Source organism: Pedococcus sp. P2_D7 (assembly GCF_056404295.1).
On the sequence record NZ_JBFUEH010000003.1, the window covers coordinates 335,527 to 390,108 of the forward strand.

The following is a 54,582-nucleotide window of genomic DNA, read 5'->3' on the forward strand; positions in this document are numbered from 1 at the left end:
ACTGACCGCGCCCGACCCACTACCCACGGAAGAGGACCCGAATGTCGAGCACCCAGTTCACCGTCCACACGAGCTTGTCGCCGAGGGAGGTCCTGGCCGTCATCACGGACTTCGGCCCCGACCGGGCACGCTGGTGGCCCAACGTCGACGACGCCCACTTCACCGTCCACGACCAGGGCCCCGACTGGGCCGAGGTGACCGAGGGCACCAGCATGGGCTGGGAACGCGAGCGCTACTCCTGGGACGCCGCTGCCGGCACCGTCACGATCGACACCCTCGAGTCGAACCTCTGGGGACCAGGGAGCAGCTGGCACTACGAGCTCGTCCCTGCAGCCGACGGCACCGACCTGCGAGTGACCCTCCAGCGGAAGCCGATCTCCTTCAGGGGCAAGCTCGTCGCCGGGTTGATCCCCCTCGTGGGCGCGCGGACCCTGGGCAAGCAGTTCGAGACCGTGCTGCGCAGGGCCGAGGCCCGCTGAGGCCCTTGCCGCGAATGACGGTTGTCTCGGTGACGTGGCGGACAGTTCTGCGGCTAAGCGGTGGGCAAAGCGTGGGTGCGACGCGCGCCGGAGCCGGCCACGCGGGTCTGCGCATTGACCGTACGACGCGAAGCCTCCATACAGCCGCGGTGCTTCGCGACAGGTTTCGCACTACGGGAGTTGCAGGGCCTGCCCAGACCAAGGCTGGGGGCATCCGGGCCGTTTCACTGGTGCTGGGCGGTTTGCTCGGCCAGTCGTTGGTCTTCGGTCAGGCCGCCCCAAACTCCGTAAGGCTCGCCGGCTTCGAGTGCATGATCGCGGCAACACTGCATGACGGGGCATTCGTGACAGACCGCGAGGGCCTGTGACCCACGGGAACGACGCTCAGCACCCCGCTCGCCCTCGGGATGAAAGAAGAGCTCCGGGTTCACCTCTCGACAAGCGGCCTCCAACTGCCAGGCCCACACGTCGGCGAGCGGGTTCGGGAGACGCGCTGCTCGAACCATGGCGACCTACTCTCCGCTGCATGGGGCCGCCCTGTGGGGCCGCCCCGTCGTGCCGCGAATGACCAACTCGGTAGGCGCTGTCACCATCACTGCCGGGATGGTTGGGTTCCGTACCCGCTGGAGGAGCATCTCGGCGGCCAACTCACCCTGCCCCTCGAGGTCTTGTCGCATGGTCGTCAGTTCCATGACCTCCGACAACACGTGGTCATCGATGCCGATCACCGACAAGTCCTGTGGAGTGTGCAATCCTTGTCGCCGCGCAGCCTGAAGGACCCCCAAGGCCCCCTCATCGGACGCGGCCAGGATCGCGGTGGGACGGTCCGGCGCCTGAAGGAGGTCAGTCACGGCGCGTGAAGCTGACAGCGCCGTCCGCCCCCCGTCGACGAGGAAGTTCGGTGGCGTGGCGAGGCCATGGCGTGCCATGGCCTCTTCGAAGCCGTGCAGGCGGTGCCGGGCCGCCGGCGTCTGAGCCAAGTCGTGCGGTGGGGTCCCCACAAAGGCAACCCTGGTGTGGCCCAGCTCGATGAGGTGCTCGGTTGCGATGCGAGTCGTGAGCACGTCGTCGATTCGAACGAGCGAGCGGCCGGGCACTGGGGCGCCGACCGCCACTAGCGGAAGGTTGAGTCGGTCGAGCATTGCGAGCTCCGCCTCGTCCACGGACACGTGAAGTGCTATGGCGCCGTCAACGCGCTTCAGCAACATCGATTGGGAGAGCTTTCGGCGGGGGTCGTTCCCCTCATCTTCCAGATCCACGACGAAAACCACGTGGTCATGCTGGCGCAGCCGGCGATCAATGCCCCTGACCAAGGTCGCGAAGTGCCAACGAAGACGCGTTGGTGCGATAACGGCGATAACCCTGGTCCGACCCGATGCGAGCGATGCCGCTGTCGGTGACACCACAAAGTCCAGATCAGCGGCATGCCACTGGATTCTCTCGCGCGTCTGTGGGCGCACGTTATCCATGCCTCGGAGCGCGCGCGAGACCGTGGCAACGGAAACGCCCGCTGCCTGGGCTACGTCCTTGATGGTGCTCACGCAATTGCCTGCCCAACACTCCTGTGTGGGGCCTCGATATCTCGGCGCATTAGGTCCAGCATCAGCGCCGCGTACCTTCGTCGATGTCCAGGCGCTGCCTGGCGCCATCCGCCGTGCCGCGCCGTCCGCCCTGCTGGTCCTCGTGTGCCGGATGGTCGAGCGCGCAGTGACATTTGTCCACGGACACCTGTCCCTCGATCGGACGTTTCGGCGCCGAATGCGCATGTGCTGTTGTCATTGCATTTACCTCGCTCAGCAGCCCGCAAGTTGTACGTGGGTTTTCGCGTCGCCCCGAGGTTGATGACCTCCTGACGACTCGGCGAACAGGACCAGCCCCTAGAGCGCGCCCCGCGTCACGGTGATGTCGTCCGGGTGGATGTGGAAGTTGGCGCTGAGGAGGTCCGTCTGCCGAGAGCTCGGGCCCACGAGGAGGACAAATTCCCCGGTCTCGACGACTCGCCGAGAGTCGGCGGTGACCAAGGTGCAGTCAGTAGCGGGCACTTCGAGTTCAACGGTCACCGTCTCACCCGGACCGACCGCGATCTGTCGGTAGGCCTTGAGCTCCATCTCCGCCCAGGTCACCGTCGTGACCAGGTCCTTGATGTAGACCTGAACGGTTTCCAGTACCGGGCGGAGGCCAGTGTTGGTCAAGGTCACTTCGGCGCGGACGGACGAGTCCGCGCGCAGATCTGGTGTGTGCAGGACGAGATCGCTGTACACGATGGTGGAGAAGCTGAGGCCCTCCCCAAAAGCAAACTGCGGATCCTGTGTGAGGTCGGCGTAGCGGTTCCCGCGTTGACCGCGCAGGACGTTGTAGTAGACGGGCTGCTGGCCGACGTGACGAGCGAACGACACCGGAAGCCGCCCGGTTGGTTCGATCTGGCCCAAGATCAGCTCGGCGATGGCCCGACCACCCCGCATGCCAGGGTTGAACGCCTGGATGAGCGCAGCAGCGTTGAGCGCCGATGGTGGGAGGACAGCTGGCTTGGAGTTGACGAGGACGACGATCATCGGGGTGCCGGTAGCGGCCAGAGCGTCGAGGAGGGCGACCTGGCTGCCGACAAGCTCCAGGGTCGCGGTGGAGCGCTCCTCCCCGATGAGTGCGACGTTGTCGCCTACGACCGCGATCACGTAGTCGGCCATCTGCGCCGCCGTCACCGCTTCCGCGATCATGTCTGGGTCAGGTTCGGCGGGCTCGAGTACTGGTGGCCGTGGTTGACCGTCGTGGGACAAGGCGCCTGCAGGGTCGGGCTTCATGTCTCCGATGTCGGCCCCGCGCGCGTGGATGATCGTCCAGTCGGCCGGCACAGTCGCCCGGAAGCCGTCAAGTACGGTCTCGACTGTCTCGCGAGGGTGCCCGTCGCTGATCCAGTCGGCTTGCCCAGACGCGCCGGCCCAGTCACCCAGTTGTGCGTGCGGATCGTCAGCGTTCGGCCCGACCACGGCCAGTATGCGTGGCCGCTGGGTCGGCTCGGCAAGACCATCGGGCCGCGTCTCCAGGGCCGTAGAGCCCCCACCTCCCTCGGCAGCAGCGGGGAACCCGCCGTCCAAAGGCAGCGTTCCGTCGTTGCACAGGAGCACCAAGGATCTGCGTGCCATCTCCAGGTTCAGCGCTGAGTGATCACTGCAGCCGATCACCTCGGCTTGCCGACTGGGGTCCGGTGGACGCGGGTCCTCGAAGAGGCCCAGCTCAAACTTGATGCGAAGGATGCGGCTCACCGCGGTGTCAATGTCGGCTTCCGCCATCAGGCCGTTCGCAACGGCTTTCTGGGCCCCCTCGAAGAATCCGGGGGTAGCCATGATCATGTCATTGCCCGCGCCGACGGCGACCGCGGCGGCCTCCGTCAGGTCACCGCACACTCGCTGCTCCCAGACCAACCGACCGACGCAGTCCCAGTCGGTGACGAGTGTTCCGGTGAATCCCCACTCCTGTCTCAGGACATCGTTGAGCAGCCAACGGTTGGCCGTGATGGGTACCCCATCCATGGCCTGGTAGCCGAGCATGAAGGTCCGGCATCCCTCTTCCACGGCCCGCTCGAACGGTGGCAGGAACCACGACCGGAGTTTGCGTTGGCTCATGTCGGCCTCGCTTGCGTCCCGACCACCCTGCGTCTCCGAATAGCCGGCGAAGTGCTTGGCGCACGCCAGCACCGCCGTTGGGTCGTCGAGACCGGAGCCTTGGTAGCCACGGATCATGGCGGCGCCGAACTCCGAGATCAGGAACGGGTCTTCGCCGAAGGTCTCGTCGACGCGACCCCAGCGCAAGTCTCGGGTGATGCACAGAACTGGCGAGAAGACCCAGTGAATCCCTGTTGCTGCGGCCTCGACAGCGGTCACCCGGGCCGCTTGTTCGATCAGTCCGGCGTCCCACGTTGCCGCCATTCCGAGCTGTGTCGGGAAGATGGTCGCACCTGGCCAGAACGAGTGGCCGTGGATGCAGTCTTCGCCGGTCAGCAGAGGGATGCCCAGTCGGGTCTGGGTGGCCAGGGCCATCGCCTCGACGACCCGCTGCGGGGAGGCGTGCAGGATGGACCCCGCGTGCCGCGTGACGACGATGTCCTCGAGGTCCTCCTGCGCATTGAGCTGCAGCAGCTGGCCCACCTTCTCCGGCAAGGTCATGCGGGTGAGCAGGTCCTCGATCCTTTCATCGATGTGGAGGGAGGAATCCCGGTACGGGACTGTGGCGGCGGATTGCGCCATGTGTCACCTCATGCTTGGTCGGATGGATCGGACGTTCATATGGCGCGGCACGGTTCACCGGTCAGGACGACCCCATCGGGCAGCTGACTCGCAGCCACGTCCGTGGTCGGATGACCCGTCGAGGGACGTCATTTGATCCCGGCCGACGCCACGCTTTGGATGAAGAACCGCTGAAGGGAAACAAACAGCAGCACGATCGGCGCGATGACCAGGACGGACCCGGCGAGCAGCAGTCCGTAGTCGGTGGCGTTCTGTCCGGTGGAAAACAGGGACAGAGCCACGGGAAGGGTGTACTTGTCCTGGCTCTGCGCAGCGACCAACGGCCACAGGAAGTTGTTCCAGGACCCGAGGAACGTCAGGATGCCCAAGGTCGCCAGTGGGGGCCCGCACAACGGTAGGACGACTTGCGCAAACGTTCGAACCTCGCCGGCCCCGTCTATCCGAGCTGCTTCGATCAGACTGTCTGGGATGCCTTGCATGAACTGGCGCATCAAGAACACACCGAGTGGAGTGGTCAGGAACGGCAGAAACAACGCCGGGTAGGTATTGACCAAACCGAGCTTGCTGACGAGCACGAACAGGGGCACAAAGGTCACCACCCCCGGCGTCATCAGGGTGATCATGACCAGGACGAACAGGACTCGCTTCCCTGGAAACTCCATCTTCGCGAGTGCGTACCCCACCATTGAGCAGAACACGAGGTTTCCGAGGACCGTGACAACGGCGACCAGCAGGCTGGTGAAGAAGAACTTCTCGATGTGCAACTCGTTGAACCACTTGGCGTAGTTGCTCCAGGTCGGATCCGAGGGCCAGAATCCGGTCGGGTTGCGCAGGATCTCGCCCTGCTCCTTGAACGAGCTCAACACCATCCACACGAATGGAAGCATCGTGACAGCGACGGCGACGGTCAGCCCTGCGTAGGTGATCCATTGCCGCGAGATCCCGCTTGTCCCGCGACGCAGCGCCTTTCTGGTGCCGCGCCGAGTGGGCGGGGTAGCCCGGCCTCGTAGCCTGAGACCCGAGGGCGTGTTCTTCAATAGCGTCATGTCTGCGCCCTCAATCCTTGGACCGCAAGGCCCGGAACTGGACCAAGCTCAGCAGGGCAATCGCCACGAACAGGATGTAGCTCGCCGCCGAGGCGGTCCCGTACTTGCCGAAGCCGAACTGGTTGTAGGTGAAGTAGCTGATCGACAGGGTGGAGTCCAGCGGACCGCCCTTCGTCATCACAAAGGGCTCCTCGAAGAACTGCAGGTAGCCGACGGACATCAGCACTGCGCCCAGGAGCAGCGTGGGCCGCAGGAGCGGCAGGGTTATTCGCCGGAAGCTGGTCCACGCCGTCGCGCCGTCGATCGAGGCGGCCTCCTTGACCTCGTCCGGAATGGCCTGAAGGCCCGCCAGGAAGATGATCATCAGCGTCCCCATGTTCCGCCAGACGGCCATCAAGATCAGAGATGGCAGGGCCCAGGTCGTGCTGTTGAGCCAGTTGGGTCCGTTGATGCCGACCAGGCCGAGCACCCCGTTGAGAAGCCCGTCGTCCTGCAGGATGAATCTCCACACCACCGAGACCGCGACGATGCTGGTGACGACCGGCGTGTAGAAGCCGACCCGGAAGGCCGTCCGGAAACGGCTGATCCCGCTGTTGAGAGCGACGGCCAGGCACATCGCGACGATCATCGTCAGGGGAATCCCGACGATGACGAAGAGCGCAGTGACCCACATCGACTTGAGGAACTGCGGGTTGGTGAACAGGTCGGTGTACTGATCCAAGCCGACGAATCCAACGGACAGCGGGCTCTGGACATCGCGGCTGGTGAAGTCGGTGAACGACATCACGAAGGAGGACACCAAGGGGAGCAGCATGAAGATGCCGAAGCTGAGCACGAAGGGCAGTGAGAAGGCCCAGGCCACGAATCCTTGCTTGCGTCGTCGCGCCTTGCCGGTGTCCATCCCGGCCGGTCGGCCGGCGCTCTTGTCAGCGCCGGCCGATCGGGTTGTCGTGGCGGACACGGTCAGCTCCCGGTGCCGATGGAGTCGGCCGTGCTCTGGAGGTTCTTCACCGCGTCGGCGGGGTTCGCACCAGCCTTGACGATCTGCTCCAGCACCGTGTCCGCTGCCGCACTGACCTGGGTCCAGGTCGGCACCTGCGGCGGTGAGTTGCCGCTGTTCAGCTGGTCACCGATGACGGTCATCTTTGGGTCTCCGGCGAGCGAGGGGTCCTTCCAGGCACTGGCCACCAAGGGCAGGTCGCCGGACGCGGTCCGCCACTTGATCTGGACCTCTGGCTGGGAAAGCCACTGGATGAACTTCCAAGCCGAGTCCTGGTTCTTGCTGTTCTTGAACACCACCAGGTTTGACCCACCGACGAACGACGTCGCCGTCTTGTTCTTCGGGACCAGCGCAACACCGAACTTGTCCTCGAACTCGGCACCGCCGGCCTTGATGAGCGACTGGATCTCCCCGGGCGAGCCGACGAAGATGGGGATCGAACCGTCGACGAAGGCAGCGTCTTGGGCACCCGCCCCGGTGTTGGGGTTGGGACTGGCAATGCCTTCAGTGAAGAAGCTCTGGTAGAACTTCAACGCGTCTACCCAGGCGGGAGTGTTGAGGGTCCACTTCGTCTGATCACTGTTCATCAGTTCCGCGCCACCCGACCAGGGGATGAAGAGCATCGACTGGAAGGAGTCGGTCCCGCCGGCCGGTAGGTTGACGCCCCACTTTGCTCCGGCCTTGGTCTGCATGGCCTTGGCCGCCGCCTTGAAGTCCTCCCACGTGGTGGGGAAGGTGGTGTAGCCGGCCTTCTCGAGAAGATCCTTGCGGTAGTAGACGACTCGCGTGTCGCCGGACCACGGGACGCCGTATGCCGCGCCGCCCACAACAGTGGACTTCACAGACCCGGGGAAGAAGACGCTGGTGTCGATGGAGGTGGGCGTCGGAACAAACGCGTTCGCGAAGTCACCCATCCAGGTCGTACCCATCTGCGCGATGTCGGGGGTCGTGCCGCCAGCAATCGCGGTCTGGTACTTGTTGTGCGCTGCGTCCCACGGGATGGCTGTGACATTGATCTTCACGCCAGGATTTGCTGCCTCGAACTCCTTCGCAAACGCCGGTAGCGCGTCACCCTCGCCGCCCTGCGCCCACATGTTGATCGTGCCTGTGGCTGGGCCATCCTTGATGGTGGCGGCGGCCGTCGGGGTAGACGACGTGTCGCTGCTTCTGCCGCAGGAAGTCAGCACCATCACGGCCGCAACACCCACTGCGAGGGCGGCAGCCGCGGGCTTGGCTTTCATTTGGAACATCGATGTTCTCCAATTCGTCGTCGCACCGCGCTGGTCATGCCCGCGTGCTGGTCTTGGCCTTCACTCACTTGGCCGCAATTCACGCTAGGCCTGGCGACTTGGGGGAGTCATCCGGCGGACGCCGGAACTTGTTGGCCCCTGTCCGCCATCTGCCGGTGCCGATGGATCCGACCAGGTGAGGCGCCAGAGGTAGATGGCCAGCTGGGCCCTGAACCAGTTCTGGTGCTCGCCCAGTCCGTAGCCAAGTGCTTGCTCGAAATGGCTCACGCGATGGGCCACGGTGCTGTGGTGGAGATTCATGCGTGCTGCGGCGTCACGTTGCGATCCGGTGTGCATCAGGGTTTCAGCGGTCAGGATCGCGGTCAGGCCGGTCTCGGTTCGTGACAGCTGGTCCAGAGCAATCCAGTCCGGGAAGTCGATCAGGTCCGTGTCCACCACTCCGGCCAGCGCGGCTACGGAGCCGAGCTGGTCGAACTGTGTGATCGTTGGGGCACCTGGCCCCTGGGCGAATCGAAGGGCCGCTCGCGCACCGTGGTACGAGCGCGGTGCGTCGACTGCGGACCGCAGTGGGCCGATTCCAATGCGCCCTTCCATCCCTGCTAGGAGGAGCCCGTCAGGGTCAACCCGACCGGACGCCACGAGGATCGCGGAGGCGCCGAAGTCGGCGACCCGGACCGGCCCCCCTCCTGAGGCACGAATCCGACGAGCAACCCGATCCAACACACCTGCCGCTCCGCCGGTCATCTGAGCGACCCAGACCCTGATCGACTGGTTGGGGTCGTACCCCAGCTCCCGGCCGGCCCGGGAGCGTTCGTCCAACGACACGTTGGCATCGATGAGAAGTTCGACCAGGCCGGGAACGGGTGAGCAGGCGGCAGCGGCGCGTGCCATCCGTTCAAGGGTGAGCTGCGCGGCACGGGCACCACGCCCGAGGACCAACTCGTCCAGCGCGCGGGCCGGCCCATCGCGTTCGATCCACAACCGACCGCTCAGAAAGCCGTGGGAATGTGCCTCACGGTAGGTGCCGCCCTCCGGTTCGCAGCCAGGGAGTTTCATCCCGTGACGGTCGCATCGAGCGAGCACCCGACCATCGTGGCCACTCAAACCCGCGGCGCAGTCGGTCCAGAGAGCGACCGAGCGCACCAGATCCGCGGCGCTCGCGCGTTGCTCCACCAACTCATCGAAGACCGACACGACGCGCAGGACGGTGGCAGCGTCGGCCTCCCTTCCGGACATCCTGGTAAGCCGATGACGCGTCACCACATCTGCGCCCTTGACGTGCACATACCCATCCGCCCCGTCAGCCAGGCGCTCGCCGGGCCCGGTGTCGTCGGCAGTACGCAACATCGTCGGTTCCCTCCCAGCGAGATCCAGTCTCTATGCGCTTAAATGGCGGTGCTTAAGTTAAGCGCATTGATTTCGGGTTGGCAAGAGGGCGACCATCACCTCCCCGCGGGACGCCCCATGCCAGGCCCGAACGCGACCCATGACGCGTCGACCCTTGCAATGCGCTTAGACTCCGAGCCCAGGAGGTACAACTCATGGCGAAGCGTCCAACCGTGTATGACGTCGCGGAGCGTGCCGGCGTATCGATCGCGACCGTGTCGTTCACGTTCCGGCAGCCCAAGAGGGTGAAGGTGTCGACGCGCCAGCTGGTCCATGCTGCTGCCCAAGAGCTCGGGTACATACCCAGCGCGAGCGCGCGAGGGCTGGCAGGCGGCCGGACAGGGGCTCTGGGCATCCTGTCGCTCGACTACGGGCCCGCCATTCCTGAAATCGACAGCGCCTCTGGAGCACCCGCGGTCGACCCCAACGTCGACTTTCGGTTGTATCCCCTGTACAAGGACGAAGTCCAGCGCGGTGTCGAGGAAGAGTGCTGGCGTAGTGGCTACGCCATGTTGGTCGCCGCGGCAAGCCACTCGGACGGGGATGCGGTACTCACTGACATCGCTGGTCGCGTCGACGGTTTGGCGGTTTTCTCAGGATCGGTGGGCGAGGCAGAGTTCGCCAAGATCGCGGCGCAACTGCCCGTGGTCCTCCTGCCCGGTTCAGGGCTGGATGAGAACCTCAGTCGGGTCGGTGTGGACAACACCAGTGGGATGCGCGAGCTGACCGAACACCTTATCCACTCGCACGGACTCAGTCGGCTGCTCTTCGTCGGCTCGATCGCCGCCGCCGACCGGGTCGAACGATTCGTGGCCTTCCAAGCAACCTTGCGCGCCGCCGGCCTGCCGGTACCCGAAGAACCACTTGCGGCCATCGTGGAGTACCGAGCTATCGCGGCAGGCGTCCGAGCGATGGTCGCCGGTCTGATTGCCCACGACGAACTACCCGAAGCTTTCGTGTGCGTGAGTGACGAAGTCGCCTTGGTGCTAATCGACGCCCTGAAGGCCGCAGGTGTTGACGTTCCAGGTCGGGTTGCCGTGACGGGGTTTGACGGAATCGCCGCGGGGCGTCTCTTCAGCCCGAGACTGACCACGGTCCGTCAGCCTATGGGGGCGATGGGTGCGTTGGTAGTCCGAGCACTCATCGACCGAATCGAACGTCCGGACGAGCCAACGACATCACGCATACTGCCCGTAGAGCTGATGGTGCGCGAAAGCTGCGGTTGCCCTCGCGGCAGCTGAATGGCGGAGCACGGAGTCCCAGCCGACTCTCGGTGCCTGCGGGGCAAAGCGGTGGGTCGGCAGCCCAAGGCGAGGGGGGTCTGAGGAAACCTGCTGGTCAGAGAGCCGACGGGGGGACTCGAACCCCCAACCCCTTGTTTACAAGACAAGTGCGCTGCCAATTGCGCCACGCCGGCCGGTCTGCCGCAGCAGACGGCGACGATCGTACCGGCGAGACGGCGGCGGCCGGGCATCCCGGGCGCCCACGCGGCATACCGTCTCGCGCACTTGTTGCCACTGATCCCTCACCAGACCCCCGAACCCAGCCCTCCGTGCCCCACCGGTGGCAGCAAGTGCGAGGAAGACGGGGACGCGACGGCGGCCCGGCACCGTGAGGTGTCGGGCCGCCGGCTGTGCGGAGAGCGGGTCAGCGGCCGTTCAGGTAGGTCTGCAGCGTGCGCACGGTGGCGCGGTCGAGGTAGCGGGCGCCGTTCTTGCGGGCCCCGATCTTGGTCTGCAGGGCGCGCATCGTCTTCGGACCGATGACGCCGTCGGGGGCCGAGCCAACCTTCCGCTGCAACGCCTTCACGTCGGTGCGGGAGAGCGTGCCGTTGACCGACCCACCGACCCAGCGCTCGATGGCGGCGTTGGTCTTGGGGCCGCGGATCCCGTCGACGACGAGCTTGCCGGTGCTGGTCGAGTGGGCCGCGGGAGCCTGGCGGGTGGCAGAGCGCGAGGCCCTGCTGGTCGTCGAGCCGGCATCGACCGCGCCACCGTTGGAGCGGGTGAGACCGGCGCGGGCGCCACAGGTCGGCCAGGCGCCGGGGCCCTGCGAGGCCAGCACCTTCTGGGCGATGGTGATCTGCTGGGCCTTCGTGGCGCGGTTTGCGGTCGGGGCGTAGCGCTCGCCGCCGAAGCCGTCCCAGGTGCGGTCGGAGAACTGCAGACCCCCGTAGTAGCCGTTGCCCGTGTTGATCGACCAGTTGCCACCGCTCTCGCAGGCGGCCACGCGGTCCCAGACCGTCGAGGCCTGCGCGCTGCTGGCGGTGGCCATGCCACCTGCGACCGTGGCGACACCGGCCACGGCGACACCGGTCACGCGACGTCGAACAGGGTTGGCCTTCCGAGCAGAGTGCTTCGGGGCATAGAACATGGGTGGGGGGTTCCTCTCCTGACCGGCGCCTGCGGGGTTAGCTGTCGGGTTCGGGCTGTCAGGTGCCCGGCCGGCCTGAGCCGGCTTCACCCCCAGGCCACCGTGGTGGCCGCGTTGGGTTCCCCGTCCTCGTCGTGCCCGGAGATCTTCCGGTGAAACCCCCACCTGACGAGGCTCGGCGCGGTGGGAGTGCTTGGCTGATTGGGTATGCCGTGTGCAGTTGTGACCGCGCGTTCGCGCAGGTAAGACACGGTAGGGGGCGTTCGTCAGGCCGACAACCGGTTGGCGCGTATTCGCCACCTTTCGTTCCCCGTCAGCGCCGGCGGCCCGACGTGTTCGGAAGATCCGCCGTGCCATGACCCGGGATAACTTCCGAACAACCAGTCTCGTGCTCGACAGCCCGGACCGCCCGGACCGCCCGGCCCGGTCAGCGCCGTCGAGCGCGTCGCTTCTGCACCATGCGGTGGTCGAACGGCGCCGCCATGAACTCCCCCAGCACGCCGCCCGCCGCGATCGCCAGGAGCACCGCCATCGCCCCCAGCAGGGTGGTCAGCCCCCCTTGGAGCGACAGCGTCCCGGAGTCGGCCGACGACCCGTTCACCATCTCGTAGAGGCCGCGGAAGATCGCCAGACCCGGGAGCAGGCCGTAGGACGCCGGGACGACGAGCACCATCGCCGGCGCGCCCATCCGGAGCGCCAGCAGTCGTCCCGCACACCCGAGCACGATCGCCGCCAGCCCGGCGGCGGACAGCTGGCCCAGCCCGTCGACCTTCGAGACAGCGAGGGAGACCCCGACGCCCACCGCACACAGCACGCCGCTGGGCACCACCAGCATCCGGCCCGTGCGCAGCGACACCGCACCGGCCAACCCGACCACGAAGGCGCCCACCACCGCCAGCAGCACCGGGGCGTTGAGCGCCTGCGTGGACACGATGGACGGCGAGGCGACGTTCAGGCCGAAGGCACTGGTCAGGGCCAGGGTCAGCTGCAGCCCGGTCGCCACCCCGAGGATGATCCCGGCCGTCGTGAGGAACACCGCGAACATCCGGCCGGCACCGGTCACGGAGTAGCCCGAGATCGCGTCCTCGAAAGCCGAGGCGACCGTGCGACCCGGCAGGAGCACGGTGATCCCGCCCGCGACGATGAAGGCGAATTCCGACGAGGACACGGGGAGCCAGCCCGCCGCACCGAGGCTGAATGCGCCCCACGCGAGCACGGTCGCGAGGAACCCACCGATCGCACACTGGTAGAAGTCCGGGAGGCCGCCCTTGCCGAGCGTCCGCGCGGCATACCCGACCAGGAGGGCCGACAACCCGGCGACGAGCGCCGCGACGGGACCGGCGCCGAGCATCACCGCGATGGCGGCGGCCAGCAGGCCGAGCGCACCGCGCACCGTCCACTTCGGCCAGAACCGCGGCGCGCGGCGGATCTCGCGCAGCTGGGCGGCGGCGGCCTCGCGGTCGTAGGACCCGGCGACGAGGTTCTCGACGAACTCGTGCACGGCCGTGAGCCGGGCGAAGTCACGCGTCGACGACCGCACCACCCTCAGCATCGTGATCGGCGCCCCGGAACCCGTCGTGCACTGGATCAGCAACGACTGCAACGTGATGTCGACCTCGAGGTTGTCGAGCCCGGCCGCCGCGGCCACCGCCACGACCGACGACTCGACCTGGGGAGCGCCGGCGCCGCAGCGCAGCATCAGCTCGCCGACGCGCAGGGCGAGGTCGAGCGAGGCCCGCGCCTCGCGCTCCTCGGCCGCCGCCTGTCGCACCCGCGGGTTGCGGTAGGGCGTGTGCCGCAGGGACTCGACCATCGGCAGGGTCTCGGTCAGCTCCTCGCCGCGCCAGATCCGGCTGTGCCGCAACACCGGTCGACGCTTGGCGGGAGGACGAACGGGCCGGTCCGGGACGCCTTCGGTCATCCCGTCAGGCCCACCCCGGGCAGCACGGCCGAGGGTGGTTCGTAGGGCCACCACAGCGGGATGCCGCCGTTCTGCACGATCACCACCACGACCCCTGCCGCCACGAGCAGGGCGAGGGCCACGACGACCTTCGTGCCCCGCGGACCCGGGCTGACGCCGCGGACGATGCTGCGGGTGCCCCGGCGCAGGCCCGAGCCGCCGGGGCCCCACCACGCCATGAGGGCCGCGACCGCCGCGCCCACCGCGAGCGGCCCGGACGAGTCGGGGTGGGGCTGGCCGCCGTAGACGGCGACCGTGCCCAGCGCCGTGCTGAAGACCGCGCAGATGCCCACGACCAGCGGGAGGACCGCGCTGACGACGGTGGCGAGCGCGCCCACGACGAGGTGCCAGGGGCTCGCCACGACGGCCACCGGCACGTCGGAGCGACGCGGTCCGCGGGTGTGCCGCCGCAGGACCAGGGAGGTGACGGACCGGTCGGCGGTGCGAGCGGCCCACGACCAGAGCACCGCGACGACCGCAGCGACCACCGGGAACCCCGCGACACCCGCGACGACGGCAGCAAGCAGTGCCAGCAGCGTGCCGGTGCGCGCCGGCCGCCCGATGCGTGGGTCCGGCTGGCCGGCGCCACCCTCCCAGGCAGCCTGCCACTCCGACGGCTCGCCCTCGGGCTCGTCCCACGGGACCAGCTCGCCCTCCGGCTCGGGCGACCAGACGGGTTCGGCGACCGGCTGCGGCTCGACCTGCCGGGCGACCGGCGCGGGTGCGACCGCAGGCCGCTCCCAGCGGGCCGTGGTCCGGTGCTCAAAGGCCTGGGTATGCCGTGACGGCGCCGTGAGTGCCTCGGTCACCGGCTGGCCGGTGGCGTAGCGCTCCAGCGCGTCGACGACCTCGTCGGCATCGGGGCGCTCGCGCGGCACGGGCGACAGGGCGGCATACAGGAGCGGCGCGAGCCGGGGGTCGACGCCGGTGAGGTCGGCCTCGCCGCGGCTGACCCGCGACAGGACGACGTCCATCGGGCCACGGCCGAAGGGCGGGGCGCCGCTCGCGGCGAAGGCGAGCGTCGCCGCCCAGCCCCACCAGTCGGTCGCCTCGGTGACGGGCGCGCCCTCGACCACTTCGGGCGAGAGGTAGCCGGGGGTGCCCATCACCAACCCGGTCATGGTGATCCGCACGTCGTCCGCGACGTGGGCGATCCCGAAGTCGATGAGCACGGGGTCGCCGTCGAGCAGCAGGACGTTGCCGGGCTTGAGGTCGCGGTGGATCACGTCGGCCTCGTGGATGGCGTCGAGCGCCTCGGCGAGTCCGCGGCCCAGCCGGAGCAGCTCCTCGCCCCGCATGGGGCCTACATCCTTCACGACGTCGTCGAGGGCCGGGCCCGGGACGTAGCGCGTGACGAGGTAGGGGCGTTCGCCGTCGAGGTCTGCGTCGATGACCGCAGCCACCCGGTCGTCGCGGATCCGGCTGAGCACCTGTACCTCGCGAGCCAGGCGGGTGCGGGCGTCCCGGTCGTGCGCGACGTGGGGGCGCAGCAGCTTGAGGGCCACCGCCCTGCCGCTGGGATCGAGCGCCAGGTGGACCACCCCCATGCCGCCCTCGCCGAGCTGCTGGATGAGGCGGTACGGCCCGATCCGGGGGCCCTCGGGCACGGCGGAACGCCCGTCGCTCCCCTCGATCGCCTCCGTGGTCACCCCACCACGGTACGTGGGCGTCCCTGTGAAACGGGTCAGGCTACTGCTGGATGTACCCAACGAGTTGGTCACGCTCGGACTGCAGCTCGTCGATCCGGTGCTTGACGATGTCGCCGATGCTGACGATCGCGTGCAGCTTGCCGTCGACGACGACGGGCACGTGGCGGATCCGCATCTCGGTCATCGTGCGGGCCAGCTCCTCGATCGGGACGTCGAGCCCAGAGGTCTTCACGTCGGCCGTCATGATCGAGCCGACGGGCGCCAGCAGGACGGCGGCCCCGTCCTTCTGGAGGTGCCGCACGACGTCGCGCTCGCTGACGATGCCGGTGACGCTCTCACCGTCGTCGCTCACCACGAGGGCACCGATGCGGTGCTCCGCGAGCAGGTCGAGCAGCCGTTCCACGGTCTCCTCGGAGCGGATGGTGACCACTTGGCCACCCTTGCGTCGCACGACATCCGAGATCCTCATGGTCCAGACGGTAGACCGCTGGGAGGGCCACCGCTAGGGGAGCCGCGTGCGGTGGACGTGACGTCTGTGGGGTTCGGGACGCGACCTGCGGGTATGCCGATGGGTGGGCCACCGACATAGGGTTGCCTTCGCAACGAAACCGTGGAGTTGATTCCCTGTGCCTCGCAGCCAGAAGCAGTTCGACCTCGTCATCGCCGCCAACCGACTGCCCGTCGACCGGGTGGTGGGCCCCGACGGGGAGGAGTCCTGGCGGACCAGCCCGGGGGGCCTGGTGACGGCGATGGAGTCGGTCATGCGGGGTCGCGAGGGCGCCTGGGTGGGCTGGGCCGGGGAGGCCGGGGACGCCCCCGAGCCGTTCGTCGAGGACGACATGTACCTGCGCCCGGTGGCCCTGTCCGAGGACGAGGTCGCGCACTACTACGAGGGTTTCAGCAACGACACCCTGTGGCCGATCTACCACGACGTGATCGTCCCGGCGACGTTCCACCGCTTCTGGTTCACCGCCTACGAGGCGGTCAACCGCCGGTTCGCCGAGGCCATCTGCGAGGTCGCCGCGAAGGGCGCGACCGTCTGGGTGCACGACTACCAGCTCCAGCTGGTGCCGGCGATGGTGCGCGAGCTGCGTCCCGACGTGCGGATCGGCTGGTTCGACCACATCCCGTTCCCGCCGGTCGAGCTCTTCGCCCAGCTGCCGTGGCGACGGGCCGTGCTCGAGGGACTGCTCGGTGCCGACTACCTCGGCTTCCAGCGGGTCGCCGACGCGCAGAACTTCGTGCGGGCCTGCCGCCAGCTGCTGGGGCTGCCGACCAAGGGCGACACCGTCTCGGTGTCGCGGGCCGAGGACAGCCGACGGGTGCGGGCCAGCGCCGTCCCGATCTCCATCGACTACGTGGGCCTCGAGGCAGTCGCCAAGCTGCCCGAGACGATTCAGCGCGCCCAGGAGATCCGGGAGTCGCTCGGCAACCCCCGCACCCTGCTGCTCGGTGTCGACCGCCTCGACTACACCAAGGGAATCGGCCACCGGATCAAGGCCTACGGCGAGCTGCTCGAGGAGGGCCAGGTCTCCCCGCCGAACGAGGTCTTCGTCCAGGTGGCCACACCCAGCCGGGAGCGGGTCGCCGCCTATCGCGAGCTGCGGCACGAGATCGAGGGCGAGGTGGGGCGGCTCAACGGCGAGCACAGCCGGATCGGTGCACCCGCCGTCCAGTACCTCCACCACTCCTACCCGCGCCAGGAGATGGCCGCGCTCTACCTCGCGGCCGACGTCGTGCTGGTGACCCCGCTGCGCGACGGCATGAACCTCGTGGCGAAGGAGTACGTCACGTGCCGCCACGACGAGGGCGGGGCGCTGGTGCTGTCCGAGTTCACGGGGGCGTTCCACGAGCTGCACCAGGCGTTCGTCTGCAACCCGCACGACATCGAGGGCTTGAAGCAGACGATCATGCGGGCCATCGAGACCCCCGACAAGGAGAAGCGTCGCCTCATGCGGGCGATGCGTCGCCGGGTCGCCGACCACGACGTGCAGCGCTGGGCCTCGCGGTTCCTCGAGGCACTGGAGGTCGCCCCCGAGCGGCCCCAGCGCTCGACCCGTGAGCAGAAGGCCGACGACGAGCACGCACGGGCCGATCGCACGGCGCGCGAGCTGCACCACGCCAGGGCGGCCAAGGCGGCCAAGGCGACGACGCCGCGATGACCCTGCCGCCCGACCTGGTGACCGCCCTCGACCAGCTGGCCGCGACGTCGCGGCTGCTGGTGGCCTCCGACTTCGACGGCGTGCTGGCCCCGCTCGTCGCCGACCCCTCGCAGTCGCGTGCCCTCCCCGGCACCATCGAGGCGCTCGAGGGCCTCGCCGCCCTGCCCGGCACGCACGCCGCGGTCGTCTCCGGCCGCGACCTCGACACCCTCACCGCGCTCACCGGGCTCGCCGACAGCGCCGTGACCCGCATCGGCACCCACGGAGCGGAGACCAGCCGGGCCACGGCGGCCGCCCTCACCGACGACCAGCAGGAGACCTTGGCGCGGGTGACGCGCGAGCTCGAGGCCGTGTGCGAGGGCCGGCCTGATGGCGTCTACCTGGAGTCCAAGCCCAGCGCGGTCGTCCTGCACACCCGCCGGATGACCGACCGCGCGGCTGCCGACGCCGTGGAGGCGGCGGCGCTCGAGGTGACCACGCGGCATACCGGCCTGCACGTCCTGCACGGGAAGCAGGTGGTGGAGGTCGGGGTGGTCCGGGCCGACAAGGGCACCGCCCTGGTGGCCCTGCGCGACGAGGTGGGGGCTCAGGCCGTCGCCTACTTCGGCGACGACGTGACCGACGAGGACGCGTTCCGGGCGCTCGGCGACGACGACGTGACGGTCAAGGTCGGCGACGGCGAGACAGCGGCGCGGTTCCGGGTCGAGCACCCCGAGGACGCCGCCGAGGCCCTGACCTACCTCGTCGAGCGCCGCACCTCCCACGCCTCCCGCTAGGACCCTCCCGCCAGCAACCTTTGCTCGAGCCCCTCAGCGGCTCGGCGCGGCTCCGGTCGAGGCCCGCACGACGAGCTCGGGGCGGAAGACGTACTCGGCCCGCGGCGCGGGCTCCCCGGCGATCTCGTCGAGCAGCGCGCGCACGGCGGCCTCGGCCATCGCCTGCACGCTCTGCCGCACGGTGGTCAGGGGCGGGTCGGTGAAGGCGATGAGCGGCGAGTCGTCGTAGCCGACCACGGAGAAGTCGGCCGGCACCTGCTTGCCGGCCCGCCGGGCCGCGCGGATCGCGCCGAGGGCCATCAGGTCGGAGCCGCAGACGACCGCCGTGCAGCCCTTCTCGATGAGGCGCGCGGCTGCCGTGTCACCACCCTCGACCGAGAACATCGTCCGCTCGATCAGCTCGTCGACGTCCTCCCGGCCGAGCAGGGTGCGCATCGAGGTGCGGAAGCCGTCGATCTTGCGGATCACCGGCACGAACCGCTCCGGCCCCACCGCCAGCCCGATCTGGGTGTGCCCCAGCTGCACCAGGTGCGTCAGCGCGAGCTCCATGGACGCGACGTCGTCGTTGGAGATGAAGGGCGCGTCGATGCCCTCCTGGTAGCCGTTCACGAGCACGATCGGCAGCTCCCGCTCGCGCAGGCTCGTGTAGCGCTCGGGGTCGGTCGTGACGTCGGCGTGCTGGCCCGAGACGTAGATGATCCCGGCCACCCCGCGGTCGAGCAGCATCTGGACGTACTCGTCCTCGTGCACTCCCCCGGGCGTCTGGGTGCACAGCACCGGCGTGAACTGGTGCCGCGCCAGGGCCGTCTCGATGATCTGCGCGAACGCCGGGAAGATCGGGTTGGTCAGCTCGGGGACGATCAGCCCGACGAGGTCGGCGGTCTTGCGCCGCAGCCGTGACGGCCGGTCGTACCCGAGGATGTCGAGCGAGGTCAGCACGGCCTCGCGGGTCGCCTCGGCCACGCCGGGCTTGCCGTTGAGCACCCGGCTGACGGTGGCCTCGCTGACGTCGGCGTGCGCCGCGATGTCAGCCAGTCTCGCCTTCATGGCGGTGACGGTAGCAAGAACTTGCAGGCCCGACGGACCACACGCTGCAAGATATTTCAGGTATGCCGTCGGGTCGCCGCGCGTGTAAACGTTTCCACACCGTCTCACCAGCGTGGACCAGCACTGGCGCAACGACCCACGCTGGGCCAGACTGAGGCCACCGCGGACACCGATGTCGGCGGCAGCAGCACCCTTTACAACGGATCGTCCGGCACGTTCCTGCCGGTGAAGGAGAGGCAACGAAGCCATGGCAACTGTCAAGTTCGACGACGCAACCCGGCTCTACCCGGGCAACGACAAGCCCTCGGTTGACAAGCTCAACATCGACATCGAGGACGGCGAGTTCCTCGTCCTGGTCGGTCCCTCCGGATGTGGCAAGTCCACCTCCCTCCGCATGCTCGCGGGCCTCGAAGAGGTCAACGCGGGCAAGATCTGGATCGGTGACCGCGACGTCACCAACCTGTCCCCCAAGGACCGCGACGTCGCGATGGTCTTCCAGAACTACGCGCTCTACCCCCACATGACGGTGGCCGACAACATGGGCTTCGCGCTCAAGATCGCCGGCGTCGACAAGGGCGAGATCCGCAAGCGCGTCGAGGAGGCTGCCAAGATCCTCGACCTCGAGCAGTACCTCGAGCGCAAGCCGAAGGCCCTCTCCGGTGGCCAGCGCCAGCGCGTCGCCATGGGTCGCGCGATCGTGCGCTCCCCCCAGGTGTTCCTCATGGACGAGCCGCTGTCGAACCTCGACGCCAAGCTCCGCGTCCAGACCCGCACGCAGATCGCGTCGCTCCAGCGTCGCCTCGGCGTCACCACCGTCTACGTCACCCACGACCAGGTCGAGGCCATGACGATGGGTGACCGCGTCGCGGTCCTCAAGGACGGCCTGCTCATGCAGTGCGACAGCCCGCGCCGCATGTACGACCACCCGGACAACGTCTTCGTCGCCGGCTTCATCGGCTCCCCCGCCATGAACCTGCTCGACGTCGACGTGGCCGACGGCGGCGTGAAGGTCGGTGGCTCGACGGTCCCCGTGGAGCGCGCCATCCTCGACGCCTCCTCCGGCAAGAACATCACGCTGGGTGTCCGCCCCGAGGACCTCGAGCTCACCACCGAGGGCCAGGGCATCCCGGTCACCGTGGACGTCGTCGAGGAGCTCGGCGCCGACGCCTACATCTACGGCTCGACCAAGGCGCACCAGCACATCGAGGCCGACGAGGACGCCGAGGGCGAGCGCCCGTTCATCGCCCGCGTCGACGGCCGCAAGCCCCCGCAGAAGGGCGAGACCGTCTTCCTCGCCCCGAAGACCGGGCACGTGCACGCCTTCGACGCCACCACGGGCCTGCGCCTCGGCGACTGACCCGAACAGCACCGTATGCCGGGTGGCCGGCTCCTCGTCGTGGGAGCCGGCCACTCCGGTTCTGCCCTGTCGTGGCGTCGCTGGGAGGATGAAGCGTGGCACTCGAGATCACTGCGGCACGACCTGACCCGGCCATGCTGGACCTCCCGTGGGAGCTCCCCCTGGAGACCTGGCCCGAGCAGCACCTCGCCGCGCTGCCGCGAGGCATCTCGCGCCACGTCGTGCGGTTCGTCAAGCTCTCGGGGAGGGTGCTGGCGGTCAAGGAGATCAAGGCCGACATCGCGGTCCGCGAGTACCAGCTCCTGCGCATGCTCAACCGGTTGGACCTGCCGTGCGTCGAGCCGTTCGGGGTGGTCAGCGGTCGCACCGCGATCGACGGGACTCCCCTCGACGCCTGCCTGATCACCCGGCACCTGCAGTTCTCGCTGCCCTACCGCGCGCTGTTCAGCCAGTCGCTGCGGCCCGACACCACGGCCCGGCTCATCGACGCCCTCGCCGTGCTGCTCGTTCGCGTCCACCTGGTCGGCTTCTGGTGGGGTGACGTGTCCCTGTCCAACACGCTGTTCCGGCGCGACGCAGGGGCGTTCGCGGCATACCTCGTCGACGCGGAGACCGGTGAGCTGCACCAGACGCTCACCGCCGGACAGCGCGAGCACGACCTCGACATCGCCCGGGTCAACATCGCCGGCGAGCTGATGGACCTCGAGGCCGGCGGGTTCCTCGAGGCCGGGGTCGACGCGGTGGACACGTCGAACCGGATCGTCGAGCGCTACGCCGAGCTGTGGGAGGAGCTGACCGGCCTCGAGCGCTTCGAGCGCGGCGACCGGTGGCGCGTCGACGAGCGCATCCGCCGCCTCAACGAGCTCGGCTTCGACGTGGACGAGCTGGCCATCTCCACCGACATCGGTGGCACCACCATCCAGATCCAGCCCAAGGTGGTCGACGCCGGCCACCACTCGCGACGACTCCTGCGTCTCACCGGTCTCGACGTGGAGGAGAACCAGGCCCGCCGGCTGCTCAACGACCTCGACTCCTACCGCGCCGGCACGGACCGCCAGAACGACGACGAGGAGATCGTCGCGCACGACTGGCTCCAGCGGATCTACGAACCCATCACCCGGACCGTCCCGCGCGAGCTGGGCGGCAAGCTCGAACCGGCCGAGCTGTTCCACGAGGTGCTCGAGCACCGGTGGTACCTGTCCGAGCGGGCCGGCCATGACATGCCGATCGAGGACGCGATCGCCGACTACGTGAAGACGGTGCTGCCGAGCAAGCCCGACGAGGCCACCGTCGTCGGCGTCGACACGGTCGAGATGCCGGTCGTGGCCATGTTCGACGACGACTGAGTCGACGAAAACGGTCGGCTGCATCGGCCACTCGGATGATATCGAGCCCAAACGGCACCTAGGTGACGCCAGCCTCCCAATACGGTGGCCACGACAATCGCACCACCGCCTCCAGGGGAAACTTCATGAGTCAGGCTCAGGCCACCTCCACCGCCCACCAGCAGGACTTCGGGCGGGGGACGTGGACACCGCCAGCCGGCTGGTTGACCCGGGTCGCGGCGCGGCTGATCGACGACCTGGTCCAGGTGGTCGGCACCCTCCCCTACGTCGTCGGCCTCGTCATGCTGCTCGGGCTCCAGAGCTCGGGCGCGACCATCTACCAGTCCGTCGACCCGGCTCGCCAGACCGACCACGTCACCGTCATCGCGGGTCTCGGGCTGATGGGTCTGGGCGGCATCCTCAGCCTGGTCATCTGGATCTGGAACCGCGTCGTCCACCAGGGACGCACGGGTCAGACCCTCGGCAAGGCGGTCATGAAGATCGTGCTCGTCTCGAGCACGACCGGGAAGCCGGTCGGCCCCGCGTCCGCCCTCGCCCGCGAGATCGCGCACCTCGTCGACGGCGTCCTCTACATCGGCTACCTCTGGCCGCTGTGGGACCCCCGCAAGCAGACGCTGGCCGACAAGATCGTCGGGACCATGGTGACCCAGGAGGTCCGTCCGGCGCAGTGCGACGAGGCGACCTGGGCCCAGCGCGCCCTGGGCTGAGCGCCGCGCCCGGCTGCTAGTTTGCGGGCGACCCGAGGGGACCCATGACACAGCCACCGCACGACCCGTTCGCCCACCCACCGCTGCCGGTCGCCGCCGTGCCCGGCCAGCCGGCGCCCCGCGCGTATGCCGCGTCGCCGCCTCCGGTGGCCGGCGCCCCGTGGGGGCCGCGCGAGCCCTGGGGGCCGCTGGCCGACTGGGGCACTCGCGTCGCGGCCAGCCTCATCGACAGCCTGGTGCAGCTCATCGGGGGGATCCCCTACGTCCTCGGGATCGTGCTGTTCGTCATCGGGGCGCCGAAGCCCGGCCTCGACAGCACCGGCACGCAGTTCGAGTACGCGCGACCTGACACCGGGAACACCGGCCTCATGGTGGTCGGTGGCCTGCTCTTCGTGATCGGGTTCCTCGCGGCGCTCGGCCTCCAGATCTGGAACCGCGCGTTCAAGCAGGGACGGACCGGTCAGAGCATCGGCAAGAAGGTGATGGGGATCCGGCTCGTCGACGAGCACAGCGGTCAGCCGATCGGCGCCGGGATGGCGTTCGTGCGCGACCTCGCGCACGCCCTCGACGGTGCCGTCTACATCGGCTACCTGTGGCCGCTGTGGGACGACAAGCGCCAGACCTTCGCCGACAAGATCCTCAACACCGTCGTGGTCGAGGTCCGAAAATCCCCAGCGGGTCAGTAACCGTTGCTCATGGAGCTCGAGCCGAACGAGCCGAGCGCGACGACGAAGATCACCCAGAGGATCCCGCCGACCACGCCCGCGATGGCAGACCACATCGCGAAGTTCTTGGCCTTGTTCGCGGAGTCGCGAGCGCCGGCGACATCGCCCGCGGCCCACTTGCTGTTGACCTGGGCGGCGAAGACGATGGAGACGACGCCGAGCGGCAGGCAGCAGAAGACGGTCGACAGGATCGCCCAGACCAGGTAGTTCGCCGGCGGGGCGCCACCCGCACCGGAGGAGTAGTAGTCGGGCGTGTACGGCGGGGGCGGCGGCGGGGGCGGGGTGCCGTAGTCAGACATGCGGTGGGTCCCTTCGGAGTGCGCGTTCCGCTCCCCCCAATGGGCGCGGCAGGGCGAAACGCTAGCGGACCGGACCCGCGTCGCGCCGGGACTCGCGCAGGGTGCAGCCGAACGGGTGGGTCGCCCGGCGAGCCCAGCTGACGTGCTCGGCCGCAGAAGAGGTCAGGCCGGCGAGCTCAGGCCGGCGACAGCCAGGTCCAGCCGGGCACGTTGCGCAGCACCCAGAACGCGAGCACCAGGGTCAGCAAGCCGTAGAGCAGGAAAGCGGGTGCCGCCCAGGTCCGCGCAAGGCCCCGCCAGCGCCGACGCGTCCAGAGCACGAAGGCGACGAGGAGGCCACCGGCGGCGAGCACCATCAAGGGATTTCGGGCGAGGGCGCCGCCGAGGTCGCCGTGGGCGAGGTCGTGCAGGGCCCGCAGCGAACCGCAGCCCGGGCAGTAGTAGCCGGTCAGCGCCAGGAACGGGCAGGTCGGGTAGTGCCCCGGCTGGTTGGGGTCGACCGTGGCGACCAGGGTCGTCGCGGCCGCCGCCGCGGCCAGGGCGAGGCCGGGCACGCGCAACGCCCCGAACCCCCGTGCGACGACGGGTGGCGCGGGGCGCTGCGGTGCCACGGTGGTCATTGAATCCCTCGGGGACCGAGACCTACTTGTTCAGGTTGGGCAGGACGAATGCGAAGTAGAGACCGTTGACGACGACGCCGACGATGGCCGCGATGATCGCAAAACGCTTGGCCTTCTCCGACGAGGCCTGGGCTCCGGCGACGTCGCCCGAGGCGAACTTGCCGTTGACCTGGGCCGCGAAGACGATCGAGGCGATACCGAACGGGAGGCAGCAGAAGATCGTCGTCAGGATGGCGAAGACGAGGTAGTTCGGCGGCGGCGTGCCCCCAGCGGTCGGCTGGTTGTACCCGGGCGCGGCGGGCGGGGGCGGCGGCGGGGTGCCGTAGTCAGACATGCTGGTGAGTCCCTTCGAGGTTGCGGGAGTCGCTCCCCCTTGGGGCGACTGCGCGAAACGGTAGCGGATCGACCCAGGTCAAGGGGCGTAGATGACCCTCAGATCGCGCGGCGTCGCGCGACCTCGTAGAGCGCCACCCCGGTGGCGATGCCGGCATTGAGCGACTCGACCGCCGAGGACATGGGGATCGACACGATCTGGTCGCAGGTCTCCCGCACCAGCCGCGACAGCCCCTTGCCCTCCGAACCGGTCACGATGACGATCGGCTCGGTGGCCAGGGCCAGGTCGGGCAGCTGGACGTCACCGTCCATGTCGAGCCCGAGGACGAAGAACCCGGCCTTGCGGTACTCCTCCAGGGCGCGCGTCAGGTTCGCGGCGAGCGCGACCGGGACGCGGGCCGCGGCACCCGCGGAGGTCTTCCACGCGCTGGCGGTCATCCCGACCGACCGGCGCTCGGGCACGACCACACCGTGGCCGCCGAACGCAGCCACCGAGCGGATGATGGCGCCGAGGTTGCGCGGGTCCGTGATGCCGTCGAGCGCGACGACAAGGGGTATGCCGGGTGCTTGCGGGTCGATGAAGTCGCTGGGGTGCGCGTACTCGTAGGGCGGGACCTGCAGGGCCAGGCCCTGGTGGACCGCGCCGTCGGTGAGTCGGTCGAGCTCGCCCCTCGGGGTCTCGAGGATCGCGATGCCCTTGGCGGTCGCGGTCTTGAGCGCCTCGCGGACGCGGTCGTCCGAGTCGATCCGGCCGGCGACGTACATCGTCGTGACCGGCACGTCCGCGCGCAGCGCCTCGACGACGGAGTTGCGACCCGCCACGATCTCGCTCGACGCCTTGCCGCGACGCGACCCGCCCCGGCTCGCACTCGGTCGGGCGCCCGGCTTCGAGCCGTGCTTCTCGACCGCCTTGGCGATGCGGTTGGCCTTGTGCTTGGGTCGGTCCTCGGCCTTGGGCGTCGGGCCCCTGCCCTCGAGACCGCGACGGCGCTGACCGCCGGACCCGACGGTGGCGCCCTTCTTCGACGCGCCCTTGCGGATGGCGCCACGTCGCTGGGAGTTGCCAGCCATGGGTGTTCCTCTCAGCTCTCGCGGCGGGCGAGCGACCAGTTCGCTCCCGACGCCGTGTCTTCGATGACGATGCCGACCGCGCCCAGCTGGTCGCGGATGGCATCGGCGGTCGCAAAGTCGCGGGCCGCGCGGGCGGCTGCCCGGGCCTCCAGCTGCACCTGGACGAGGGCGTCGAGCGCGACCTGCGCGTCACCCGAGCCGTTGTCCGTGCCACCGCCCCAGTGCGGGTCGAGCGGGTTCACGCCGAGCAGGTCGGTCATCGCCACGACCGCGGCGAAGGCCGTCGCGAGGCCCTCGTCGTCGCCGTCGTCGATGGCGGTGTTTCCCGCCCGGACGGTGTCGTGGAGGACGGCGAGCGCACCTGACACGTTGAGGTCGTCGTCCATCGCGGCGGCATACGCGTCGGGGATAGTGGTGTGGTCCGGGGAGGTGGACGTGCCTTCGGGCAGGGCGCGCAGCGCGCGGGTCAGGAAGCCCTCGATCCGCTCCACCGTCGCCTCGGCCTCGCGCAGCGAGCCCTCGTGGTACTCGATGGTCGAGCGGTAGTGCGCCGCCGTGAGGTAGTAGCGGACGGCCAGCGGGCGGGCGACCTTGGTGACCTCGGAGACGACCAGGCTGTTGCCCAGCGACTTGCTCATCTTCTCGCCACCGACGGTGACCCAGGCGTTGTGCAGCCAGTAGGTCGCGAAGCCGAGCCCGGCGGCGTGCGACTGCGCCTGCTCGTTCTCATGGTGCGGGAAGCGGAGGTCGACGCCGCCGCCGTGGATGTCGAAGGCGTCGCCGAGGTACTTGCGCGCCATGGCCGAGCACTCGAGGTGCCAGCCGGGGCGGCCGACGCCGAACGGCGTGGCCCACGACGCGGTGGCCGGCTCCGCCTCCTTGCGTCCCTTCCAGAGCGCGAAGTCGCGGGGGTCGCGCTTGCCACGCGGGTCGGCGTCCTGCGCCGCCTCCATGTCCTCGATCTTCTGGTGGGTCAGCGAGCCGTACTCGGGGAAGCTCTTCACGTCGAAGTACACGTCACCGCTGGCGTCGGTGGCGGCGTAGGCGTGGCCCTTGTCGACGAGGGTCTCCATGAGCGCGACCATCTCGGGGATGTGCCCGGTGGCGCGGGGCTCGTAGGTGGGGGCCAGCACCGCGAGGGAGTCGAGCGCCGCGGCGGTGGCGACCTCGTTGCGGTAGGACAGGGCGAACCACTCCTCGCCGGCCTCCGCCGACTTCGCGAGGATCTTGTCGTCGATGTCGGTGACGTTGCGCACCAGCGTGACGGCGTAGCCGTGGCGGCCCTCGAGCCACCGGCGCAGGACGTCGAAGGCGACGGCGAAGCGCACGTGCCCGATGTGGGGTGCGCCTTGGGTCGTGAGCCCGCAGATGTAGATGCCGACCCGACCGGGAACCAGAGGGGTGAAGTCGCGCAGCTCGCGCGCGGCGGTGTCGTACAGGCGAAGACTCACGCGCGCAAGGCTACCTGCGCGGGGGTCCACCAGCCGAAACGGCGACGGCTCCCCCCACGTCGCCGACTGTTCACCCCCACCCGTGACATCTGTCAGGGCCGACCTCCGAGTCATCGGCCACGTTGGCTAGGTGCGCCGAACGCGCACCCGTACCCAGGAGGATCCACCGTGACCAGACGCACCACCGCCGTGGTCGGCGCCCTGCTGCTCATCGGCGCAGCGGCTGCCGCCCTTCCCGGCACCGCACTCGCCTCGTCCGCCGGACGACCCGGCACCGCGACCACAGGCCACCACGGCGCCCCCGGCGCCCTGCCCGGTGGCTACACCAACCTCGTCGTGATCTACGAGGAGAACCACTCGTTCGACAACCTGTACGGCGGGTGGGGCCGTGTCGGCGGCGACGCCGTGAACGGGGCCACCGCGCCCGCGGTGCCACAGGTCGCGCAGGACGGCACGGCATACGGGTGCCTGCTGCAGAACGACGTCAACCTCACCACGCCCCCGCAGCCGAACACCTGCCAGGACGCCGGCCACGGCGTCGCGGCGAGCAACTTCACCAACCAGGCGTTCACGATCGACGACTACATCAAGCCGTCCGACACCACCTGCGCCCCCGAGGGGGTCTTCGCGCCCAACGGGACCCTCAAGGGCAGCGGCCTCCCGGGCGGCTGCACGCGCGACCAGGTGCACCGCTTCTACCAGGAGCAGTACCAGCTCGACGGCGGGAAGCAGGACCGCTATGTCACCGGCTCGGACGCCGTTGGCCTGACGATGGGCAAGTACGACACCAAGGCCCTGCCGATCTACCAGTACCTCCACTCCAACGACGCCCCGAACTACGTGCTCGCCGACAACTTCTTCCAGGGCGCGTTCGGTGGCTCGTTCCTCAACCACCAGTTCCTCATCGCGGCCCGCGCCCCCGTGGACACGTCCGCCGGCGCACTCGGTGCCAAGAGCTCGGTGCTGGACGGCAACGGGATGGTGAACAAGTACCCGCTCTACACGCCGACCGGCGCCGTGGTCGACGGCCAGCTCACCCAGAAGTGTGCGGCCGGCGGCAACGACCCGGTGGCCGCGTGCGGCGACTACGCCGTGAACACGGTGCAGCCGTCCTCGACACCGTCCGGCAGCGGAGCGAAGATCCCGCTCATCGACGACACCCAGTACCCGAACATCGGTGACCGCCTCAGTGCGGCCAAGGTGAGCTGGAACTGGTACGCCGGAGGGTGGGACGACGCCGTGGCCGGACACCCGGGTGCGAACTTCCAGTACCACCACCAGCCGTTCGACTACTTCGCGAACTACGCCGCCGGCGCCCCCGGCCGCTCACACCTGCAGGACGAGAAGAACTTCCTCTCGGCGGCCAAGGCCGGCACCCTTCCGGCCGTGAGCTTCGTCAAGCCGTACGGCTCGGAGAACGAGCACCCCGGATATGCCAGCGAGCACACGGGCAGCGACCACCTGGTCGACCTGCTCCAGACCATCACCCACGGTCCGCAGGCCGACCAGACCCTCGTGGTCGTGACCTACGACGAGTTCGGCGGGTCCTACGACCACGTCGCACCGCCGAAGACCGATGCCTGGGGCCCCGGCACCCGCATCCCGGCTCTCGTCCTGTCGGCCGGCATGAAGCACTCGGGCGTCAGCCACGCGAGCTTCGACACCACGTCGATCCTCGCCACGATCGAGCACGCGTGGGGCCTGGCGCCGCTGTCCCCGCGTGACGCCAAGGTCGCCGACCTCGCGCCCGCCGTCTCCATCGGTGGCCGGCACGACGACAGCCGACCGTCGCGCCGGTAGGCGGCACCGCACCACCGCACGACCCACTCGGGCCCGGACCGCACGACGGTCCGGGCCCGAGCCCGTCAGTGACCGCGGTCGATCCACTCCTGCAGGTGCGGGGCCTCGGCGCCGATGACCGTCGCGTCGCCGTGGCCGGTCAGCACCACGGTCTCGTCCGGAAGCGTCAGCAACCGGTCGCGGATCGACTCGATGATGGTCGGGAAGTCGCTGTACGACCGTCCCGTGGCGCCGGGGCCACCGTTGAACAGGGTGTCGCCGGTGAACACCACGTCCAGCGCCGGCGCGTAGAGGCAACACGACCCCGGCGTGTGGCCGGGGGTGTGGATCACGTGCAGGTCCACGTCGCCCACGGTGACCACCTGGCCATCGGCCAGCTCGCGGTCAGGGGTGACGGGGTAGAGCTCGTCCCAGAGCATCCGGTCCGCAGGATGCAGGTATGCCGGGGCGCGCGTCCCGTCGCAGACCTCACCGACCGCGTTGATGTGGTCATTGTGGGCGTGCGTCGAGATGACGGCGACGACCCGGCGCTCGAGGTCGATCGACTTCACGATGGTGCGCCCGTCGTGGGCGGCGTCGATGATGAGGCACTCCTTGTCGTCACCGACGACCCACACGTTGTTCTCGACCTCCCAGCTCCCGCCGTCGAGCTCGAACGTCCCGGACGTCACGACGCGGTCCACGCGCACGCCTCCCGCCGACGGTGCGATGACCGGCACCCCGGCGTCCTGGTCGCCGCCGTGCCCGCTCACACCCATGGTGCTGCCTCCTCGGCGCTCCGGGCCTCGCTCGTGCCGCCCACGCAGAGCGTGGGACCCGGCTCGTGTCCTCGCGCTGTCGTCGGCATCACAGGACCACGACCGAGCGGAGGACCTCGCCGCGCTCCATCTTGTCGAACGCCCCCTCGACGTCGCCGAGGCCGATCCGCTCGGACACGAACGCGTCGAGGTCGAAGCGGCCCTGGCGGTAGAGGTCGACGAGCATCGGGAAGTCGCGGCTGGGCAGGCAGTCGCCGTACCAGCTCGACTTCAGGGCGCCACCGCGACCGAAGATCTCGATCATCGGCAGCGTGACCTGCTGGTCGGGCGTCGGGACGCCGACGAGGACGACGGTGCCGGCGAGGTCACGCGCGTAGAACGCCTGCTCGTAGGTCTCGGGTCGGCCCACCGCCTCGACCACGACGTCGGCACCGAAGCCGCCGGTGAGCTCGCGGATCCGCTCGACGACGTCCTCGGTCGTGCCGTTGATCGTGTGGGTGGCGCCGAACGACTTCGCGCCCTCGAGCTTCCGGTCGTCGACGTCGACGGCGATGATCGTCGTCGCGCCGGCCACGGTGGCTCCGGCGATGGCCGCGTTGCCGAGTCCGCCGCACCCGATGACGGCGATCGAGTCGCCTCGACCCACCCCGCCGGTGTTGACGGCGGCGCCGAAGCCGGCCATCACCCCGCAGCCGAGGAGACCCACGGCCGCCGCGTCCGCGTCGGCGTCGACCTTCGTGCACTGGCCCGCCGCGACGAGGGTCTTCTCGATGAACGCCCCGATGCCGAGTGCCGGGCTGAGCTCGGTGCCATCGGTGAGGGTCATCTTCTGGGTCGCGTTGTGGGTGGCGAAGCAGTACCACGGCTTGCCCTTGGCGCAGGCGCGGCACTGGCCGCAGACCGCCCGCCAGTTGAGGATGACGAAGTCGCCCGGCGCGACGTCGGTGACGCCCTCACCCACGGCCTCGACGACGCCCGCGGCCTCGTGACCGAGCAGGAAGGGGAACTCGTCGTTGATGCCGCCCTCGCGATAGTGCAGGTCGGTGTGGCAGACACCGCACGACTGCACCTGCACGACGGCTTCACCCGATCCGGGGTCGGGCACGACGACGTCGACCAGCTCGACGTCGGCTCCCTTGCTGCGGGCGATGACTCCCTTGACGGTCTGCGGCATGCCTGGCTCCTCGGGTCGGTCTGTGGTCGGTCGGTCGGTCGGTCAGGGGTGTCGCGCGTCGCCAGGAGACTCGCGAGTCGGGCGGGGCCTCGTCAGGCCGTCGGCACGACCAGGGCGGTCGCGATCGCGGCGATCCCTTCGGCGCGACCGGTCAGGCCGAGGCCGTCGGTGGTGGTCCCGCTCAGGGACACCGGGGCCTCGACGGCCGCGGACATGACCTGCTCGGCCAGGTGTCGCTGCGGGCCGATCCTGGGCTTGTTGCCGATCACCTGGACGGCGACGTTGCCGATCTCGAAGCCTGCCTCGCGCACGAGGCGAGCCGCCTCGGCGAGCAGGGTGCGCCCCGAGGCGCCGGCGAGGTCGGGCCGATCGGTCCCGAAGTGCAGGCCCAGGTCCCCGAGCCCGGCGGCGGAGAACAGCGCGTCGCACGCGGCGTGGCAGGCGACATCGGCGTCGGAGTGTCCCTCGAGGCCCACCTCTCCCGGCCAGAGCAGCCCGGCCAGCCACAGCTCGCGTCGGTCGTCTGCGGCGAAGGCGTGGACATCGACGCCGACTCCCGTGCGCGGCATACCCGGGATGTCCATGGCCCCATCCAACCATCCGGACCCGCGCACCCGGCCACCGGAAAACCGGGTGAGGCGGCCGGGGTGCCGTCACTAGGGTTGGCCCGCATGACCGACCCCGCCGCCCCGCCGCCCGAACCCCCACCCGAGCCCGCGCCGCAGGCCCTGGCCGTGCCCGTCCTCAGCGGCACCCTGGTGACGCTCCGCCCGCACACCGAGGCCGACCTCGACCCGATCCTCGAGCGTTGCGTCGACCCGCTGACCAAGCGGTTCACGACGATCCCGCTGGAGTACACCCGCGACATGGCACAGGAGTACCTCACCGGGCTCCTCGAGCCGTCGGCGGCGCGCGCCTCGTGGGCCATCGAGGTCGATGGTCGGTATGCCGGGACCATCGACCTGCGGGTCCTGCCCGTCGACGACGGGGCCGGCGACCTGGGCTACGTCACGCACCCGGCCTTCCGCGGTCGGGGCGTGATGTCCGAGGCGGTTGGGCTGGTGGTGGCCCACGCGTTCGACACCCTCGCCTGGCAGGTCGTGCGCTGGGAGGCGCACGCCGGCAACTGGGGCAGCGCGAAGGCGGTCTGGCGGGCCGGCTTCCCCGTGCCGGTCTTCGTCCCCGACCTCCTGCTCGAGCGGGGGCGGATCGTCGACGGCTGGATCAGCAGCATCCACGCGGACGCCGACCGGCAGCCGGTCGCGCCCTGGGACGACGTGGTCGCCGCCCTGACCCGCTAGGAGGGGTCGGCGAGGTGGCGTTCGGCGACGGCCAGGTCGTCGGGCGTCGTGATCTTGAAGGCCAGCCGGTCTCCGTCGACCACACGCACGTGGCCGCCCATCCGCTCGACCAGTGCGGCGTCGTCCGTGGCTTGTGCGCCGGACGCGTGGGCGTGCACGAGCACCTCACGCAGGAAGGCCTGCGGCGTCTGGATCGCCCGCAGCGTCGAGCGGTCGGGGGTGTCGGTCACGCGACCGGCCGCGTCGACCACCTTGATGGTGTCTGCCACAGGGACGCCGGGGACGACGGCAGGGTGACCCGACCGCACTTCGTGCACCAGGCGGGAGAACAGGCTGGGAGGGGCAAGCGCGCGGGCCGCGTCGTGGACCAGCACGATGCCGTCGTCGGGGCGCAGGGCCGCGAGTCCGGCGGCGACGGAGTGGGTCCGCTCGGCACCGCCCGCGACCACGTCCACGTCGTCGGGTCGGCTGCTCCGGGACGCGATCGCGCCCGCCTCCCTCAGGTGGGAAGCGGGCGCGACCACGATGACGTGCGACACCTCAGGTGTTGCCAGCGCGCGCTGGACGGCGTGCTCGAGCAACGGCGTACCCGCCAGGGCCACGAAGGCCTTGGGCTGGGCGGCGCCGAGCCGAGTGCCTTGTCCTCCAGCGACGAGGACGACGGCAACGCTCAGGAGGCGAGCACCTCGTCGAGGATGGCCTCGGCCTTGTCCTCGTTCGTCTTCTCTGCGAGCGCGAGCTCGGAGACGAGGATCTGACGAGCCTTGGCGAGCATGCGCTTCTCGCCGGCCGACAGGCCACGGTCCTTGTCACGACGCCACAGGTCGCGGACGACCTCGGCCACCTTGATGACATCGCCGGAGGCGAGCTTCTCGAGGTTGGCCTTGTAGCGGCGCGACCAGTTGGTCGGCTCTTCGGTGTGGGGGGCGCGAAGGACTGCGAAGACCTTGTCGAGGCCCTCCTGTCCGACGACATCCCGGACTCCGATGTCCTCACAGTTGTCTGCAGGAACCTCGATCGTCAGGTCGCCCTGGGCCACCTTGAGCTTGAGGTAGATCTTCTCCTCGCCCTTGATCGTGCGGGTATTGATTTCTTCGATCAGTGCAGCCCCGTGGTGGGGGTACACGACCGTCTCGCCGACCTTGAAAACCATGTGCTGTTTTCCCCTTTCGCGACCCTCAGAATATCACGACACGCCGACGTCAGGAAAGCCGAGCCGATTGCGTTTGCGCAGGTCAGCGGCCCGCAAAGGCATTGCGGGCCAACGAATTCGGTCTTGACAGAATGGCCATTTCCGTGCAACGCGTGCGGGTGCGCGCTCCGACGAAGGTGGCCGCTAGGCTGTCCCCCGTGACCCGCCGAACCCCGCTGGCCCCGCGCTCCGGAGGCCGATCCACCAGCCCGCGATCCCTGCGACGCCTCCTCCCGGTGGCCGTGGCCGGCGCAGCCCTGGCGCTGTCCGCCTGTCAGACCCAGTCACCGATCCAGACCAACGTCACCTACGTCGCCGCTGACGGCGTGCCCGTCGACCTCGGCCCGGTCCAGCTGCGTGACCTCGTGGTCATCAGCGGCGGCAAGGACAAGCCCGGTGTGCTGTCCGCCTCGGTGAGCAACACCAGTGGCGACGCGCAGCGCATCTCCTTCTCGCTGCCCCAGGGGCAGCCGGTGTATGCCGAGGCGCCGGCCTACTCCGAACGTCGCCTCTCCGACACGAGCCAGGTCCAGCTCCCGGGTGTGCCGGTCAACGCGGGAGACGTCGTGACGCTCAGCGTCCAGACGCCCACCGCGCCGGCCGTCGTGGTCGTGGTCCCCGTCCTGAAGGCGGCCGGCTACTACGCCTCGTTGGCCCCGACGAACGCACCGACGCCGACCGACACGGCCGCCGCCACCCCCTGACGCTGAGCCCGGACTTCTGGCCAGCGGTGCGGCAGCCCGGCGGGTCCTGAGCCCGACGACGCGACACCGGTGGCCAGGAGTGGGTCAGTGAGTCAGTCGGACTCGAACTTGTAGCCCAGTCCGCGCACGGTCACGATGTGGCGCGGGTCGGCCGGGTCGGGCTCGATCTTGGCCCGCAGTCGCTTGACGTGGACGTCGAGCGTCTTGGTGTCGCCGACGTAGTCGCTGCCCCAGACCCGGTCGATGAGCTGCATCCGGGTCAGCACCCGCCCGGTGTTGCGCAGCAACATCTCCAGCAGCTCGAACTCCTTGAGCGGCAGGGCGGTGGGCTGACCCGACACGGTGACGATGTGCCGCTCGACGTCCATCCGGACCGGTCCGGCCTCGATGGTGGCGGGCAGGAGGTCCTCAGGCTCGGCCAGCCGGCGCAGCACGGCCTTGATCCGGGCCAGCAGCTCACGCGAGGAGTAGGGCTTGGTGACGTAGTCGTCCGCCCCGATCTCCAGCCCGACGACCTTGTCGATCTCGCTGTCCTTGGCGGTCAGCATGATGACCGGCACGTTGGAGCGCGCCCGGATCGCGCGGCACACCTCGGTGCCGGACAGGCCGGGGAGCATGAGGTCGAGCAGCACGAGGTCGGCCCCGGACCGGTCGAAGTCCTCCAGCGCCTCGGGACCGGTCTCGGCCACGGCGACCTCGTACCCCTCCTTGCGCAACAGGTAGGAAAGGGGGTCCGAGAACGAGATCTCGTCCTCGACGACCAGGATGCGCGTCATGCGGGGGTGTCTCCTCGGGTCGGGGGTGGCTGCTCTGCTGCATGGGCTGCTGACTGGGGCGACGACCCGCTGCGGTCGACGGCGGCGGGGAGCCGGATGGTGAACGTCGACCCCCGCCCTTCCTCGCTCCACACGTCGACGTCGCCGCCGTGGTTGGCGCAGATGTGCTTGACGATGGCGAGACCGAGGCCGGTGCCACCGGTGGCGCGGGACCGCGCGTCGTCGACCCGGTAGAACCGCTCGAAGATCCGGCCCTGTTCGGCCGCGGGGATGCCCTGGCCCTGGTCGGTGACGGTGATCTCGACCATCTCGTCGGCGAGCCGTCCGCCGACGGCCACGCGGCTACCCGTCTCGGAGTAGGCGACGGCGTTGCCGATCAGGTTGCGCACCGCGGTCACCAGCAGGTCCTCGTCACCGAAGACCTTGAGGTCGGGGGCGCACGCCTCGGCGATCTCGATCTGCTTGGCGTCGGCGCCCACCCGCGAGTAGTCGATCGCCTCGTGGACGGCGGCCGTCACGTCGACCAGCCGGGGCTCGTGGAGGGTGTCGGCCACCTGCAACCGGGACAGGTCCACGATCTCCTTGACCAGCTGGGCGAGCCGGTGGCTCTCGACCTGCATCCGCGAGGCGAAGCGCTCGACCGCCTCGGGGTCGTCCTTGGCGTCCTGGATGGCCTCGGCGAGCAGGCCGAGGCCGCCCACCGGGGTCTTGAGCTCGTGGCTGACGTTGGCGACGAAGTCGCGCCGGACCTCCTCGACCCGTCGGGCCTGCGTGTGGTCCTCGACGAGCAGGAGGACGTGGCTGCTCCCCAGCGGGGCGACCCGCGCGTGCATGATCGAGCGGCCCTGTCCGAGCGGACCCCGGGCGAGCTCGAGCTGGGACTCGCGGATCACGCCGTCGCGGCGCACCTGCCTGGCGAGGTGGCGCAGCTCGCCGTGGACCAGCTCCCTGCCCTTGACCAGCCCGTAAGCCGTCGCGGACGGTGAGTTGTTGATGACCTCGTCAGCCGAGTCGACCACGATCGCACTCGAGCGGAGCACGGCGAGGACGTCGGCCACGCCGGACGGGAGGGGCGTGACGGGCGTGGTCGGCGGCATACTCGTCTGTTGGCGCTCGGAGTAGCGTACGGCGATCACCGCCAAGGCGCCGGTCAGCAGCCCGGCGAACCCGGCCAGGAGTGCAGCACTGGTCGCATCCACTCCTTCAATGTACGGTGCGCCGAAGAGCGGTCAGCGCACGCAGGTGGTGCGTCGAGCACGGCGTCTCCAGATGTTCACCTGAGGTCACCCGACCGTTCACTGCCTCGTGGGAGCCTCGGCTCGCACGCACCACCGCACCCATCCGTGCCCACACCCATAGGGAACCAATGCGCGACGCCTTTCACGAGGACCTGGACACCATCTCCGACCAGCTGGTCGAGATGACCCGGCTGGCCGGGTCCGCCATGTCCCGAGCCACCACGGCCCTGCTCGATGCCGACATCAAGCTGGCCGAGTCGGTGATCGAGGCCGACAAGGAGCTCGACCGCCTCCGCGAGGACCTTGACGCGCTGTCGATCGACCTGCTGGCCCGTCAGCAGCCGGTCGCCACGGACCTGCGCATGGTCGTCACGGGCATGCGGATGAGCGCCGACCTCGAGCGGATGGGCGACCTGGCGCGCCACGTCGCCAAGGTCGCCCGGCTCCGCTACCCCGACTCGGCCGTGCCCGCCGACATCCGCGCGACCATCCTGCAGATGGGCCAGGTCGCCGAGCGGATCGTGGCGAAGTGCGGCCAGGTCATCGCGGCCAAGGACGTCGAGGACGCCAAGACGCTCGAGCGGGACGACGACGCCATGGACGAGCTGCACCGCACGCTCTTCAGCCACCTCATCGACGGGACGTGGAAGCACGGCACCGAGGCGGCCGTCGACATGACCCTCGTGGGCCGCTACTACGAGCGCTTCGCCGACCACGCCGTGTCGGTCGCCCACCGCGTCGTCTACCTCGTCACCGGCGAGTGGGATGTCGCCGAGGACCACGAGGAGCAGGAGGACCGCGCCACCGAGCTGCGGTGACCACCGCTCCACCGGAGACAGAGAGGCCCGGTATGCCGCGGGGGCGGCACCCGGGCCTCTCTGCGTCCCAGCGCACCACCGCGTGTAGGGTTACCGGCCCTGGTTGGCGACTGCGGCGGCGGCCTCGGCGGCAGCCTCCGGGTCGAGGTACTGCGCCGGCTCGGTCGGCATGAAGTCGTCACCCAGCGTGTAGACCAGCGGCTGGCCGGTGGGGATGTTGAGCGCAGCGATGTCCTCGTCGCTGATGCCGTCGAGGTGCTTGACCAGGGCGCGCAGGCTGTTGCCGTGCGCCGTGACGAGCACCGTCTCGCCGGCCTTGAGGTCGTCCTGGATGGCGCCCTCCCAGTAGGGCATCATCCGGACGATGACGTCTTTGAGGCACTCGGTGCGCGGGACCTCGATCCCGGCGTAGCGCGGGTCGCCGCTCTGGTCGAACTCCGACCCCACCTCGATGGGCGGTGGCGGGGTGTCGAACGACCGGCGCCAGAGCATGAACTGCTCGTCGCCGTACTTGTCCCGGGTCGCGGCCTTGTCGAGGCCCTGCAGCGCGCCGTAGTGGCGCTCGTTGAGCCGCCAGTCGCGACGCACCGGGATCCAGTGCCGGTCGGCGGCGTCGAGCGCGAGGTTCGCGGTCGTGATCGCGCGGCGCAACACCGAGGTGTGCACGACCGTCGGCAGGACTCCCTTGTCCTTCAACAGTTTTCCGCCGTCGACGGCTTCCTCACGTCCCTGGTCGTTGAGGTCGACGTCGACCCACCCGGTGAAGAGGTTCTTGGCGTTCCAGTCGGAGTGCCCGTGACGGAGCAGGATCAGCGTGTAAGCCATGGCGCCAGCCTAGCGAGCGTGCGGCGGCCGGGTCGGCGGGCGTTCAGCTGGCGTCGTCAGCCCATTGGCCCGGCTGCTGGGTCGCCGTCGCGCTGGAGGATCGAGCGGAACGCCTCGAGGTTGCGCAGCGACTCCCCGCGCGACACCCGCCAGTCCCACTCCTTCTTCATGCTCGTCAGGAACCCGATCGCCAGCAGCTCGTTGAAGTGGGCGTCCGCGGCCTCCAGCACGACCCCCAGCACCTGGTCGAGGTATGCCGCGTCGACACCGGTCGCGGGAACGCGTCCGGTCACGTAGACATCACCGGCCTTGTCGACCGAGTAGGCGAGTCCGGGCAGGCGCAGGTTCTTGCGCAGCAGGTAGCGGTAGAAGTTCTCGTGGTTCTCGTCGGGGTTGCGCATGACGAAGGCCGACACCGACAGGGCGGCGGCACCAGCTACGAGCGACACGACCGTCTTGAGCTTCTTCTCCCCGGGCAGGGTCACGACGAACTCGCCGGCACGGGCCCCCGCCTCCCACTCGATCTCCGCCTCGGCGAGGAACTCCTCGACGACCTCGGCCAGCCCGGTCGGCGCGACCAGCCCGGTCGGCGTGGTCGGCCCGGTCGGCGTGGTCACGGGACCACCGCAGCGGGGACGCCGGCCAGTGAGCCGTTGGGTGAGGGCGCGTCCTTCGTGAAGGCGCGGGCCCGACACGCCTCGACGTAGACCTCATAGAGGCGTTCGGTCGTGCGGTCCCACCCGAAGAGGGCAGCATGCTCGATCGCCCTGCGGCTCAAGGCTTCTCGCTGTTGCGGGTCGACCAGCAGGGCTTCGAGGGCCAGCGACCAGACGTGGGGGTCGTGCCCGTCGACGAGCACGCCGGCATCGCCGACCGCCGTGGGCAGCCCGCCCACATCGGCCGCCACGACGGGGGTGCCGCAGGCCTGCGCCTCGACGGCGACCAGCCCGAACGACTCCGAGTGCGAGGGCACCGCGACGAGGTCCGCGGCCCGGTACCAGTCGGCCAGCTGGGCCCGCGGGACCGGCGGCACGAAGCGCACCTGCGCGCTGATGCCGAGCCCTTCGGCGAGCTCCTCGAGCCCGCGCGGGTGGGCGAGGCCCGACCCCGACGGGCCGCCGATCACGGCGACGACGAGCTCGCCGGCCCAGTGGGGGTGACGACCGAGGAGCTCTGCAGCCGCTTTGACCAGCACCTCGGGCGCCTTGAGCGGCTGGATCCGGCCGACGAAGAGCAGCACCTTGGCGTCCTGCGGCAGCCCGACCGCCGCACGGGCCGCGCGCGGGTCCCCGGGGGAGAACAGCGACAGGTCCACCCCGGGAGGCACCACGACCACCTTGTCGGGCTCCGCGGCATACAGGTCGATCAGCTCGTTGCGCTCACCCAGGGTGTTGGCGATGAGGCGGTCCGCCGCCTCCACGACCTGGACCTCACCGATCTCGCGGCCGGGGGGTTCGGGGGTGTCGCCCTCGGCGAGGTGCTGGTTCTTCACCCGGGCCATGGTGTGCATGGTGTGCACGAGCGGGACCTGCCACCGGTCGGCGGCAAGCCACCCGACCTGCCCCGAGAGCCAGTAGTGCGAGTGGACCAGGCTGTAGTGGCCCTCCGGCTCGTGCGCGCCGGTGCGCATGACGCCGGCGGCGAAGGCGCAGAGCTGGCCCGGCAGGTCGTCCTTGCCGAGGCCTTCGTACGGCCCGGCGGTCACGTGGCGCACCGTGACCCCGGGCTCCATGTCCACGGTCGGCGGGAGGTCCGCGGTCGTGGTGCGGGTGAAGATCTCGACCTCGACCCCGCGCTTGGCCAGCTGGTGGGCCACCTCGACGACGTAGACGTTCATGCCCCCCGCGTCACCGGTGCCCGGCTGCTCCAGCGGCGAGGTGTGGACACTGAGCATCGCGACGCGGTCGATGCGTTCGCAGCAGCCCATGTCGCGAGTCTGCCACGCGTCCCCGGATGGCTACGAGGTGGAGGTCGGTGCCGGGCGCGCCTGCGAGGAGACGGTGAGGAAGCACCCGCCGGTCCACACGTGGATGTCGGTGCGCCCTTCCTCGCGGATGTCGACGCCACGGGCCACCCGCTGGGGACCGACCCCCACATCGGTGCCGAGGAGGGTGGAGAAGACCGCGCGACCCTCGAGGGTGGCGGGGTCGACCCAGTTGGCGGTCTTGCGCAGGTTCACCGCCGGCAGGCCGGGCCGGATGCCGACGGTGAGCGGCTCGCGGTTGAGGTGCCAGACGACCCCGTCGGCACCGTCGACGGAGGCGCCGACCCGGATCACGCCACCGCCGGCCTCGATGCGCAGGGTCAGCGGCAGGGTGCGCGACCCGTCGCCGACCGTGCCGTAGTACGTCGCGCGCCCGGGCAGGAAGGCCAGGTCGGTGATGCTCACGTTGTCGAACTGGTGGGTCACCCGTTCCTGGGTGCGCCCGTCGCCGCCGGTCGTGGCACTCCCCTCGACCGCGGACAGCATCGATCCCCCGATGACCGTCTGCAGCAGGAGCGTGTTGTCGCGGCTGACCCGCAGGCCGTCCGAGTAGAGCGACACGACCACGCCGCCACCCAGGGTGGCCACGCCCTTGGCGTCGTCCTCCACCTTGAGCAGGCCGGGCGGCACGTCGACGAAGCCCTCCTCATGGCCGATCCAGCCCGGGACGCTGGTGGCCAGGCCCAGCAGGGCCAGTGCGGCCAGTGAGGCCACGAGGGCGACCATGCTGCGGCTGATGTCCCGCTCGCGCCACCGCAGCTCCGGCCACCTCGGCCTCGACGACCTGGGGCTCGACGCCGTCGATGTCGATGTCGACGGCCTCGGCGTCGCCGGTGTCGCCGGCGTCGCCGGCGTCATCGCGCGTCCACCAGGGCGGCGAAGCCGTCGAGGAGCCGGTCCACCGACCAGCGCAGCTGCGCCTCCCCCACCCAGGCGGCCGCGGTGTCGCGGGTGGCCGCGGTAAGCGGGTGCGTCTCGGCCGGCACGAACTCCAGGCCCGCGCGCCGTCCGGCGATCCGTTCGGCCTCGGGCGTGAGCGGCACGGTCCCGTCGGTCTCGGCCATGGCCAGGGCGGCGAAGCCGATCACCTGGACGATCAAGGTGTATGCCGCGCGGCTGGCCTGCGCCGGCGGCAGGCCTGCCTTGGTCAGCTCGCGGAGGAGCCCTTCGCCGAGCTCCATCGCCTGCGGCCCGTCCATCGGCGCGTTCATGAACAGCTGGGCGGCCCCCGGGTGCCGCACCAGGGCCGTGTGCACGTCGAGGCACAGCCCCCGGATCCTCGACTGCCAGGTCCCACGGCTCGATCGGGGCGGGACCTCGGCCAGCACCGACTCGACGACCAGGCGTTCGAGGTCCTCACGGCTGCGCACGTAGGTGTACAGCGCATTGGGGTTGATGCCCAGCTCGGTGGCCACGGAGCGCACGGACAGCCCGGCCGCGCCTCGCTCGTCCAGCACCCGCAAGGCCGTCAGGGCCACCTGCTCGGTGCTGAACCCGCGGCGCGTCGAAGGTTTTTTCGGCGCAGGGGGTGACATGCGGCTACTGTACACCGTACAGTCTACTGTACACCGTACAGACCGTCGCGGACGCGTGGCCTGACACCTCCCCCACTTGTGGCCACCTGTGCCGCACCGACCGCCAGATCGCCGGGCCTGGTGAGGCACCAGCGGCCACAACTGCGGGCCCTAGGCTTCGGGCGTGGCTCGGCAGCGCCCCGTGGGCACCATCACCCGCGGCACCACCAACCCCAACCGGCTCCGGCGGGTCGACCGCTGGCTGGCCGGCCCCCAGGCGTGGCGGCTCCGGCGGCCGGGACAGCCGCCCATCGTGGTCGACCTCGGCTACGGCGCCTCGCCCGTGACGGCGGTCGAGCTGCACGACCGGCTCACGCGGGTCCGGCGCGACGTCGAAGTCGTGGGCATCGAGATCGAGCCCGATCGCGTCGCCCTCGGCAGGCCACTCGAACGCGAGGGACTGTCCTTTCGGCTCGGCGGTTTCGAGGTGCCGCTGGACGGGCGACAGGCCACCGTGGTCAGGGCCTTCAATGTGCTGCGGCAGTACGACGAGTCCGAGGTTGCCCAGGCCTGGGCCACCGTGCAGCAACGACTGACCCCCGACGGGCTGCTCGTCGACGGCACCTGCGACGAGCTCGGTCGGCGCAGCGCGTGGATCGCCGTCGACCGGTCTGGCCCGGTGTCCCTCAGCCTGTCCTGGCGGCTGCGCGGGCTGGATCGACCGTCCGACATCGCCGAGCGGCTGCCCAAGTCACTGATCCACCGCAACGTCGAGGGCGAGGCCGTGCACGACTGGTTGCGAGCGCTGGACGACGCCTGGCTCCGGGCCGCGCACCAGGCCAGCTTCGGGGTCCGACAGCGCTTCCTGGCCGCCGTCGAGACGGTCCGCGCCGAGGGCTGGCCGGTCGCCGACGGGCCCGCCCGGTGGCGACTGGGCGAGGTCACCGTCGACTGGTCGGCCGTCGCCCCCGCGACCTGACCTCTGCTGACTGAGCTTCTGCCAGCAGAGGTGAGGGAGGACAGCTCGGCAGCGACGGCCGCCCCGTCAGGGCGCGTCAGGGCGCGTCAGGGCGCGTCAGGCGTCGCGGGCGTAGTCGTCCTCGAGGCGCACGATGTCGGCCTCGTCGAAGTCGCCGTAGGCGATCTCCAGCAGGCGGCCGGCCTCGTCGCCTTGGTTGGCCATCCGGTGCACGGCGTGGCAAGGCACCCAGACCGTCTCACCGGGTTGCGCGGTCCAGGTGCGGTCGCCGACCGTCACCACGATCGGCCCGTCCAGCACCTGCCAGAACTCGCCCCGGTGGTCGTGGGTCTGCAGCGACAGGCGATGACCCGGCTCGACCGTGATGATCTTGACGGTGACCCGCTCGTTGGACGCGAGCTGCTGGAACTGCCCCCAGGGTCGCTGCTGGGTGAAGATCCCGTCGCGCGGGTCAGCGATCTCGGTCACGGCTTGCCCTCTGTCATGCGCTTTCCCTCTGTCCTGCCTGACACCCTGGTCATGTCTGACACCCCCGCCTGACCGGCGCCGCGTCCTGGGGTCACCACGGTCCGTACGGTCCCATGTGCTGGCCCCCACCGCGGCCACCGCTGACCTGGCGGAGCGCCGGACGCACGTCGGCGAGGTAGATGCCGGCCGCCACGACGGCGATCAGGCCGATGGAGAAGGTCAGCTGGCTCCCGACCGACACGAAACCGAGCAGGACGGCGATCCCGAGGACGACCGACCAGAACTGCTTCGTGCGCTTGCCTGCCGCGACGAACGCGTCCGGACGGTGTCGCACGCAGTCGACGAGCGCGAACACCTCGGCAGCGAAGGCGGCGAGCCCCAGCAGCAGGGTGACGATGCCCTGGGCGGTGAACAGTCCGTTGAACATGAGGACAGCCTAAGGGTCAGCAGACCGCGGGACGGGCAGACGTCGACGAGCAGGGTGACCGGACCGTCGTTGACGAGCGTGACCTCCATCATGGCCCCGAACCGACCCGTCGCGACCTCGATCCCCCGACCACGAAGCGCCGCCACGACGGCATCGACCAGCGGCTCCGCGACCGGGCCCGGTGCTGCGGCGCCCCACGACGGCCGCCTCCCTTTGCGCGTGTCGGCGTACAGGGTGAACTGGCTGACCACGAGCACAGGGGCGCCCTCGTCGACCACGGACCGTTCGTCGCGCAGGATCCGCAGGTCGCCGATCTTGCGGACGAGCGCCTCGACCTGGTCAGGCCCGTCGTCGTGGGTCACCCCGACCAGCGCGAGCAGGCCGGGGCGGTCGATCGACCCGACGACCTCACCCTCGACGGTGACCGAGGCGCTGGTCACGCGCTGCAGGACGGCACGCACCGTGGCTCAGAGGTTGACGGCGACGATCGCGCCGACGGGTTCGCCGTGGCCCAGCACCGGGGAGTGCTCGAGCTGCGCGAGCGCCGGCGACTCGACCCCGAGGCGCCGCAGGGCAGCCGCGAGGATGACCGGCTTCGCCCGCGGGTAGCCGTCGGCGACCTTGACGGCGATGCCGCGCCCGTCGGCCAGCCCCACGGCATACACCGACTCGGCGCCGTCCTTGGCGATCAGCCCGGGCGTCGCCTCGACGAGGGCCGTGACGTCGCGCCCGGTGCCGCCGAGGTATGCCGGGTTGCTGCGGATCGCGTCGGCGACCTCCGCTTCGTGCGTGCCCGGCTCCGCGGCGGCCATCCGGCCGAACGCGCGGGCGAGGCCGGCCAGGGTCACCGCCATGACCGGCGCACCGCAGCCGTCGATCGCGACTGCCGTGATCTCGTCACCGGTGAGCTCGGCCAGGGTCTGGGAGATGGCCTGCTGGAGGGGGTGGGCCGGGTCGCGGTAGGTCGCGGTGTCCCAGTCGTTGACGACGCACGTGGCCAGCATCGCGGCGTGCTTGCCGGAGCAGTTCTGCGTGATCGGGAGCTTGCCGCCGCCGGCGCGCAGCACCGCCTCGCGGGCCTCCTCGTTCACGGGGTAGTCCGGCGTGTTCTGGAGGGCTGCCTCGGTCAGCCCGACGGAGGCGAGCATCTCGCGCACTGCGGCCACGTGGAAGTCCTCGCCCGAGTGGCTGGCCGACGCGAGCGCGAGGTGGGCGGGCGGCAGCCGCAGTCCCGCTCGCACCATCGCCAGCGTCTGGACCGGCTTGTTGGACGACCTCGGGAAGATCGGGTCGTCGACGGCGCCGAGCGCGAGCAGGTGGCTCCCATCCGGCGCGGTCGCGACCACCGAGGCACGGTGGGCCGACTCCACGAAGCCACCCCGCACGTAGTGCGCGAGGACCGGGGCCTGGTCGAGGGCGGGAGGGGTCTGGGTATGCGGCGTGCTCACCGTCCGAGCCTAGCCACCGACCCACCCTCCCCTCTGCTGCCCCACCTTTATCGGGTCTGGGGACAAAGGTGCGCTCCCCCCGAGAACCCTTGTCGGGTGAAGCGCACGCAACCAGGGTGAAGCCGACTACCCCGGCAAGCAAACGGCCCCCTCCCGGTGCACGGGAGAGGGCCGAATGGCGTGGGGGCGAAGCGTCAGGCGCCAACCTTCTTGGCGGCAGCGGTGCTGGCCTTCTTGGTGGCGGTGGCGGTCTTCTTCGCGCTGGTGGTCGCGCCCTTGGTGGCGGACTTGGTCGCGGCGGCCGACTTCCTGGTGGTCGTCGCGGTGCGCTTGGCGGAGGTGCGGGTCGCGGCGGCGGCCTTGGTGACGGTCTCGGTGGCCTCGGTGGCCTCCACGGCGACGGAGTCGGCGATCGCGTCGGCAGCGACGACGGCCTGCTTGCGGCCGGTGGTCAGCGTCGCCTTGGCGGAGCGCTGGATCTCGTTGGCGGACTTGCGCACCGTCGTGACGGCACCCTTGCCCAGGGCGAAGGTGGCCTCGGCCTGCGCGAGCAGGTCCTTGGTCGACTTCTGGGTGCGGACGCGCTTCACGAGCTTCTCGCCACGGGCGGCGACGGTCTCGTAGGTCTCCTGCGCCTTGCCGGCGATCTCGAGGCCACGGTTGAGGGCGAGGGCCGGGAGCTCCTGCGCCTGCTCGGCAGCATCGGTCACGCGCGCCTGGGCCTTGGCCTGGAGCTTGCTGGCATCGAGGTCGATGCGCACCGCGGTGGCCTTGACGCGGGCGTCGCGGACCTTCTCGACCGCGAGGTCGGTCAGGCCGACGGCGGCGAACACGGGGGTGGTGTCGATGACGTTCTTGCGGATGTCGGCAACGAATGCCATGTCATGCTCCTTTGTTGCGAGGGGTCTTGGGGGGTGACTGTCGGGTGGTCGATCGCTTCCCGGCCGGCGCGGCCTCGATGCCCACGAACGAGTCGTAGATGTCGAGGAGCGCTGCCTTCTGGCGGTCGGTGAGCTGCGGGTCGGCGCCGATGACGGCCCTGGTGTCGGGCGCTGCACCCTGCGACGCCGGAGCATCGCCGTGGCGCTCGTCGAGGATCCCGGCCCGGACGTAGAGCGACTCCGCGGAAACCTCGAGGCCCTTGGCGAGCTGCTGGAGGATCTCCGCGCTGGGCTTCTTCAAGCCGCGCTCGATCTGGGACAGGTAGGGGTTGGACACACCGGCCAGCTCGGAGAGCTGGCGCAGCGAGAGCCGGGCGGACTGACGCTGCTCACGCAGGTAGTCACCCAGGTTGTTGCCGCCCAGCGGCCCCAACGGAATTCGGCTCATGCCCCCAGTGTGCTTGCTTTAGTTAGCAAAATGCAAACTCAAGGCAGCGTGTTCCCCATCACACGGCATACATCCGGGGTTGCTGCGCACCTTTATCGGGTTACCCGATAAAGGTGCGCTTCACCCCGGAACGGAAGTCGGGTGAAGCGCAACAATGTCCCTAAACCCGATAAAGGCTTGGTCCAAGGGGGGAGGTCAGCCGCGGTCCTTGACGCCGAGCATGGTGCGCGCGTCGGCAGTGGACAGCGCCGGGCGCTGCATCACCTCGGCCAGGTGGGCCGCCCGTTCCACGAGCTGGGAGTTGTGCTCGACCGGCACACCTCGCGCGTAGACGACGTTGTCCTCCATCCCGACCCGCAGGTGCCCACCCGCGGCGAGCGCGGCGGCGGCCACGGGGAGGTGGCTGCGACCGATGCCCGTGGCCGACCACGAGGTGACCTCCGGCGGCAGCATCGCGACAGCGGCGAGCAGCGCGGCCGGCGTGCCCGGCATACCTCCCGGGACCCCGGTGACGAAGTCGACGTGGACCTTGCCCCCGAAGGGCAGGCCGTGCGTGTCGACGAGCCGGGCCAGCGACGCCACGTGCCCGAGGTCGAAGAGCTCGAACTCCGGCACCACCTCGCGCTCCTGCGCCTGGACGTAGAGGTCGGACATGAACCCGTAGGGGTTGAGGAAGACGTCGTCGCCGAAGTTGGTCGTGCCGCAGGTCAGGCTGCAGGAGTCGGGCTCCGCGTCCAGCACGGTCAACCGCTGGTCGAGCGGGTCGTGCACGCTGCCCCCGGTCGACAGCTGGATGATGAGCGAGGTCTTCTCCCGCAAGGCATCCACCGCGGCCTTGAGGTGACCGTGGTCCAGCGTCGGGCGGTGCTCACCGTCGCGGATGTGCAGGTGGATCATCGCGGCGCCCGCGGCCTCGCAGGCGACCGCGGTCTCGACCAGCTCGTCGAGGGTGGTCGGCAGCTGCGGGAAGTCCGCCTTGGCCAGCTCTGCGCCCGTAGGCGCGACGGTGATGAGGGTGCCGGTGACGGAGCCTTGCGAGGGAGCCATGGCCGACATCATGGCAGCCGCACGCAGCGGCACCGAGCGGGGTCGGTGCAGCTAGGGAGCGACGACCACGACCTGGCTCGCGCTCACACCTGCGACATCGAGGACCTCGTCGACGGGGGTGTTGCGCTTGACCAGGGCGAGGCCGATCGGACCGTCCTCGAAGTGCCGGGCCACGGAGGTCAGCTGACCCACCGGCCGGTCGCCGGCCAGCACGGCCGAACCACGCTCGGGGAGCGTGTGCCCGGACCCGTCGAGGTGGAGGAACACGAGGCGCCGCGGCGGGCGTCCGAGGTTGTGCACCCGCGCGACGGTCTCCTGCCCGCGGTAGCAGCCCTTGTGCAGGTGCACGGCGGTGCGGAGCCAGTCGACCTCGTGGGCGATGGTGCGGTGGTCGGTCTCGAACCCGAAGCGAGGGCGCCAGGCCTCGACGCGCAGCGCCTCGCTGGCCCACGTGCCGGCCAGGTCGCGGTCACCGACCGCCGCGGCGAGGGTGGCGCGCGGCACCAGCACCTCGCGCCACGCGCGCCCGAGTGCCGGGTGCCCTTCGACCGGTCCGTATGCCGCAGTGTCACCGACCAGGTCGGGCCACGGGTCGCGCCACGCGAGGGGCTCCCCCGGCTGGGACTCGGCCGCCGAGGGCTCACCGAGGGCCGCCCAGTCGGACGTCACGTCGGCGACCTCGACCCGGAGCATGAACCGCATCGAGTCGAGCCACGTCGTGAGGGCCGCGGACTGACCGGACTCGGTGGTGATCCAGGTGGTCTCGCCGTCGTCGACGAGGTGGAGGTCGTGCTCGACGTGCCCCTTGGGCGTCAGCACCAGGGCCTCGCGCGACTCGCGAGGGGGCAGCCCAGTCAGCTGCTGGCTGGTGATGGAGTGCAACCACGAGAGCCGGTCGGGTCCGGTGACGGTGACGACGCCCCGGTGGGAGAGGTCGACGACCGCGAGCCCCTCGGTGATCAGGCGCTGCTCCCGGAGCGGGTCGCCGTAGTGCGCGGCGACCCCCGCGTCCGGGCCGTCACCCTCGACGGCGCCCGGTCGGTCGAGCAGCACCGACCGAGCGACCTCGGGCGCACCCGGGTCGGTCGTCGTCCCTAGCGCGTCGCGCATGTGCTGCACTCTCCGTGGATCGCCATGTGTGTCACGTCAGCAACAAAGCCCGAGCCGGCCAGAACATTCCCCGCGAAGCCCTCGGCGTATTCCTTGGGGCACTCCTGCACCGTGCCGCAGGTCCGGCACACGAGGTGGATGTGGGTGGCGTGGTCGGCGAGGTGGTAGCTCGGCGCGCGGTGGTCGAGGTGGGTGTGCCCGACGATCCCCAGCGACTCGAGGGCCTCGAGGGCGCGGTAGACGGTCGAGGGTGCGAGCGCCTGGCCGCCGTCGCCGGCCACTCCCGCGACGACGTCCTCGGGAGTCGCGTGGCCCAGTCGCGCCACGGCGTCGAGCACCCGCTGGCGCTGGGGCGTCATCCGACGTCCCTCTGCCCGCAACCGCTCGCCGACGTCCTGCACCACCCCAGAGTACGGTCCTGCGCCGATCACCCATCGGCGATCCCTACACTGTCCGGGTGCCAGACCAACTCGAAGCCACCCACGACGTCGCCCAGGGCGAGCCGAGGAAGCGACGCCGCCTGCGCCGCGCCCTGGCGTTCACCGTGGCGCTGGTCTTGCTGCTGGTCGTCGGCGGCGCCGCGGCATACGTGCTCTTCCTGAACCACACGGTCAGCAAGAACGTGAAGCACGACGCGCTGCTCCCCACCCCCGGGGTGGACGGCGCGTCGGACGCCCCGACCAGGAAGCCTGCGGCCAAGGAGGCCCAGAACATCCTGGTCATCGGTTCGGACGCCCGCTCGGGACTGGCCGGCGCACGGTCCGACGTCATCGTCATCATGCACATCGCCGACGACCGCAAGTCCGTGACGCTCGTGCACTTCCCCCGCGACCTCTGGGTGTCGGTGCCGGGGCACGGCAAGGACAAGATCAACGCGGCCTTCGCCTACGGCGGCTCTCCGCTGCTCGTGCGCACGCTGCAGGACCTCGTCGGGGTCCCGATCGACCACGTCGCACTCGTCGACTTCGAGGGCTTCAAGAACATGACCGACGCCGTTGGCGGGGTGAACGTCTACGCCGAAGAGGCCAGCAACAGCCGCGGCTACGCCTTCCACAAGGGCTACAACCAGATGGATGGTGAGGCGGCCCTGGCCTTCGTCCGGGAGCGCAAGCAGCTCAGCGAGGGCGACATCTCCCGCGGTCGACGCCAGCAGGCTTTCATCAAGGCGCTGATGCTCAAGTCGCTGAGCAAGGACGTGCTGACGAACCCCGTGAAGCTGGCGCAGTTCGTCGACGCCGGCACGGCGAACCTCACCGTCGACAACGGGTTCAGCGTGGCCGACATGCGCAGCGAGGCCATCTCCATGCGCAACCTGCGTGGCAGGGACATCGCCTTCGTGACGGCCCCCTTCACCGGTTTCGGCACGTCGCCGGGCGGCGCGTCGATCGACGTCGTCGACGAGCCCGGGATGAAGGCGCTGGGCGAAGCCCTGCAGAACGACGCGATGGCCACCTACAAGGACAAGACGAACACGCCGTAGCGCCGGGGTTTCAGGGCTTGGCGAGCGCGCGCACGACGGCGGGCAGCGAGGCCATGATCTGCGCGGTCATCTCCTGGAAGACCTGGACAGGACGGCGGTAGGGGTCGACCACGTCGGCATCGGCGTCGGCGAGCGGAGCACCCATGCCCCGCTGTCCGGCGGCCAGCGTCACCACCCGGGCCACGTGGTCCCGAGGCTGGTCGCCCCCGTCTCCCCGCAGCTCGTCGTCGGTCAACCCTGACGCGAGGTGGGCGAACTCCCGGAAGGTGAAGGTGTAGCGAACCGCCTTGGGGTGCAACGTCATCACCGTGCCACGGTGGGCGCGGGTGGCGGTGAGCACGAGGTCTGCGTCGGCGACCATCATGGTCGTGAGGTCACGCGCGACGAAGCCGTCCGCGGCATACCCCTGGGCTTCCAGGAGCGTCCGCGCCTGGTGCTCCATGGGACGGCCCGCCAGGGCCCCGGTGCCACCGCTGGCGACCTCGATCTCGCCGCGCCCCCACGAGCGGTCGAGCTCGGCCTGCAGCGCGCGCTCGAGGAACGGCGAGCGGCAGATGTTGCCGGTGCAGACCGTCAGGACCCGCCCCGGGGTCGGCGCCATGGGGACGGCCCTAGCCGACGCGCTTGAGCTCGGCCGAGAGGTGGCTCTGCAGGGGCTGACCGACGGCGGCCATGTCCATGGCCCACATCAGGTTCGAGTTGACCAGGCCGTAGAGACGGCTCGCGGCGTTGTACTCCTTGGCGTGGGGGCTGCGCAGGACGCCATCGGTGCGGAGCTCGATCTTGGCGGGCTCGGCCTTGCCGTAGTAGAGCTCCACGATCCCGGTCGGGTGGGTGAGCAGCAGCTCGACCTCGCCGTCCTCGAACGGTCGCCAGAAGCCCAGCTCGGTCGCCAGGGGGCGCACCTTCTCGCCGGCGTCGTCAAGCAGCCAGGTGCGGCTGTGCCACTCGAGGAACGGACGCCCGTCGTGCGACACGACCAGCTCCTGCCCGAAGTTGGCCGACTCGATGGTGGGGTATCCGACCACGCCGGCGCCCTCCCAGCGGCCGATCAGCCAGGCCAGGGGGGCGAGCTCGCGGGGGAGGTCGGGATCGAGGGTGAACTGCATCAGCGGGGCGTCTTGACCAGGCGGTAGACGACGAATCCCGCGAACCAGGTGATCACCACGGCCGTCAGGGCGAGCAGGGAGATGTAGAACGTGTGCACCCGCCAGATCGTAGCCTGTGCGACATGACTGCTTCCCGCGCGCTCGTCGTCAAGGTCACCTGTGGCACCGAGTCGCTCGAACGGCTCAACCAGGCGTTCACCGTCGCGGCGACCGCCGTGGCCAGCGGGGTGCGGGTCAGCCTGTGGCTCACCGGCGAGGCCTCGTGGATGGCAGTGCCGGGCCGGGCCGAGCAGGTCGAGCTCGCGCACGCCGCCGACCTGGCCGACCTGCGCGACGCCGTCCTCGCTGCGGGCACGGTGACGGTGTGCGGGCAGTGCGCGGCCCGCCGGGACCTCACGGGGGCCGATCTCGTCGACGGGGTGGTCATCCGCGGCGCAGCAGCCTTCGTGGAGGAAGTCACCGCCGACGGCGCCCAGGCCCTCGTCTACTGACCCCTCCCCACTCCGACTTCTGGCCACCCATCGGGCACGGACGGCCCTAATCACGGTTCGCTGGCGACACCGGTGGCCAGAAGTGCTGGGTGGGTCAGGGGGTGAACCAGGGGGAGGTCACCACGGCGTAGGCCACCACGCCGATGAGCAGCGACGACGTGGCAGCCGCAGCAAGCTGGGCTCGGGGCATCGCGGTCGCCGGCAGGGGGGCCAGCACCCGTCGAGCCGCGTGCGAGATGGCGGCGGCGAGCAGTCCGAGCAGGGCTGCCGGACCGGCCAGCAGGTCACCGGCGACCACGGCGACGACGACCGCCGCCCCGCCCCCGAGGAGCATGGCGATGAACAGGGCCCACTGCCGCAGGCGAGGGATCGAGACGAACGGGTCGGCCAGGGCGCCGACGCCGAGCCCGGCCATCGTGGCGGCGAGGGCGTGCTCACCCTGCAGGACGTGCGGGATCGGGGCGAGGGCGGTGCCGGCCGAGATGATCGCCAGTCCCGAGGTCACGGCGGCCACGGACTCGGTGAGACGCGGCCGACCGTCGCGACGCATCAGCTGGTGCAGGAAGCCCACGATCACGCTCACGGCGAGCGCGGCCGGCATCCACTCCAGGTAGGGGTCGTCCTTGGTCACCAGGGTCGTGCCGGTCATCAGGACCGTGCCGATCGCGAGGACCCCCGTCGTCCCGCGCGGGCTGGGCAGGCTCAGCAGCAGCGGCCAACCCCACGCCAGCACGAACCCGGCGAGCGCCACGGCCAGGGCGACGAACCGGGGGCTGGCGTAGCCGGTCAGCGCGACCAGCGCCGCGAAGGCGATGGTCGCCGCGATCGACAGCGGACGGGCCACCAGGGCGCGACGCGGGAGGGCCGGCTTCGCGGTCTGCGCGTGGGCTCGGCGCTCTCGCCGGGTCAGCGGGACGGCAGGGTTGGGAGCCTGCTCGGGGACGTCGGACACAAGGGGCATCCTCGCATCACCCCCCGGCGAAGGGAGGCAGGACCTCCAGCACCGACCCGTCCGGGAGGTCGTGGTCGCGGTGCGTCGCACGTCCGTCGAGGAGCAGGGTGCTGACGGCGGTGACCGCGGCCAGGCCGGGGTGCAGGGCGTCGACGCCGGCCACGGCGTCCGCGACCGTCCGGCATCCCCGGAGCACGTCGGACTCCACGCCTGCTGCGGCCCTGGCACCCGCCCAGTAGCGGACGGTGACCGAGGCGACCTCGTTCTCACGCGGCATACCCACGCTCCTCTCGTGAGACAAGGGTCTCACCATGTGTTCACCACGCCCGCAGGGGCCCGGCAGCCGTATCCTTTCAAGGCATGGCCCGTCTGCTGCTGCTGACCAACGCCTTGGCGCCGAGCGCCGAGGTGCTGCCAGCACTGGGCCTGCTGACCCACCACGTGCGGATCATCCCCGCCGAGCCGACCGCGCTGGTCGACGCACCACCGTGTGACGCGGTGCTGCTCGACGCTCGTCGCGACCTCGCCGTGGCCCGCTCGCTGTGTCGCGTCCTGCGCGCCACGGGCATGTCAGTCCCGCTGATCGCCATCCTCACCGAGGGTGGCCTGGCCGGCATCACGGCCGAGTGGGGCGTCGACGAGGTCCTGCTCGAGTCCGCCGGACCGGCGGAGGTCGAGGCCCGGTTGCGGCTCGCCGCCGGTCGGCTCCAGGACAACCAGGAGCCCGAGGACGTCCAGATCACCTCGGGCGAGGTCACGATCGACGAGGCGACCTACTCCGCCCGGGTCCGTGGCCGGCTGCTCGACCTGACCTACAAGGAGTTCGAGCTCCTCAAGTACCTGGCGCAGCACCCGGGTCGCGTGTTCAGCCGCGCCCAGCTCCTCCAGGAGGTCTGGGGCTACGACTACTACGGGGGCACGCGCACCGTCGACGTCCACGTGCGGCGGCTGCGGGCCAAGCTCGGCTCCGAGCACGAGGTGCTGATCGGCACCGTGCGCAACGTCGGCTACCGCTTCGTGCCGGCCGAGGAAGCCCACGCCGACGAGGTCGGCGCCGACGCCTGAAAGTCCTTGCGCCCCAACGCCTGAACCCTCCACGACGTCAGAGAGAAGCCGCCCCWCCCGTGTCCGGGWGGGGCGGCTTCTCTGTGTGGTATGCCGGGTGGCTCGGTCAGGACGACCGGGTCACCACGACCGGGTCACCACGACAGGGTCACCACGACCGGGTCACTACGACCGGATCGCGACGTCGTTGGCTCAGTTCTTGGTGATCCGGGTCTCGGCCACCGGGCTGTACGGCGAGTTCGCCTGCAGGTAGTTCGCGAAGGCGTCGATGTCGAGCCCACCGAAGAACCGGCCGGTGCCGTCCCGGAAGCCGGGGAGGCCGTCGCCACCGTCCGCGACGAAGTTGTTCGTCACGATCCGGTAGCTCGCCGTGTCGCTGATCGCGGTGCCGTTCAGCGTGACCGGGCCGAGGACCCGGCTGCCGGTGGCGTCGCTGTAGCTGTACGCGAAGCCCTTGGACACCTGGAGGATGACCGGGCGCGCGATGGTGTTGGGCGACGTCTTCGTGCCGCCGTTCCACTGCTCTTTCAGGATCTCCTTGATCTGGGCCCCGGTCAGCGTCATCGAGACGAGGTAGTTGTTGAACGGCTGGACCGAGAACGCCTCCTCGTAGGTGACCGCACCCGGCGCCTCGCCCCAGGGGGAGGTGGCGTAGTTCAGGTTGGTGCGGATGCCGCCCGGGTTCATGAAGGCGATCGTCGGGACCTGGGCGTTGGTCACGACCGACGGGTCGGAGAGCTGGGCGTCGGCGATCAGGTCACCGAGCTTGGACTCGCCACCGGAGTTGGAGGCCGTGGTGATGTCGGTGCTGATGGTGCCCAGGACCCGGCTGGCGACCGGCGCGATGAGCTGCTTGTAGTCCGTGATGATCTTGGTCTGCGCCGCGTCCTTGAACTGCGGGTCACGGGTGACGATGACGTTGCTGCCCGCGACCGAGCTGCGCACGATGTCCTGGGTGCGCCGGTCGAAGGTCAGGTCGGTCTCGGTGACGAGCCGCCCGAACGACGAGGCCGAGGTGACCAGGCGCGGCTGCCCGGCCGGGTCGGGGATGCTGCACACGTAGGGGGTGTGCGTGTGCCCGCTGACGATCACGTCGATCTGCGGCGAGAGCTGCTGCGCGATCGGGATGATCGGGCTGGCCGGCGCGTTGAGGCCGGTGCTGGTGCCCGCGGGGCAGGCGGAGTCGTACTTGTTCTCGAGGCCGGTGACGTGCGCGGTGCTGGCGGTACGCGCCGGCACCCCACCCTGGTGGATGAGGACGACGATGGCCTTGACACCCTCCGCCTCGAGCTGCGGCACGAGCGCGTTCGCGGTC

The 54,582-nt window shown here is 70.0% G+C and carries 58 protein-coding genes, 1 tRNA gene, 1 pseudogene and 1 riboswitch (1 of these 61 only partly in view); of the genes and pseudogenes, 16 read left to right on the plus strand and 44 right to left on the minus strand.

Translation table 11 applies throughout. The annotated features are described in order from the left end of the window. Nucleotides 1-41: 41 nt before the first annotated feature. Nucleotides 42-479 (plus strand): SRPBCC family protein, encoded by a 438-nt coding sequence (locus AC1DWJ_RS08720; protein ID WP_477620564.1) that lies wholly within the window; start codon nt 42-44, stop codon nt 477-479. Nucleotides 480-703: 224 nt separating this feature from the next. On the opposite strand, the gene AC1DWJ_RS08725 is transcribed toward AC1DWJ_RS08720, so the two are convergent. The 7 genes from AC1DWJ_RS08725 to AC1DWJ_RS08755 form a co-directional block, all read right to left on the minus strand. After that, entirely contained in the window at nt 704-985 is a 282-nt protein-coding gene (locus AC1DWJ_RS08725; RefSeq protein ID WP_477620565.1) for a WhiB family transcriptional regulator, read from the minus strand. 6 nt (nt 986-991) lie between these two features. Continuing rightward, a complete protein-coding gene (locus AC1DWJ_RS08730) occupies nt 992-2,020 on the minus strand; it encodes a LacI family DNA-binding transcriptional regulator (RefSeq protein WP_477620566.1) in 1,029 nt (342 codons plus the stop codon). 336 nt (nt 2,021-2,356) lie between these two features. Continuing rightward, nucleotides 2,357-4,720 carry an exo-beta-d-1,3/1,6-glucosidase gene (locus tag AC1DWJ_RS08735; protein WP_477620567.1) on the minus strand — a complete coding sequence of 788 codons (2,364 nt, stop codon included), beginning with the start codon at nt 4,718-4,720 and terminating at the stop codon, nt 2,357-2,359. Nucleotides 4,721-4,848: 128 nt separating this feature from the next. After that, nucleotides 4,849-5,766: a carbohydrate ABC transporter permease gene (locus AC1DWJ_RS08740; protein WP_477620568.1), complete on the minus strand. Its 918-nt coding sequence runs from the start codon at nt 5,764-5,766 to the stop codon at nt 4,849-4,851. A gap of 10 nt (nt 5,767-5,776) precedes the next feature. Then, nucleotides 5,777-6,667: a carbohydrate ABC transporter permease gene (locus tag AC1DWJ_RS08745; RefSeq protein WP_477620602.1), complete on the minus strand. Its 891-nt coding sequence runs from the start codon at nt 6,665-6,667 to the stop codon at nt 5,777-5,779. A gap of 62 nt (nt 6,668-6,729) precedes the next feature. Next, the gene (locus AC1DWJ_RS08750; RefSeq protein ID WP_477620569.1) at nt 6,730-8,007 is read right to left on the minus strand and encodes a sugar ABC transporter substrate-binding protein; all 1,278 of its coding nucleotides are present in this window, start codon (nt 8,005-8,007) and stop codon (nt 6,730-6,732) included. A gap of 93 nt (nt 8,008-8,100) precedes the next feature. Then, a complete protein-coding gene (locus tag AC1DWJ_RS08755; protein ID WP_477620570.1) occupies nt 8,101-9,363 on the minus strand; it encodes a helix-turn-helix domain-containing protein in 1,263 nt (420 codons plus the stop codon). A gap of 212 nt (nt 9,364-9,575) precedes the next feature. Here AC1DWJ_RS08755 and AC1DWJ_RS08760 point away from each other — a divergent pair, with 212 nt between their 5' ends. After that, nucleotides 9,576-10,643 (plus strand): LacI family DNA-binding transcriptional regulator, encoded by a 1,068-nt coding sequence (locus tag AC1DWJ_RS08760; RefSeq protein WP_477620571.1) that lies wholly within the window; start codon nt 9,576-9,578, stop codon nt 10,641-10,643. A 103-nt stretch (nt 10,644-10,746) separates the two neighbouring features. On the opposite strand, the gene AC1DWJ_RS08765 is transcribed toward AC1DWJ_RS08760, so the two are convergent. From AC1DWJ_RS08765 to AC1DWJ_RS08785, 5 genes are all read right to left on the minus strand, one after another. Further along, nucleotides 10,747-10,819, minus strand: a tRNA-Thr gene (locus AC1DWJ_RS08765). Nucleotides 10,820-11,049: 230 nt separating this feature from the next. Next, nucleotides 11,050-11,775 carry a transglycosylase family protein gene (locus AC1DWJ_RS08770; RefSeq protein WP_477620572.1) on the minus strand — a complete coding sequence of 242 codons (726 nt, stop codon included), beginning with the start codon at nt 11,773-11,775 and terminating at the stop codon, nt 11,050-11,052. Nucleotides 11,776-11,786: 11 nt separating this feature from the next. After that, nucleotides 11,787-11,940, minus strand: a riboswitch (cyclic di-AMP (ydaO/yuaA leader). A 262-nt stretch (nt 11,941-12,202) separates the two neighbouring features. Beyond that, nucleotides 12,203-13,642, minus strand: a complete 1,440-nt coding sequence (locus tag AC1DWJ_RS08775; protein WP_477620573.1) for a threonine/serine exporter family protein — start codon at nt 13,640-13,642, stop codon at nt 12,203-12,205. A gap of 50 nt (nt 13,643-13,692) precedes the next feature. Beyond that, nucleotides 13,693-15,384: a serine/threonine-protein kinase gene (locus tag AC1DWJ_RS08780; RefSeq protein WP_477620574.1), complete on the minus strand. Its 1,692-nt coding sequence runs from the start codon at nt 15,382-15,384 to the stop codon at nt 13,693-13,695. Nucleotides 15,385-15,424: 40 nt separating this feature from the next. Then, entirely contained in the window at nt 15,425-15,853 is a 429-nt protein-coding gene (locus AC1DWJ_RS08785; protein WP_056922323.1) for a CBS domain-containing protein, read from the minus strand. 157 nt (nt 15,854-16,010) lie between these two features. On the opposite strand from AC1DWJ_RS08785, the gene AC1DWJ_RS08790 reads away from it, so the two are divergent. Continuing rightward, nucleotides 16,011-17,546 (plus strand): alpha,alpha-trehalose-phosphate synthase (UDP-forming), encoded by a 1,536-nt coding sequence (locus AC1DWJ_RS08790; RefSeq protein WP_477620575.1) that lies wholly within the window; start codon nt 16,011-16,013, stop codon nt 17,544-17,546. After that, nucleotides 17,543-18,322, plus strand: a complete 780-nt coding sequence (otsB, locus tag AC1DWJ_RS08795) for a trehalose-phosphatase (protein ID WP_457254788.1) — start codon at nt 17,543-17,545, stop codon at nt 18,320-18,322. Before AC1DWJ_RS08790 ends, otsB begins: the two co-directional genes overlap by 4 nt. Before the next feature lie 33 nt (nt 18,323-18,355). On the opposite strand, the gene AC1DWJ_RS08800 is transcribed toward otsB, so the two are convergent. Next, a complete protein-coding gene (locus AC1DWJ_RS08800; RefSeq protein ID WP_457254789.1) occupies nt 18,356-19,369 on the minus strand; it encodes a LacI family DNA-binding transcriptional regulator in 1,014 nt (337 codons plus the stop codon). 247 nt (nt 19,370-19,616) lie between these two features. Here AC1DWJ_RS08800 and AC1DWJ_RS08805 point away from each other — a divergent pair, with 247 nt between their 5' ends. The 4 genes from AC1DWJ_RS08805 (at nt 19,617) to AC1DWJ_RS08820 (ending at nt 23,465) form a co-directional block, all read left to right on the plus strand. Then, nucleotides 19,617-20,726: an ABC transporter ATP-binding protein gene (locus AC1DWJ_RS08805; protein WP_477620576.1), complete on the plus strand. Its 1,110-nt coding sequence runs from the start codon at nt 19,617-19,619 to the stop codon at nt 20,724-20,726. 95 nt (nt 20,727-20,821) lie between these two features. Next, a complete protein-coding gene (locus AC1DWJ_RS08810) occupies nt 20,822-22,072 on the plus strand; it encodes a DUF4032 domain-containing protein (RefSeq protein ID WP_457254791.1) in 1,251 nt (416 codons plus the stop codon). Nucleotides 22,073-22,197: 125 nt separating this feature from the next. Beyond that, on the plus strand, nt 22,198-22,779 hold the full coding sequence (locus AC1DWJ_RS08815) for an RDD family protein (RefSeq protein ID WP_457254792.1): 582 nt from the start codon (nt 22,198-22,200) through the stop codon (nt 22,777-22,779). 44 nt (nt 22,780-22,823) lie between these two features. Continuing rightward, nucleotides 22,824-23,465 (plus strand): RDD family protein, encoded by a 642-nt coding sequence (locus tag AC1DWJ_RS08820; RefSeq protein WP_477620577.1) that lies wholly within the window; start codon nt 22,824-22,826, stop codon nt 23,463-23,465. On the opposite strand, the gene AC1DWJ_RS08825 is transcribed toward AC1DWJ_RS08820, so the two are convergent. The 5 genes from AC1DWJ_RS08825 to cysS all read right to left on the minus strand — a co-directional run bounded on the left by AC1DWJ_RS08825 (nt 23,459) and on the right by cysS (nt 27,278). Beyond that, nucleotides 23,459-23,803 carry a CD225/dispanin family protein gene (locus AC1DWJ_RS08825; protein ID WP_457254794.1) on the minus strand — a complete coding sequence of 115 codons (345 nt, stop codon included), beginning with the start codon at nt 23,801-23,803 and terminating at the stop codon, nt 23,459-23,461. The two genes, AC1DWJ_RS08820 and AC1DWJ_RS08825, sit on opposite strands and share 7 nt — an antisense overlap. A 176-nt stretch (nt 23,804-23,979) precedes the next feature. Beyond that, nucleotides 23,980-24,423 (minus strand): DUF2752 domain-containing protein, encoded by a 444-nt coding sequence (locus tag AC1DWJ_RS08830; protein ID WP_457254795.1) that lies wholly within the window; start codon nt 24,421-24,423, stop codon nt 23,980-23,982. Between the two features lie 22 nt (nt 24,424-24,445). Beyond that, nucleotides 24,446-24,757 (minus strand): CD225/dispanin family protein, encoded by a 312-nt coding sequence (locus tag AC1DWJ_RS08835; RefSeq protein ID WP_477620578.1) that lies wholly within the window; start codon nt 24,755-24,757, stop codon nt 24,446-24,448. Between the two features lie 98 nt (nt 24,758-24,855). Continuing rightward, a complete protein-coding gene (rlmB, locus tag AC1DWJ_RS08840; RefSeq protein ID WP_056922098.1) occupies nt 24,856-25,827 on the minus strand; it encodes a 23S rRNA (guanosine(2251)-2'-O)-methyltransferase RlmB in 972 nt (323 codons plus the stop codon). 11 nt (nt 25,828-25,838) lie between these two features. Then, on the minus strand, nt 25,839-27,278 hold the full coding sequence (gene cysS / locus AC1DWJ_RS08845) for a cysteine--tRNA ligase (RefSeq protein WP_457254798.1): 1,440 nt from the start codon (nt 27,276-27,278) through the stop codon (nt 25,839-25,841). Between the two features lie 168 nt (nt 27,279-27,446). On the opposite strand from cysS, the gene AC1DWJ_RS08850 reads away from it, so the two are divergent. Then, nucleotides 27,447-29,078, plus strand: coding sequence for an alkaline phosphatase family protein (locus AC1DWJ_RS08850; RefSeq protein WP_477620579.1), 1,632 nt, complete (start codon nt 27,447-27,449; stop codon nt 29,076-29,078). A 65-nt stretch (nt 29,079-29,143) separates the two neighbouring features. On the opposite strand, the gene AC1DWJ_RS08855 is transcribed toward AC1DWJ_RS08850, so the two are convergent. The 3 genes from AC1DWJ_RS08855 to ispF form a co-directional block, all read right to left on the minus strand. Next, a complete protein-coding gene (locus AC1DWJ_RS08855; RefSeq protein WP_457254800.1) occupies nt 29,144-29,836 on the minus strand; it encodes an MBL fold metallo-hydrolase in 693 nt (230 codons plus the stop codon). Nucleotides 29,837-29,924: 88 nt separating this feature from the next. After that, nucleotides 29,925-31,010, minus strand: a complete 1,086-nt coding sequence (locus AC1DWJ_RS08860) for an S-(hydroxymethyl)mycothiol dehydrogenase (RefSeq protein ID WP_477620580.1) — start codon at nt 31,008-31,010, stop codon at nt 29,925-29,927. A gap of 92 nt (nt 31,011-31,102) precedes the next feature. After that, complete coding sequence (gene ispF / locus AC1DWJ_RS08865) at nt 31,103-31,594, minus strand: 2-C-methyl-D-erythritol 2,4-cyclodiphosphate synthase (RefSeq protein WP_477620581.1); 492 nt, start codon at nt 31,592-31,594, stop codon at nt 31,103-31,105. An 87-nt stretch (nt 31,595-31,681) separates the two neighbouring features. On the opposite strand from ispF, the gene AC1DWJ_RS08870 reads away from it, so the two are divergent. Then, entirely contained in the window at nt 31,682-32,311 is a 630-nt protein-coding gene (locus AC1DWJ_RS08870) for a GNAT family N-acetyltransferase (protein WP_477620582.1), read from the plus strand. Here AC1DWJ_RS08870 and ispD read toward each other — a convergent pair. Continuing rightward, nucleotides 32,308-32,985, minus strand: coding sequence for a 2-C-methyl-D-erythritol 4-phosphate cytidylyltransferase (gene ispD, locus AC1DWJ_RS08875; RefSeq protein ID WP_457254859.1), 678 nt, complete (start codon nt 32,983-32,985; stop codon nt 32,308-32,310). The two genes, AC1DWJ_RS08870 and ispD, sit on opposite strands and share 4 nt — an antisense overlap. Then, nucleotides 32,982-33,464 (minus strand): CarD family transcriptional regulator, encoded by a 483-nt coding sequence (locus tag AC1DWJ_RS08880; protein WP_056922091.1) that lies wholly within the window; start codon nt 33,462-33,464, stop codon nt 32,982-32,984. Before AC1DWJ_RS08880 ends, ispD begins: the two co-directional genes overlap by 4 nt. Before the next feature lie 197 nt (nt 33,465-33,661). On the opposite strand from AC1DWJ_RS08880, the gene AC1DWJ_RS08885 reads away from it, so the two are divergent. Then, on the plus strand, nt 33,662-34,207 hold the full coding sequence (locus AC1DWJ_RS08885) for a hypothetical protein (protein ID WP_457254806.1): 546 nt from the start codon (nt 33,662-33,664) through the stop codon (nt 34,205-34,207). Between the two features lie 92 nt (nt 34,208-34,299). Here AC1DWJ_RS08885 and AC1DWJ_RS08890 read toward each other — a convergent pair whose 3' ends face one another. Together AC1DWJ_RS08890 and AC1DWJ_RS08895 are read right to left on the minus strand one after the other, a co-directional pair. Beyond that, nucleotides 34,300-34,983, minus strand: a complete 684-nt coding sequence (locus tag AC1DWJ_RS08890) for a response regulator transcription factor (RefSeq protein WP_056922089.1) — start codon at nt 34,981-34,983, stop codon at nt 34,300-34,302. After that, nucleotides 34,980-36,182 (minus strand): sensor histidine kinase, encoded by a 1,203-nt coding sequence (locus AC1DWJ_RS08895; protein ID WP_457254808.1) that lies wholly within the window; start codon nt 36,180-36,182, stop codon nt 34,980-34,982. Before AC1DWJ_RS08895 ends, AC1DWJ_RS08890 begins: the two co-directional genes overlap by 4 nt. 167 nt (nt 36,183-36,349) lie before the next feature. Here AC1DWJ_RS08895 and phoU point away from each other — a divergent pair, with 167 nt between their 5' ends. Next, nucleotides 36,350-37,039: a phosphate signaling complex protein PhoU gene (gene phoU, locus AC1DWJ_RS08900; RefSeq protein ID WP_477620583.1), complete on the plus strand. Its 690-nt coding sequence runs from the start codon at nt 36,350-36,352 to the stop codon at nt 37,037-37,039. A gap of 90 nt (nt 37,040-37,129) precedes the next feature. On the opposite strand, the gene AC1DWJ_RS08905 is transcribed toward phoU, so the two are convergent. The 5 genes from AC1DWJ_RS08905 to AC1DWJ_RS08925 form a co-directional block, all read right to left on the minus strand. Continuing rightward, nucleotides 37,130-37,864, minus strand: coding sequence for a phosphoglyceromutase (locus AC1DWJ_RS08905; RefSeq protein ID WP_477620584.1), 735 nt, complete (start codon nt 37,862-37,864; stop codon nt 37,130-37,132). A 56-nt stretch (nt 37,865-37,920) separates the two neighbouring features. Further along, nucleotides 37,921-38,445: a YbjN domain-containing protein gene (locus AC1DWJ_RS08910; RefSeq protein ID WP_477620603.1), complete on the minus strand. Its 525-nt coding sequence runs from the start codon at nt 38,443-38,445 to the stop codon at nt 37,921-37,923. Nucleotides 38,446-38,477: 32 nt separating this feature from the next. Beyond that, entirely contained in the window at nt 38,478-39,791 is a 1,314-nt protein-coding gene (mshA, locus tag AC1DWJ_RS08915; RefSeq protein ID WP_457254813.1) for a D-inositol-3-phosphate glycosyltransferase, read from the minus strand. 30 nt (nt 39,792-39,821) lie between these two features. After that, the gene (locus AC1DWJ_RS08920) at nt 39,822-40,562 is read right to left on the minus strand and encodes a hypothetical protein (protein ID WP_477620585.1); all 741 of its coding nucleotides are present in this window, start codon (nt 40,560-40,562) and stop codon (nt 39,822-39,824) included. Nucleotides 40,563-40,702: 140 nt separating this feature from the next. Then, nucleotides 40,703-41,383 (minus strand): TetR/AcrR family transcriptional regulator C-terminal domain-containing protein, encoded by a 681-nt coding sequence (locus tag AC1DWJ_RS08925; protein ID WP_477620586.1) that lies wholly within the window; start codon nt 41,381-41,383, stop codon nt 40,703-40,705. 163 nt (nt 41,384-41,546) lie between these two features. Here AC1DWJ_RS08925 and AC1DWJ_RS08930 point away from each other — a divergent pair, with 163 nt between their 5' ends. Beyond that, entirely contained in the window at nt 41,547-42,341 is a 795-nt protein-coding gene (locus AC1DWJ_RS08930; RefSeq protein ID WP_477620587.1) for a class I SAM-dependent methyltransferase, read from the plus strand. 96 nt (nt 42,342-42,437) lie between these two features. Here the strand turns inward: AC1DWJ_RS08930 and AC1DWJ_RS08935 are convergent, their stop codons facing one another. From AC1DWJ_RS08935 to AC1DWJ_RS08975, 9 genes and pseudogenes are all read right to left on the minus strand, one after another. Further along, a complete protein-coding gene (locus AC1DWJ_RS08935) occupies nt 42,438-42,809 on the minus strand; it encodes a phosphomannose isomerase type II C-terminal cupin domain (RefSeq protein ID WP_477620588.1) in 372 nt (123 codons plus the stop codon). 91 nt (nt 42,810-42,900) lie between these two features. Further along, nucleotides 42,901-43,236, minus strand: coding sequence for a DUF2516 family protein (locus AC1DWJ_RS08940; protein WP_457254819.1), 336 nt, complete (start codon nt 43,234-43,236; stop codon nt 42,901-42,903). A 41-nt stretch (nt 43,237-43,277) separates the two neighbouring features. Next, nucleotides 43,278-43,697, minus strand: a pseudogene (gene dtd, locus AC1DWJ_RS08945) (D-aminoacyl-tRNA deacylase); the annotation flags it as partial. 6 nt (nt 43,698-43,703) lie between these two features. Next, nucleotides 43,704-44,684 (minus strand): asparaginase, encoded by a 981-nt coding sequence (locus AC1DWJ_RS08950; RefSeq protein WP_477620589.1) that lies wholly within the window; start codon nt 44,682-44,684, stop codon nt 43,704-43,706. A gap of 194 nt (nt 44,685-44,878) precedes the next feature. Beyond that, nucleotides 44,879-45,565, minus strand: a complete 687-nt coding sequence (locus tag AC1DWJ_RS08955) for a hypothetical protein (protein ID WP_477620590.1) — start codon at nt 45,563-45,565, stop codon at nt 44,879-44,881. Between the two features lies 1 nt (nt 45,566). Beyond that, the gene (locus AC1DWJ_RS08960; RefSeq protein WP_477620591.1) at nt 45,567-46,013 is read right to left on the minus strand and encodes a helix-turn-helix domain-containing protein; all 447 of its coding nucleotides are present in this window, start codon (nt 46,011-46,013) and stop codon (nt 45,567-45,569) included. Nucleotides 46,014-46,208: 195 nt separating this feature from the next. Then, complete coding sequence (locus AC1DWJ_RS08965) at nt 46,209-47,060, minus strand: beta-keto acid cleavage family enzyme (protein ID WP_477620592.1); 852 nt, start codon at nt 47,058-47,060, stop codon at nt 46,209-46,211. Nucleotides 47,061-47,111: 51 nt separating this feature from the next. Continuing rightward, nucleotides 47,112-48,170, minus strand: a complete 1,059-nt coding sequence (gene ygfZ / locus AC1DWJ_RS08970; RefSeq protein WP_477620593.1) for a CAF17-like 4Fe-4S cluster assembly/insertion protein YgfZ — start codon at nt 48,168-48,170, stop codon at nt 47,112-47,114. After that, nucleotides 48,155-48,571: a Fur family transcriptional regulator gene (locus AC1DWJ_RS08975; RefSeq protein ID WP_457254827.1), complete on the minus strand. Its 417-nt coding sequence runs from the start codon at nt 48,569-48,571 to the stop codon at nt 48,155-48,157. The genes ygfZ and AC1DWJ_RS08975 overlap by 16 nt, the downstream gene beginning before the upstream one ends. Nucleotides 48,572-48,627: 56 nt before the next feature. Between AC1DWJ_RS08975 and AC1DWJ_RS08980 the strand changes: the two genes are divergently transcribed. Continuing rightward, the gene (locus tag AC1DWJ_RS08980; protein ID WP_477620594.1) at nt 48,628-49,650 is read left to right on the plus strand and encodes an LCP family protein; all 1,023 of its coding nucleotides are present in this window, start codon (nt 48,628-48,630) and stop codon (nt 49,648-49,650) included. A gap of 10 nt (nt 49,651-49,660) precedes the next feature. Here AC1DWJ_RS08980 and AC1DWJ_RS08985 read toward each other — a convergent pair whose 3' ends face one another. Next, nucleotides 49,661-50,251 (minus strand): arsenate reductase/protein-tyrosine-phosphatase family protein, encoded by a 591-nt coding sequence (locus AC1DWJ_RS08985; protein WP_477620595.1) that lies wholly within the window; start codon nt 50,249-50,251, stop codon nt 49,661-49,663. A 10-nt stretch (nt 50,252-50,261) separates the two neighbouring features. After that, complete coding sequence (locus tag AC1DWJ_RS08990) at nt 50,262-50,759, minus strand: heme-binding beta-barrel domain-containing protein (RefSeq protein WP_056922072.1); 498 nt, start codon at nt 50,757-50,759, stop codon at nt 50,262-50,264. Nucleotides 50,760-50,881: 122 nt separating this feature from the next. Between AC1DWJ_RS08990 and AC1DWJ_RS08995 the strand changes: the two genes are divergently transcribed. Then, nucleotides 50,882-51,250: a DsrE family protein gene (locus tag AC1DWJ_RS08995; protein WP_477620596.1), complete on the plus strand. Its 369-nt coding sequence runs from the start codon at nt 50,882-50,884 to the stop codon at nt 51,248-51,250. A gap of 94 nt (nt 51,251-51,344) precedes the next feature. Here AC1DWJ_RS08995 and AC1DWJ_RS09000 read toward each other — a convergent pair whose 3' ends face one another. Together AC1DWJ_RS09000 and AC1DWJ_RS09005 are read right to left on the minus strand one after the other, a co-directional pair. After that, nucleotides 51,345-52,202, minus strand: a complete 858-nt coding sequence (locus tag AC1DWJ_RS09000; RefSeq protein WP_457254831.1) for a hypothetical protein — start codon at nt 52,200-52,202, stop codon at nt 51,345-51,347. 16 nt (nt 52,203-52,218) lie between these two features. Continuing rightward, the gene (locus AC1DWJ_RS09005) at nt 52,219-52,479 is read right to left on the minus strand and encodes a MoaD/ThiS family protein (protein ID WP_457254833.1); all 261 of its coding nucleotides are present in this window, start codon (nt 52,477-52,479) and stop codon (nt 52,219-52,221) included. A gap of 83 nt (nt 52,480-52,562) precedes the next feature. On the opposite strand from AC1DWJ_RS09005, the gene AC1DWJ_RS09010 reads away from it, so the two are divergent. After that, nucleotides 52,563-53,267, plus strand: coding sequence for a winged helix-turn-helix transcriptional regulator (locus AC1DWJ_RS09010; RefSeq protein WP_457254834.1), 705 nt, complete (start codon nt 52,563-52,565; stop codon nt 53,265-53,267). Nucleotides 53,268-53,459: 192 nt separating this feature from the next. On the opposite strand, the gene AC1DWJ_RS09015 is transcribed toward AC1DWJ_RS09010, so the two are convergent. Beyond that, nucleotides 53,460-54,582, minus strand: partial view of a bifunctional metallophosphatase/5'-nucleotidase gene (locus AC1DWJ_RS09015; RefSeq protein ID WP_457254835.1) — the 3' portion only. 761 nt of this gene lie beyond the right edge of the window; only the last 1,123 of its 1,884 coding nucleotides appear in the window; its start codon lies off the right edge, out of view; its stop codon occupies nt 53,460-53,462.

What these genes read in the sequence shown, in the direction of transcription:
- AC1DWJ_RS08720 (WP_477620564.1), top strand. Translation starts at nt 42, where the DNA reads ATGTCGAGCACCCAGTTCACCGTCCACACGAGCTTGTCGCCGAGGGAG.
- AC1DWJ_RS08725 (WP_477620565.1), bottom strand. Translation starts at nt 985, where the DNA reads ATGGTTCGAGCAGCGCGTCTCCCGAACCCGCTCGCCGACGTGTGGGCC.
- AC1DWJ_RS08735 (WP_477620567.1), bottom strand. Translation starts at nt 4,720, where the DNA reads ATGGCGCAATCCGCCGCCACAGTCCCGTACCGGGATTCCTCCCTCCAC.
- AC1DWJ_RS08740 (WP_477620568.1), bottom strand. Translation starts at nt 5,766, where the DNA reads ATGACGCTATTGAAGAACACGCCCTCGGGTCTCAGGCTACGAGGCCGG.
- AC1DWJ_RS08745 (WP_477620602.1), bottom strand. Translation starts at nt 6,667, where the DNA reads ATGGACACCGGCAAGGCGCGACGACGCAAGCAAGGATTCGTGGCCTGG.
- AC1DWJ_RS08750 (WP_477620569.1), bottom strand. Translation starts at nt 8,007, where the DNA reads ATGAAAGCCAAGCCCGCGGCTGCCGCCCTCGCAGTGGGTGTTGCGGCC.
- AC1DWJ_RS08755 (WP_477620570.1), bottom strand. Translation starts at nt 9,363, where the DNA reads ATGTTGCGTACTGCCGACGACACCGGGCCCGGCGAGCGCCTGGCTGAC.
- AC1DWJ_RS08770 (WP_477620572.1), bottom strand. Translation starts at nt 11,775, where the DNA reads ATGTTCTATGCCCCGAAGCACTCTGCTCGGAAGGCCAACCCTGTTCGA.
- AC1DWJ_RS08785 (WP_056922323.1), bottom strand. Translation starts at nt 15,853, where the DNA reads ATGAGGATCTCGGATGTCGTGCGACGCAAGGGTGGCCAAGTGGTCACC.
- otsB (WP_457254788.1), top strand. Translation starts at nt 17,543, where the DNA reads ATGACCCTGCCGCCCGACCTGGTGACCGCCCTCGACCAGCTGGCCGCG.
- AC1DWJ_RS08800 (WP_457254789.1), bottom strand. Translation starts at nt 19,369, where the DNA reads ATGAAGGCGAGACTGGCTGACATCGCGGCGCACGCCGACGTCAGCGAG.
- AC1DWJ_RS08805 (WP_477620576.1), top strand. Translation starts at nt 19,617, where the DNA reads ATGGCAACTGTCAAGTTCGACGACGCAACCCGGCTCTACCCGGGCAAC.
- AC1DWJ_RS08815 (WP_457254792.1), top strand. Translation starts at nt 22,198, where the DNA reads ATGAGTCAGGCTCAGGCCACCTCCACCGCCCACCAGCAGGACTTCGGG.
- AC1DWJ_RS08820 (WP_477620577.1), top strand. Translation starts at nt 22,824, where the DNA reads ATGACACAGCCACCGCACGACCCGTTCGCCCACCCACCGCTGCCGGTC.
- AC1DWJ_RS08825 (WP_457254794.1), bottom strand. Translation starts at nt 23,803, where the DNA reads ATGTCTGACTACGGCACCCCGCCCCCGCCGCCGCCCCCGCCGTACACG.
- AC1DWJ_RS08830 (WP_457254795.1), bottom strand. Translation starts at nt 24,423, where the DNA reads ATGACCACCGTGGCACCGCAGCGCCCCGCGCCACCCGTCGTCGCACGG.
- AC1DWJ_RS08835 (WP_477620578.1), bottom strand. Translation starts at nt 24,757, where the DNA reads ATGTCTGACTACGGCACCCCGCCGCCGCCCCCGCCCGCCGCGCCCGGG.
- rlmB (WP_056922098.1), bottom strand. Translation starts at nt 25,827, where the DNA reads ATGGCTGGCAACTCCCAGCGACGTGGCGCCATCCGCAAGGGCGCGTCG.
- AC1DWJ_RS08855 (WP_457254800.1), bottom strand. Translation starts at nt 29,836, where the DNA reads ATGGGTGTGAGCGGGCACGGCGGCGACCAGGACGCCGGGGTGCCGGTC.
- AC1DWJ_RS08860 (WP_477620580.1), bottom strand. Translation starts at nt 31,010, where the DNA reads ATGCCGCAGACCGTCAAGGGAGTCATCGCCCGCAGCAAGGGAGCCGAC.
- ispF (WP_477620581.1), bottom strand. Translation starts at nt 31,594, where the DNA reads ATGGACATCCCGGGTATGCCGCGCACGGGAGTCGGCGTCGATGTCCAC.
- AC1DWJ_RS08870 (WP_477620582.1), top strand. Translation starts at nt 31,682, where the DNA reads ATGACCGACCCCGCCGCCCCGCCGCCCGAACCCCCACCCGAGCCCGCG.
- AC1DWJ_RS08880 (WP_056922091.1), bottom strand. Translation starts at nt 33,464, where the DNA reads ATGGTTTTCAAGGTCGGCGAGACGGTCGTGTACCCCCACCACGGGGCT.
- AC1DWJ_RS08890 (WP_056922089.1), bottom strand. Translation starts at nt 34,983, where the DNA reads ATGACGCGCATCCTGGTCGTCGAGGACGAGATCTCGTTCTCGGACCCC.
- phoU (WP_477620583.1), top strand. Translation starts at nt 36,350, where the DNA reads ATGCGCGACGCCTTTCACGAGGACCTGGACACCATCTCCGACCAGCTG.
- AC1DWJ_RS08905 (WP_477620584.1), bottom strand. Translation starts at nt 37,864, where the DNA reads ATGGCTTACACGCTGATCCTGCTCCGTCACGGGCACTCCGACTGGAAC.
- mshA (WP_457254813.1), bottom strand. Translation starts at nt 39,791, where the DNA reads ATGGGCTGCTGCGAACGCATCGACCGCGTCGCGATGCTCAGTGTCCAC.
- AC1DWJ_RS08925 (WP_477620586.1), bottom strand. Translation starts at nt 41,383, where the DNA reads ATGTCACCCCCTGCGCCGAAAAAACCTTCGACGCGCCGCGGGTTCAGC.
- AC1DWJ_RS08940 (WP_457254819.1), bottom strand. Translation starts at nt 43,236, where the DNA reads ATGTTCAACGGACTGTTCACCGCCCAGGGCATCGTCACCCTGCTGCTG.
- AC1DWJ_RS08955 (WP_477620590.1), bottom strand. Translation starts at nt 45,565, where the DNA reads ATGGCATTCGTTGCCGACATCCGCAAGAACGTCATCGACACCACCCCC.
- AC1DWJ_RS08960 (WP_477620591.1), bottom strand. Translation starts at nt 46,013, where the DNA reads ATGAGCCGAATTCCGTTGGGGCCGCTGGGCGGCAACAACCTGGGTGAC.
- AC1DWJ_RS08965 (WP_477620592.1), bottom strand. Translation starts at nt 47,060, where the DNA reads ATGGCTCCCTCGCAAGGCTCCGTCACCGGCACCCTCATCACCGTCGCG.
- ygfZ (WP_477620593.1), bottom strand. Translation starts at nt 48,170, where the DNA reads ATGCGCGACGCGCTAGGGACGACGACCGACCCGGGTGCGCCCGAGGTC.
- AC1DWJ_RS08985 (WP_477620595.1), bottom strand. Translation starts at nt 50,251, where the DNA reads ATGGCGCCGACCCCGGGGCGGGTCCTGACGGTCTGCACCGGCAACATC.
- AC1DWJ_RS08990 (WP_056922072.1), bottom strand. Translation starts at nt 50,759, where the DNA reads ATGCAGTTCACCCTCGATCCCGACCTCCCCCGCGAGCTCGCCCCCCTG.
- AC1DWJ_RS08995 (WP_477620596.1), top strand. Translation starts at nt 50,882, where the DNA reads ATGACTGCTTCCCGCGCGCTCGTCGTCAAGGTCACCTGTGGCACCGAG.
- AC1DWJ_RS09005 (WP_457254833.1), bottom strand. Translation starts at nt 52,479, where the DNA reads ATGCCGCGTGAGAACGAGGTCGCCTCGGTCACCGTCCGCTACTGGGCG.
- AC1DWJ_RS09010 (WP_457254834.1), top strand. Translation starts at nt 52,563, where the DNA reads ATGGCCCGTCTGCTGCTGCTGACCAACGCCTTGGCGCCGAGCGCCGAG.